This is a genomic window from Paenibacillus gyeongsangnamensis (genome assembly GCF_027533625.1).
GTDB lineage: Bacteria > Bacillota > Bacilli > Paenibacillales > NBRC-103111 > Paenibacillus_G > Paenibacillus_G gyeongsangnamensis.
In genome coordinates this window covers 57,672-115,342 of the sequence record NZ_JAQAGZ010000007.1, presented here as the reverse complement: position 1 = coordinate 115,342, position 57,671 = coordinate 57,672, and the positions used below count along the sequence as shown (strand labels likewise).

Annotated in this window: 52 protein-coding genes and 3 pseudogenes (2 of these 55 cut by a window edge); 29 read left to right on the top strand and 26 right to left on the bottom strand. The window is 47.6% G+C overall.

Annotated elements, in window-relative coordinates; genetic code table 11:
- A protein-coding gene (locus tag O9H85_RS12525; protein ID WP_269881720.1) for a sugar phosphate isomerase/epimerase family protein crosses the window boundary here: on the top strand, positions 1 to 127 show its end. Its footprint begins 731 nt before the window's first position; 127 of the gene's 858 nt are visible here — the last part of the coding sequence; its start codon lies beyond the left edge, outside the window; the stop codon is at positions 125 to 127.
- Between the two features lie 65 nt (positions 128 to 192).
- Here O9H85_RS12525 and O9H85_RS37480 read toward each other — a convergent pair whose 3' ends face one another.
- The 7 genes and pseudogenes from O9H85_RS37480 to O9H85_RS12485 all read right to left on the bottom strand — a co-directional run.
- On the bottom strand, positions 193 to 1,461 hold the full coding sequence (locus tag O9H85_RS37480) for an NUDIX hydrolase N-terminal domain-containing protein (RefSeq protein WP_333474198.1): 1,269 nt from the start codon (positions 1,459 to 1,461) through the stop codon (positions 193 to 195).
- Positions 1,462 to 1,699: 238 nt separating this feature from the next.
- Positions 1,700 to 3,919, bottom strand: coding sequence for a rhamnogalacturonan lyase (locus tag O9H85_RS12510; protein ID WP_409348136.1), 2,220 nt, complete (start codon positions 3,917 to 3,919; stop codon positions 1,700 to 1,702).
- Between the two features lie 417 nt (positions 3,920 to 4,336).
- Positions 4,337 to 5,056, bottom strand: coding sequence for a glycosyltransferase family 2 protein (locus O9H85_RS12505; protein ID WP_269881719.1), 720 nt, complete (start codon positions 5,054 to 5,056; stop codon positions 4,337 to 4,339).
- A 219-nt stretch (positions 5,057 to 5,275) separates the two neighbouring features.
- On the bottom strand, positions 5,276 to 5,731 hold the full coding sequence (locus O9H85_RS12500) for an SRPBCC family protein (protein ID WP_269881718.1): 456 nt from the start codon (positions 5,729 to 5,731) through the stop codon (positions 5,276 to 5,278).
- Between the two features lie 161 nt (positions 5,732 to 5,892).
- A complete protein-coding gene (locus O9H85_RS12495; RefSeq protein WP_269881716.1) occupies positions 5,893 to 6,294 on the bottom strand; it encodes a DUF1761 domain-containing protein in 402 nt (133 codons plus the stop codon).
- A 29-nt stretch (positions 6,295 to 6,323) separates the two neighbouring features.
- Entirely contained in the window at positions 6,324 to 6,761 is a 438-nt protein-coding gene (locus O9H85_RS12490; protein WP_269881886.1) for an AraC family transcriptional regulator, read from the bottom strand.
- A 227-nt stretch (positions 6,762 to 6,988) separates the two neighbouring features.
- Positions 6,989 to 7,138: pseudogene (locus O9H85_RS12485) on the bottom strand (helix-turn-helix domain-containing protein); the annotation flags it as partial.
- A gap of 373 nt (positions 7,139 to 7,511) precedes the next feature.
- Between O9H85_RS12485 and O9H85_RS12480 the strand changes: the two are divergent.
- The 5 genes and pseudogenes from O9H85_RS12480 (at position 7,512) to O9H85_RS12460 (ending at position 11,624) form a co-directional block, all read left to right on the top strand.
- Entirely contained in the window at positions 7,512 to 7,994 is a 483-nt protein-coding gene (locus tag O9H85_RS12480) for an SRPBCC family protein (RefSeq protein ID WP_269881715.1), read from the top strand.
- A 46-nt stretch (positions 7,995 to 8,040) separates the two neighbouring features.
- Positions 8,041 to 8,451 carry a DoxX family protein gene (locus O9H85_RS12475; protein ID WP_269881714.1) on the top strand — a complete coding sequence of 137 codons (411 nt, stop codon included), beginning with the start codon at positions 8,041 to 8,043 and terminating at the stop codon, positions 8,449 to 8,451.
- Positions 8,452 to 8,493: 42 nt separating this feature from the next.
- Positions 8,494 to 8,838, top strand: coding sequence for an ArsR/SmtB family transcription factor (locus O9H85_RS12470; protein WP_269881712.1), 345 nt, complete (start codon positions 8,494 to 8,496; stop codon positions 8,836 to 8,838).
- Positions 8,839 to 8,886: 48 nt separating this feature from the next.
- Positions 8,887 to 9,384: pseudogene (locus O9H85_RS12465) on the top strand (SRPBCC domain-containing protein).
- An 884-nt stretch (positions 9,385 to 10,268) separates the two neighbouring features.
- A complete protein-coding gene (locus O9H85_RS12460) occupies positions 10,269 to 11,624 on the top strand; it encodes an arsenic transporter (protein ID WP_269881884.1) in 1,356 nt (451 codons plus the stop codon).
- A gap of 218 nt (positions 11,625 to 11,842) precedes the next feature.
- Here the strand turns inward: O9H85_RS12460 and O9H85_RS12455 are convergent, their stop codons facing one another.
- The 3 genes from O9H85_RS12455 to O9H85_RS12445 form a co-directional block, all read right to left on the bottom strand.
- On the bottom strand, positions 11,843 to 11,971 hold the full coding sequence (locus O9H85_RS12455; RefSeq protein ID WP_269881711.1) for a sporulation protein YjcZ: 129 nt from the start codon (positions 11,969 to 11,971) through the stop codon (positions 11,843 to 11,845).
- A gap of 185 nt (positions 11,972 to 12,156) precedes the next feature.
- Positions 12,157 to 12,831 (bottom strand): hypothetical protein, encoded by a 675-nt coding sequence (locus tag O9H85_RS12450; RefSeq protein WP_269881710.1) that lies wholly within the window; start codon positions 12,829 to 12,831, stop codon positions 12,157 to 12,159.
- Between the two features lie 39 nt (positions 12,832 to 12,870).
- Complete coding sequence (locus O9H85_RS12445; protein ID WP_269881709.1) at positions 12,871 to 14,229, bottom strand: hypothetical protein; 1,359 nt, start codon at positions 14,227 to 14,229, stop codon at positions 12,871 to 12,873.
- 236 nt (positions 14,230 to 14,465) lie between these two features.
- On the opposite strand from O9H85_RS12445, the gene O9H85_RS12440 reads away from it, so the two are divergent.
- From O9H85_RS12440 to O9H85_RS12425, 4 genes are all read left to right on the top strand, one after another.
- Positions 14,466 to 14,870: an RrF2 family transcriptional regulator gene (locus O9H85_RS12440; protein ID WP_269881708.1), complete on the top strand. Its 405-nt coding sequence runs from the start codon at positions 14,466 to 14,468 to the stop codon at positions 14,868 to 14,870.
- 94 nt (positions 14,871 to 14,964) lie between these two features.
- Positions 14,965 to 16,074, top strand: coding sequence for an AbrB family transcriptional regulator (locus O9H85_RS12435; RefSeq protein WP_269881707.1), 1,110 nt, complete (start codon positions 14,965 to 14,967; stop codon positions 16,072 to 16,074).
- A gap of 22 nt (positions 16,075 to 16,096) precedes the next feature.
- A complete protein-coding gene (locus O9H85_RS12430) occupies positions 16,097 to 16,666 on the top strand; it encodes an isochorismatase family protein (RefSeq protein ID WP_269881706.1) in 570 nt (189 codons plus the stop codon).
- Between the two features lie 132 nt (positions 16,667 to 16,798).
- Positions 16,799 to 18,352: a multicopper oxidase family protein gene (locus tag O9H85_RS12425; RefSeq protein ID WP_269881883.1), complete on the top strand. Its 1,554-nt coding sequence runs from the start codon at positions 16,799 to 16,801 to the stop codon at positions 18,350 to 18,352.
- Positions 18,353 to 18,594: 242 nt separating this feature from the next.
- Here O9H85_RS12425 and O9H85_RS12420 read toward each other — a convergent pair whose 3' ends face one another.
- Positions 18,595 to 18,894 carry a hypothetical protein gene (locus O9H85_RS12420; RefSeq protein WP_269881705.1) on the bottom strand — a complete coding sequence of 100 codons (300 nt, stop codon included), beginning with the start codon at positions 18,892 to 18,894 and terminating at the stop codon, positions 18,595 to 18,597.
- 264 nt (positions 18,895 to 19,158) lie between these two features.
- Here O9H85_RS12420 and O9H85_RS12415 point away from each other — a divergent pair, with 264 nt between their 5' ends.
- The gene (locus tag O9H85_RS12415; protein ID WP_269881704.1) at positions 19,159 to 20,139 is read left to right on the top strand and encodes an aldo/keto reductase; all 981 of its coding nucleotides are present in this window, start codon (positions 19,159 to 19,161) and stop codon (positions 20,137 to 20,139) included.
- A gap of 74 nt (positions 20,140 to 20,213) precedes the next feature.
- Here O9H85_RS12415 and O9H85_RS12410 read toward each other — a convergent pair whose 3' ends face one another.
- From O9H85_RS12410 to O9H85_RS12385, 6 genes are all read right to left on the bottom strand, one after another.
- Positions 20,214 to 21,041, bottom strand: a complete 828-nt coding sequence (locus tag O9H85_RS12410; RefSeq protein WP_269881702.1) for a sugar phosphate isomerase/epimerase family protein — start codon at positions 21,039 to 21,041, stop codon at positions 20,214 to 20,216.
- A gap of 34 nt (positions 21,042 to 21,075) precedes the next feature.
- Positions 21,076 to 21,861: a sugar phosphate isomerase/epimerase family protein gene (locus tag O9H85_RS12405; protein ID WP_269881701.1), complete on the bottom strand. Its 786-nt coding sequence runs from the start codon at positions 21,859 to 21,861 to the stop codon at positions 21,076 to 21,078.
- A 24-nt stretch (positions 21,862 to 21,885) separates the two neighbouring features.
- The gene (locus O9H85_RS12400) at positions 21,886 to 23,496 is read right to left on the bottom strand and encodes an extracellular solute-binding protein (protein WP_269881700.1); all 1,611 of its coding nucleotides are present in this window, start codon (positions 23,494 to 23,496) and stop codon (positions 21,886 to 21,888) included.
- A 33-nt stretch (positions 23,497 to 23,529) separates the two neighbouring features.
- Positions 23,530 to 24,405 carry a carbohydrate ABC transporter permease gene (locus tag O9H85_RS12395; RefSeq protein ID WP_269881699.1) on the bottom strand — a complete coding sequence of 292 codons (876 nt, stop codon included), beginning with the start codon at positions 24,403 to 24,405 and terminating at the stop codon, positions 23,530 to 23,532.
- A 53-nt stretch (positions 24,406 to 24,458) separates the two neighbouring features.
- Positions 24,459 to 25,400 (bottom strand): ABC transporter permease, encoded by a 942-nt coding sequence (locus O9H85_RS12390; protein ID WP_269881882.1) that lies wholly within the window; start codon positions 25,398 to 25,400, stop codon positions 24,459 to 24,461.
- 312 nt (positions 25,401 to 25,712) lie between these two features.
- Positions 25,713 to 27,962, bottom strand: a complete 2,250-nt coding sequence (locus O9H85_RS12385; RefSeq protein WP_269881698.1) for a helix-turn-helix domain-containing protein — start codon at positions 27,960 to 27,962, stop codon at positions 25,713 to 25,715.
- Positions 27,963 to 28,745: 783 nt separating this feature from the next.
- On the opposite strand from O9H85_RS12385, the gene O9H85_RS12380 reads away from it, so the two are divergent.
- Complete coding sequence (locus tag O9H85_RS12380; RefSeq protein ID WP_269881697.1) at positions 28,746 to 29,837, top strand: polysaccharide deacetylase family protein; 1,092 nt, start codon at positions 28,746 to 28,748, stop codon at positions 29,835 to 29,837.
- 68 nt (positions 29,838 to 29,905) lie between these two features.
- Here O9H85_RS12380 and O9H85_RS12375 read toward each other — a convergent pair whose 3' ends face one another.
- The 3 genes from O9H85_RS12375 to O9H85_RS12365 all read right to left on the bottom strand — a co-directional run bounded on the left by O9H85_RS12375 (position 29,906) and on the right by O9H85_RS12365 (position 32,119).
- Positions 29,906 to 30,517, bottom strand: a complete 612-nt coding sequence (locus O9H85_RS12375) for an FMN-binding negative transcriptional regulator (protein WP_269881696.1) — start codon at positions 30,515 to 30,517, stop codon at positions 29,906 to 29,908.
- A gap of 60 nt (positions 30,518 to 30,577) precedes the next feature.
- Complete coding sequence (locus tag O9H85_RS12370; protein ID WP_269881695.1) at positions 30,578 to 30,967, bottom strand: tautomerase family protein; 390 nt, start codon at positions 30,965 to 30,967, stop codon at positions 30,578 to 30,580.
- Between the two features lie 63 nt (positions 30,968 to 31,030).
- Positions 31,031 to 32,119 (bottom strand): NAD(P)H-dependent flavin oxidoreductase, encoded by a 1,089-nt coding sequence (locus O9H85_RS12365; protein ID WP_269881694.1) that lies wholly within the window; start codon positions 32,117 to 32,119, stop codon positions 31,031 to 31,033.
- A gap of 131 nt (positions 32,120 to 32,250) precedes the next feature.
- On the opposite strand from O9H85_RS12365, the gene O9H85_RS12360 reads away from it, so the two are divergent.
- Complete coding sequence (locus O9H85_RS12360) at positions 32,251 to 33,150, top strand: LysR family transcriptional regulator (protein ID WP_269881693.1); 900 nt, start codon at positions 32,251 to 32,253, stop codon at positions 33,148 to 33,150.
- Positions 33,151 to 33,291: 141 nt separating this feature from the next.
- Here O9H85_RS12360 and wrbA read toward each other — a convergent pair whose 3' ends face one another.
- Entirely contained in the window at positions 33,292 to 33,906 is a 615-nt protein-coding gene (gene wrbA / locus O9H85_RS12355; RefSeq protein WP_269881692.1) for an NAD(P)H:quinone oxidoreductase, read from the bottom strand.
- A 335-nt stretch (positions 33,907 to 34,241) separates the two neighbouring features.
- Positions 34,242 to 35,381 carry an IS4 family transposase gene (locus O9H85_RS12350; protein WP_269881691.1) on the bottom strand — a complete coding sequence of 380 codons (1,140 nt, stop codon included), beginning with the start codon at positions 35,379 to 35,381 and terminating at the stop codon, positions 34,242 to 34,244.
- A 71-nt stretch (positions 35,382 to 35,452) separates the two neighbouring features.
- On the opposite strand from O9H85_RS12350, the gene O9H85_RS12345 reads away from it, so the two are divergent.
- On the top strand, positions 35,453 to 36,088 hold the full coding sequence (locus O9H85_RS12345) for a DsbA family protein (protein WP_269881690.1): 636 nt from the start codon (positions 35,453 to 35,455) through the stop codon (positions 36,086 to 36,088).
- Positions 36,089 to 36,091: 3 nt separating this feature from the next.
- Positions 36,092 to 36,538: a disulfide oxidoreductase gene (locus O9H85_RS12340; protein ID WP_269881688.1), complete on the top strand. Its 447-nt coding sequence runs from the start codon at positions 36,092 to 36,094 to the stop codon at positions 36,536 to 36,538.
- 96 nt (positions 36,539 to 36,634) lie between these two features.
- Here the strand turns inward: O9H85_RS12340 and O9H85_RS12335 are convergent, their stop codons facing one another.
- Positions 36,635 to 37,621 (bottom strand): LacI family DNA-binding transcriptional regulator, encoded by a 987-nt coding sequence (locus tag O9H85_RS12335; protein ID WP_269881687.1) that lies wholly within the window; start codon positions 37,619 to 37,621, stop codon positions 36,635 to 36,637.
- 325 nt (positions 37,622 to 37,946) lie between these two features.
- On the opposite strand from O9H85_RS12335, the gene O9H85_RS12330 reads away from it, so the two are divergent.
- The 11 genes from O9H85_RS12330 to O9H85_RS12280 all read left to right on the top strand — a co-directional run bounded on the left by O9H85_RS12330 (position 37,947) and on the right by O9H85_RS12280 (position 51,634).
- A complete protein-coding gene (locus O9H85_RS12330; protein ID WP_269881686.1) occupies positions 37,947 to 39,275 on the top strand; it encodes an ABC transporter substrate-binding protein in 1,329 nt (442 codons plus the stop codon).
- Between the two features lie 109 nt (positions 39,276 to 39,384).
- Positions 39,385 to 40,323: a carbohydrate ABC transporter permease gene (locus tag O9H85_RS12325; RefSeq protein WP_409348135.1), complete on the top strand. Its 939-nt coding sequence runs from the start codon at positions 39,385 to 39,387 to the stop codon at positions 40,321 to 40,323.
- A 40-nt stretch (positions 40,324 to 40,363) separates the two neighbouring features.
- The gene (locus tag O9H85_RS12320) at positions 40,364 to 41,176 is read left to right on the top strand and encodes a carbohydrate ABC transporter permease (protein WP_409348139.1); all 813 of its coding nucleotides are present in this window, start codon (positions 40,364 to 40,366) and stop codon (positions 41,174 to 41,176) included.
- 60 nt (positions 41,177 to 41,236) lie between these two features.
- Positions 41,237 to 42,742, top strand: coding sequence for an arabinosylfuranosidase ArfA (arfA, locus tag O9H85_RS12315; RefSeq protein WP_269881684.1), 1,506 nt, complete (start codon positions 41,237 to 41,239; stop codon positions 42,740 to 42,742).
- A 318-nt stretch (positions 42,743 to 43,060) separates the two neighbouring features.
- On the top strand, positions 43,061 to 44,842 hold the full coding sequence (locus tag O9H85_RS12310; protein ID WP_269881683.1) for a sensor histidine kinase: 1,782 nt from the start codon (positions 43,061 to 43,063) through the stop codon (positions 44,840 to 44,842).
- On the top strand, positions 44,820 to 46,445 hold the full coding sequence (locus O9H85_RS12305) for a response regulator (RefSeq protein ID WP_269881682.1): 1,626 nt from the start codon (positions 44,820 to 44,822) through the stop codon (positions 46,443 to 46,445). Before O9H85_RS12310 ends, O9H85_RS12305 begins: the two co-directional genes overlap by 23 nt.
- Before the next feature lie 118 nt (positions 46,446 to 46,563).
- Positions 46,564 to 47,922: an ABC transporter substrate-binding protein gene (locus O9H85_RS12300; protein WP_269881681.1), complete on the top strand. Its 1,359-nt coding sequence runs from the start codon at positions 46,564 to 46,566 to the stop codon at positions 47,920 to 47,922.
- A gap of 101 nt (positions 47,923 to 48,023) precedes the next feature.
- Positions 48,024 to 48,893 (top strand): carbohydrate ABC transporter permease, encoded by an 870-nt coding sequence (locus tag O9H85_RS12295; RefSeq protein WP_269881880.1) that lies wholly within the window; start codon positions 48,024 to 48,026, stop codon positions 48,891 to 48,893.
- Position 48,894: 1 nt separating this feature from the next.
- A complete protein-coding gene (locus O9H85_RS12290) occupies positions 48,895 to 49,734 on the top strand; it encodes a carbohydrate ABC transporter permease (RefSeq protein ID WP_269881680.1) in 840 nt (279 codons plus the stop codon).
- Positions 49,735 to 49,783: 49 nt separating this feature from the next.
- Positions 49,784 to 50,773, top strand: a complete 990-nt coding sequence (locus O9H85_RS12285; protein ID WP_269881679.1) for a zinc-dependent alcohol dehydrogenase — start codon at positions 49,784 to 49,786, stop codon at positions 50,771 to 50,773.
- Between the two features lie 18 nt (positions 50,774 to 50,791).
- Complete coding sequence (locus O9H85_RS12280) at positions 50,792 to 51,634, top strand: sugar phosphate isomerase/epimerase family protein (RefSeq protein WP_269881678.1); 843 nt, start codon at positions 50,792 to 50,794, stop codon at positions 51,632 to 51,634.
- A gap of 113 nt (positions 51,635 to 51,747) precedes the next feature.
- Here the strand turns inward: O9H85_RS12280 and O9H85_RS12275 are convergent, their stop codons facing one another.
- From O9H85_RS12275 to O9H85_RS12265, 3 genes and pseudogenes are all read right to left on the bottom strand, one after another.
- Positions 51,748 to 52,716, bottom strand: coding sequence for an aldo/keto reductase (locus O9H85_RS12275; protein ID WP_269881677.1), 969 nt, complete (start codon positions 52,714 to 52,716; stop codon positions 51,748 to 51,750).
- A gap of 50 nt (positions 52,717 to 52,766) precedes the next feature.
- Positions 52,767 to 53,714 (bottom strand): aldo/keto reductase, encoded by a 948-nt coding sequence (locus O9H85_RS12270; RefSeq protein WP_269881676.1) that lies wholly within the window; start codon positions 53,712 to 53,714, stop codon positions 52,767 to 52,769.
- 665 nt (positions 53,715 to 54,379) lie between these two features.
- Positions 54,380 to 54,646, bottom strand: a pseudogene (locus tag O9H85_RS12265) (DDE-type integrase/transposase/recombinase); the annotation flags it as partial.
- 319 nt (positions 54,647 to 54,965) lie between these two features.
- On the opposite strand from O9H85_RS12265, the gene O9H85_RS12260 reads away from it, so the two are divergent.
- From O9H85_RS12260 to O9H85_RS12250, 3 genes are all read left to right on the top strand, one after another.
- The gene (locus tag O9H85_RS12260; protein WP_269881675.1) at positions 54,966 to 55,604 is read left to right on the top strand and encodes a TetR/AcrR family transcriptional regulator; all 639 of its coding nucleotides are present in this window, start codon (positions 54,966 to 54,968) and stop codon (positions 55,602 to 55,604) included.
- A gap of 312 nt (positions 55,605 to 55,916) precedes the next feature.
- Positions 55,917 to 56,849, top strand: a complete 933-nt coding sequence (locus O9H85_RS12255) for an ABC transporter permease (RefSeq protein ID WP_269881673.1) — start codon at positions 55,917 to 55,919, stop codon at positions 56,847 to 56,849.
- Between the two features lie 18 nt (positions 56,850 to 56,867).
- Positions 56,868 to 57,671, top strand: partial view of a carbohydrate ABC transporter permease gene (locus tag O9H85_RS12250; protein WP_269881672.1) — the 5' portion only. The gene runs 84 nt beyond the window's last position; the window shows 804 of its 888 coding nt (coding positions 1-804); the start codon lies at positions 56,868 to 56,870; its stop codon lies beyond the right edge, outside the window.

The following is a 57,671-nucleotide window of genomic DNA, read 5'->3' as shown; positions in this document are numbered from 1 at the left end:
ACTGCGCATCGTGAAGCAGTCCGGCTACGACGGGTACGTCTCGCTTGAGTTCGAGGGACTCGAGGATTGCCGGACCGGCTCCAAGCTCGGCCTGGAAAATGTCCGCAGGCTGTGGGACGAAGTGTAAGGGGCACAGCAATAAACCGACCTTCCTGATTTGCGAAGCGAATCCGGGAGGTCTTTTTATTGTTCTTAATCCAAAATCACCGGTTTGTCCGGGTTTCTTAAATACTCGAACATCGTACGAATCTGCCGTTCCGTATTCCGTTCGGCGGACAATGGCGGAAGCTCGTCCTCCCCGAAAAACCGCACCTCGCTCGTCTCCACGCCGCTCAGAGCCTGCCCGCCCACGATAGTGCAAAGAATAAATAATTTATAAATATGATAAGGCTCCGGCGGGTGGCCATGAAACTTTTTGTCCAAGACGGCCAATAATTTCAACGCTTTGGCGTCAAAGCCGGATTCTTCCTTGATTTCCTTCACCACGACTTCGGACGGCGAGAGACCGATATCGGCCCAGCCGCCTGGAAGCGACCAGGCGCCGTCAATCTTTTCCTTGACCAGCAGAATCTTGCCCTCCCGGAAAACGACGCCCCGAATGTCCACCTTCGGCGTGGCATAGCCTTCCTCGCTTCCGAAGCTTAAGCGGATCTTCTCCTTCCCGACTGATGTATACCGGTTCAGCATATCGATGCTGATGTCTCTGAGCGCTTCGTAGCGTTCCGTATCGTACACATCTCTGGAATACGTCAGACCGATCTGAGCGATGGATTGAATTTGCTTGGCCCAGATCAGCCATTGCAGCTGCAGGTCGCGTTCGCTTTCAATAAGCTGCAGGAAGGGAGCGATTTCCGTAAAAATCAAATCCGGCTCCGTTTCAAAATGAGCGCTTTGAAAAGTAGACAGCCACTGCACGCCGTACGTCCGCACCCCCGCCGCCTTCCCCGCCCGGATATCGGCATGACTGTCCCCGAGGAATACGGCCTCCTCTTTGGAGACCCCAAGAAACTCCAGCGCCGCAAGAATGCCCTCGGGATCGGGCTTCGCCTTCGGTGCGTCATCTCCCGTCACGACCACGTCAAAGAATCGGGACAAGCCGAGAGTCTCGGAAGAGATCCGCAGCGTTTCTCTGCTTTTTCCCGTGATCACGCCGATTTTCATTTGGTTCGCCCGGATGCGGGTTAAGAGCTCATGGATCTCATCCGCCCCATGCAGCTGACCGGCGTGGCCTTGCCTGTAGATAGCGTAATAATCGCGGATCGCTTCCGTAACGGAGGCTTGATTGGCGAGATGGGATGCGATGATCTCATCCTCCGTCGGCCCGAACATGGCGATCAATTCCTCGGCGGATACCTCCCGCCCGTCGTACTTTTGAAACACATATTGAAAGGCATGAATGGAAATCGGCAGCGTATCCGCCAGTGTCCCGTCAAAGTCGAACAGAACGGCCTTAATCGTCATCCCCATCTCTCCTTAACCGGGAAGTCCCGGAGGTTATTTATCCCATATTTTACCTTTAGATAGAGCTTGTGTATATAGAGGAAAAGGGAATCGGCCCCATTCCCCAATCCATAGAACGACCATCAACCGTACGTCTTTTTTTTCTATAAAGCAACTATTGAATAATGGGGACGGAAGTCAATTTCCGAGCACAAAAAAACAGGAAACCGCCCCTGCCTGAAACGGCTTCCTGCTTAGGTTACTTCATCACTTGAATGGAGACGGACCCGCTGAAGAAGCTGCCGTCCTTCAGCTTCCCCGTCACCTGAAGAGCGGTGTCGCCCTGCAGGCCGGCGAGCAGCTTCGACAGCTTGCGCCGGTCGAAAGTTACCGTCATCTCCGGAATGCGGTCCTTGTCCGTGTCTTTACCGGCCTTTCGCTCCTTCCCGAGGCTATCGCTTACATCATCCTTGTGTTGTTCCGAGGCCGACGCCACCCGGTCGGTCTCCTGCCTCTCAAGGTCATCGGACTTCTTCACGTCCGCCGGGACACTCCCGCCGCCGTAAACGTTCAATTGCACGGTCGATACGTCGATTTGCGAAGCGTCGAACTCCGCCGGCAGCCGGATCGCTGCCTTCAGCTTGCCTTCCTCATCCTGGCTTCGCAGGTTCAGCTTCTCCGGCTTCAGCGTAATCTTGGCCGGGACGACGGCCGCGTACAGGTTCGGTGCCGGCGGCGGGGCCATGCCCTCGCCCAGATAGAAGCTGGTGTGCGGAGGTTGGTTGTAGGCGACATTCTGCCATGCGACCCCTAAACGGTATACCGGATCGTGCATCAGCGTGTAAAAGCGGTAATCGGTCGGAGCCGTCGTCGTATAAATGCGCAGCGCGCTGCTGTCGGCGGTCCGCCATATCGCCTCTTCCCGCCAATCGCCCAGGATGTCGGCCTGCAGACTCGGATTGCCCTTGGTCGAATTGTTCGAGAGCGTGCCGTCGGCGGTCAACAAATTGACGGTTTTACCGTTCAAGTAATCCCACTTATCAATCTTGCCCGGGCCTGCCCCAATCTTGGAATCATAGTTATGGTCCAGCAGCTCCCGGAGCAGGTCGCCGTCCCACCAGATGCCGAAATTGATGGAGGAAGGCGTCGTGCTGCTGATCTTCTCTCCCTTCACGGAATATAAGCCTATTCCGGTGGAAGCCCACACCTCTTCGCCTTTGTACCGGGGATCGATATCGGCCGACATGCCTCTGCCCGTATCCTGCCCCGTGTATACGCCCCAGAGCACCTCGCCGGTCTTGGCGTCCCAGACGGCGGCGCCGTAAGGCGCATTCTTATGCTCATTGACCTTGAACACTTCATATCCCGGCCTGTCCGGGTCAAGGTCTCCGACGTGCAGGGCGTCGCCGTGTCCCAGCCCCGTGCTGTAAAGAATTTGACCGTTATCGTCAATGGTCATCGCGCCGTATATGATCTCATCCTTGCCGTCGCCGTCCACATCCGCCACGCTTAAATTGTGGTTACCTTGGGCTTCATACGCCGGATTGCCGGCGCTGTCGAACTTCCACAGCTTCGTCAGCTTGCCGTCCCGCCAGTTATACGCGACCAGTACCGTATGCGTATAATAGCCGCGAGCCATGATCAGGCTTGGGGTTTTCCCGTCCAGATAAGCGATGGCCGCTAGGAACCGGTCGACCCGGTTGCCGTAATTGTCTCCCCAGTCGGTCACTTTCCCCCGCGGCGGATCGTAGTCCGTCGTCACCAGCTCTTTTCCCGTCAATCCGTCAAATACGGTCAGATACTCCGGACCGTCCAGCACTCTTCCTTTGGCATTGCGGTAATCCGCGTTCGGATCGCCGATGATCTTGCCCGTGCCGTCCTTCGTGCCGTCCGCGGTCTTGAAGGCGACCTCCGCCCTGCCGTCACCGTCCAGGTCGTACACCATAAACTGGGTGTAATGGGCCCCGGCCCGGATGTTCTTGCCGTGGCTGATCCGCCACAGGAAGGTACCGTCCAGCTTATAGGCGTCAATAAACACTTCCCCGGTGTAGCCGTCCTGGGAATTGTCCTTGGAATTGGACGGATCCCACTTGACGATGAGCTCGTACTGACCGTCCCCGTCCAAATCCCCGACGCTGGCGTCATTCGCTCTGTACGTATACTTAACGCCGTCCGGGGTCACCCCGTCCGCCGGCTTGCGCAGCGGAACGTCCAGATAGTTCGTGCCCCACACCTTCGCCGCGGAGGATGCCGGCTTCTCCTCTCCGTTCACGACGGCTCTTACCGTATAGCTGGAAGAAGCCGTTCCCTCCGGATCCTGATAATTGGTTCCGGAGGCAATGGGCTGCGGGTTCACTCGGATGCCGTCGCGGTATAAGTTGAAGGCGGTGGATGCCGGTTCGGTACCGAGCAGCCTCCAGCTGACGAAGACCCCGTTGTCCGTCAGGACCGCGACCAGCCCCCGGTCCAAATATTCCATCTGCCTCTGGAAAAGCGAAGTCTTGCCGCCCCCGCTTGAAGTTTCCTACGCCGCGAGCGCCGCGGCCGGCGGAATACACAGAAAGGCGCTCAGCAGCAGAGCTCCGGCTTGGTGGAAACGCTTCTTGTTCATCATCATAGCCTCCTCTTCCATTTAGAAAAATAAAAACCCTTTTCAAGCTCTCTTGGAGAGGTAAACGTAAGGGTTTTCATATATTATAGGATGCCGCTTCCGCGTGATGGAATGACGGATCGTGCTGAACATCTATACATATCTGCTATCTAAAAGGAACAATAAAAAAACGACCCGATATCGCATTTCTGCAATAGAGTCGCTTGGCTTTCATGGTGCGGCGGCATGCCGTTTGCCAACACAGATCTGCGAGACATCAGAACGCCGTCGGATAGACCATCCTTATTATAACGGCTTGGTGGTCAGCTTACGATATTGAACGGTACGGGCCACAATGCGGCTGCCCTTTAACACATAGGCGTCGGTTCCTTTCCAGGTATGACTCTTTTTATTTTTTCTTCTGATTTGCACATAATTGTGAGGCGCCGGGGCAAATATTTTATACCCTTTAGACCGGCAGCGGCTTAAAAAGGTCACGTCTTCCCCCAAGGAGACGTTCGGAAAACGAACTGGGCCGAAGACTCGTTTTTTAAATAATATCGTCCCGCCGGCAACCAATCCGACGAATTTGCTCTGCTGCTTGGGGAAGCGGAGGACCAGAAGCTTCTTGGCCTCAAGATAGGCGAAATATGCCCGTTTTCCCACCACGTCCGCTCCGGTGCGTTGCATCGCCCGGATTTGCCCCGTCAAATAGTACGGCGAATAGAAATCATCGTCATCGAATTTCGATATGAACGAATGCTTCGTCTTGCTTACCGCATAATTCAGGCACTTGCCGAGGGTCGTTTTTTCCGGCAGCTTGTAGACCGAGACGTGAGGATAAGCACGCGCGAGGCGGCGGTAGCGAGACAGCTCCATGCTGTCTTTATTCAAAATGATGACCAGCTCTTTGATCCGGTATCGCTGCCTGGTGTAATTCGCGAGGATATTATCGAAAAATTGCGGCCGATTCGTGCTGGTAATGACGGATACGCCCTGCTCGCCAAGCACTCGTGCGGTTTTCACCCGAAACCCCTCACTTTATCGTAAATTGATTTTATTTAATATATGGCGTGCCCGGCCATTGTGAGGCGGCAGATGGAGAACTTCGCAAAAAATATAGTGGAATCGTGCGAAGGGACATCGGTATACCGGTTAAAACGCTGCTGCATACGTGCAAAAAAAGGATGCAGCCATATTCGGGCAGCATCCTGTACAGGTTCGATCCTCATCAAACAACATCCATTAGGTGGCGGATGAGTCGTTGTTTTTTTCAAGTAGAAACTTGATTTTTTTCAAGTCTTTATTGTTTGCCTTTTTCATGAAGAAGGACATAAACGGAGAAAACAGCATGGAAAAACCATTAGGCTCACCTTGATTACGTAAGGTCATTCGGGTTGAATTTCCGTCAACCGTTTCCCATGTATACGTGGTTTCCATAGGAAACGGACCGTCGGCAGTTCGCATGACAAGCATTTTCCCGGGGACATATTCCGCTATTTCATACACATAGGCAAGCTGTCGTCCAAGGAATTGAGCTTTAAAAGCTATTTTAGAACCGACTTTCATCGGCTTCGGCGTTTGCCATTGTACCGATTGAATATTGACGTACCATTCGGGCGCCTTGTCCGGGTTTGCCGCATATTCCGAAACTTGATCTCGGGTACGATGGATGATGATTTCCGTTAAAACGTCGACCATACCGTTCCCTCCAGGAAAAGACAAATCATTGGGTTTGATAGAAATATACTATACCACAAAATGGATGGCATATTTACTTCTATCCTTCCCGCCGGGCAAGTTATTAATCAATCGGTACGGCTTCTATCGTAATCCTTGGACGGCGGCCTGTTTCTTGCTTCCTACTTCCATACGGCATGCAGCATGCCTAAGACGGCGAACGAGATCAAATGGTCGCCAATGGCGATAGCATACACTTTGCGGCTCATCAAGCCGAATAAAGCATTTTTCAAATAGACCAGCGCCACCACGAAAGCGATCAGCAGCCCCAATGCCAATCCCTCTCCAAGGCTGCCTGTCCCCGCGGCGTGTGCCAGGATGGACATGAGAAGCGAGCTGAGGAACGCGACAAGGACAGAGCCTGCGTAGTTGACAGGCCTCTTCAGCTGACTTTCCTTTACTTGATTGAGCTTAAGCCATGCCGGGCCGAACAAGATCGGGGAATAATACAGCGCCCCGAACGCCATGTAGAACAGTCCTCCAACCAACACGGCCCAATAATTGAGATTCGAAAAAACGATCATCTTCTGCAATTCTCCCCTTCAGTATCATCTTAGGATTTCGGCTCAATGGGCAAGGAAATCGCCGTAATCCGGCATTCCATATCCATGCTCCCCTTCGCTCGCCTCATCTGTACGAACTCTACAGGATTGCCGGTGTACCGGTACCCGCTCCGCGGCAGCCAGAAGCTGTACAGCTCCGAGTAACAATCGATGAGCAGCTGCCGATGGCCGAATTCGACGGGCTCTTCAAATTCGTAAACAGCAAATTTCCCGCCCGGTATGACAGCGGCCTCCAAGCTCCCTTTCGCCACGGTCCCTCCGGGGACAGGGATGCAGCAGTCGTAACGGCATTTGTCCGTGTGTGTGAGGTATGGGTTATTGTGCGGAATCCCCAGCATCCTCGTATCTTCGGTGAGAAGATCCCGTGCTTCCGCCCAGCGGTAGACCTGCTCACACACCGCCTCCAGTCCCTGCGAATAATCCCCCATCCGGTGGGCGAATACGACAGCGGTCTCCGGAAGCTCGACGGTTCGTACTTTCGACAGGTCGACCCACTGGAATCGAGTATACTGTCGGTTACCCGTTCGGATTCTTGCTTATTCTTGCTTTGTTGTTTAGATTTCTTGCTGTGCAGGTAAGGTCTTGGGAACTTCTCCCTGTAAGCTCCTTCCCGCCAAGCCTTCGGACTATGCTGATACTGCTCGGTGAAAGAGGCGGTGAAATAGGATAAAGAAGAGAAGCCGCACTGCAGGCTAACCTCCGTCACCGATAGCTGGGGCTCATAGATCAAATCATGGGCAGCCTTCTCCAGGCGGAGCCGTTTCACATAATCCGCAGGCGTCTCTCCTATCAGCTCGGCAAACATGCGGTGAAAATGAGACGGCGAATACGTCGACATCTTCGCCAGATTGGAGAGAGACAGCGTTTGGTCGAGGTTCGTCTCTATGTACTTTAATACCTTATTGATCCGACCGCGCTGCTCCTGTTCTAATTCGGCCATCATACCACCCTGTCTTTTCGTTTTATTCATGAAGCGCCTTCGCTGCCGTGAAACCTTCTTACCGATACTTATGCTACAGTTCTCTCCGGCGTTGATCAAGTCATTTTCCCGCATGTCCTGATCACGCCCCTACAACTATTCCGAGTTTTTCCACGTATAATCAAAATATTCCTTGACAAGAATATTCCTTTAAAGGTATATTATGATTACCAAAACAATGATGTGGAGGATTAAAATCATGTCGGAATGTAAAGCAGCGAACAGAACGCTAACGTCGATAGTAGATCGTGAGCTTATTATCACCCGTATCTTTCATGCGCCGCGTGAATTCGTGTTTAAAGCATGGACGGATCCCGAGCATTTGCCGCAATGGTGGGGACCAAGAGGCTTTACGATTACGGTTCGGGAAATGGACGTCAGGCCGGGCGGTGTATGGCGTTACGTCATGCATGGTCCTGACGGAGTCGATTATGATAACAAAATCGCCTACCTTGAGGTGGTACGACCCGAACGGCTCGTATACTCCCATGGCGGGGGCGAAGAGGACGAACAATTCCAAGTGACGGTGACGTTTGCAGAGCAAGGCAATCAGACCGAGCTCAGCATGCGGATGCTCTTCAAGACGGCCGCGGAACTGGAAAAGGTAGTCAAGGAGTACGGAGCCATCGAGGGAGCCGCATCGACGCTGGATCGCCTTGAGGAACAATTGGCAAAGATTTAGATCCAACCATCCAGGATATTCCAAACCGTAGGAGGGAAATATGAAAATGAGAAAGATGAACGTCATCTACTGGCTGTTTACCGGTATTTTTGCAGCCTTAATGATTTTTGGTTCAATTCCTGATATCATGTCTGTACCTGATGCCGTTGCCTTATTCCAGCATCTCGGCTATCCCGCCTATCTCCTTCCCTTTCTAGGGACGGCCAAATTATTAGGTGTCGCAGCGATACTCATTCCCGGTTTCCCACGAATCAAGGAATGGGCCTATGCCGGCTTTGTATTCGATTTAACGGGGGCGATGTACTCCAGCATAGCTGTAGGCGACCCTGCGAGCGGATGGATGCTATTCTTTATCGGATACATCTTAATAGCCGGCTCTTATATTTCGTATCACAGAAAACGGAAAGCTGCATTATCAGGGATAGAGAAATCAAGCGCAACGAGAGTGATGAGCTGAAATTTCCAAAACCGTTTGTTGTAGAAGGAAGGAGCACGGTAAATGGGCGTGAATATGACAACTTTGAGCGCGCTTGCCGAGCCCAACCGTTTACGCATTGTCGAGCTCTTGCGGGACGGTCCCCTCACCGTGGGAGAAATTGCCGAACGACTTGAACTTCACCAGCCGCAAGCTTCCAAGCATCTCCGTGTACTAAGCGATTCGGGGCTCGTTGAGGTGTATCCCAGCGCCAATCGGCGTATCTACAAATTGCGGCCCCAGCCGTTCATGGAGATGGACACCTGGCTGGAGACTTACCGCCGGCTATGGGAGGAGAGATTCGACCGATTGGACGATTACCTCAGCGAGCTGCAAGGAAGAGGAAAGAAGCACGAGGATAAGGAATAGGATCGCAAGTTAGCCGCTTCGGCACTTCGCACCGCATCATAAGGAGGAATGGACATGTCCAAATTCGAGTTGGTTATTACGCGCACGTTCGATGCGCCGCGCGAGCTTGTATTCAAGGCTTTTACCGAGCCGGAGCGCTTGCGGCAATGGTGAGGGCCGAAGGGCTGGACGATGACGGTATCCAAGCAAGAGCTCCGTCCGGATGGCATTCTTCTTTACAACCAGAGGTCCGCTGACGGCCATGACATGTGGGTCAAATTTGTTTACCGCGAAATCTCAGAGCCGGAGAAGCTGGTCTTTACTAGTTCCTTTTCCGATGAGGAGGGCAATACGGCTCGCGCCCCATTCAACGAGACCTGGCCGCTGGAAATTTTGATTGCCATGACGTTCACCGAGCAGGATGGCAAGACGACGCTTACCCTTCGGGGATTTCCCCTGTCGGCGACGGAGGAGGAGCTTCAAACGTTCGAGGCCTCCCAGGAGATGGTTCAACAAGGGTATGGCGGTACCCTCGACCAGCTTGCCGATTATTTGGCGAAGGCGTGAGCAGACGGAAGAGCCTCTCCGCTCGCCGACGCTTCACGGAGGAAATTACCCTATAGGATGTCCATGATGATCAATATAGAGCATTTTGAGCGACCGCTCCGGTCTTCAAAATGCTCTTTTTCTTTGGCCTTCCAAACCCGATTCCCCCAGTAATCGCCTAATTTGAGCCCAATTCTATAGGGGCAAGCATCCCGTGTTCTTCCAAGAGCATACATTGTTATCGTTTATTAAGTAAAAACTTGGGAGGTATCCGAATGGCGTATAATCCTTATAGTCAATACCCATACTCACCGCAGTCCTATCCTCAATATCCAATGCAGTATTATCCGACCTATCCTTATCACATGCATTTGCATCACCATCACGTGTACCCTCATTTCCATCACCACCATATGCCTTATGGTATGCACGTCCACGGTGGCTACATGGTGGAGGAATACCGGTCTAAGACAAAATAAGTCGAACTCCTCGCCAGCGCAGCAAGGCTGCCGGTCGAAACCGGCAGCCTGGGCCCCTCAAAATTTGATATCCCCATACATAGATCAATGCACTGACGCAGGAGTTGTCGGATTGTTGCCGGCAGCTCCTTTTTTTGACTAGGTATCGTTGTTTTTCCGGTACGGATGACCTTGATAGACAGGAATCCCAGATCAAACCGTCATTGGGAGCAAGACATCAACCGTATCTATTAGTTGAAAATACTAGAATTGGGGAGGCGTTTAGTACGAGCGTTGCCTCCGCTACGTATCATATTATGTACCATCTAAATAACCGGTTAGACCAATTCAAAGGAGGGACAAACCCCATGGATTTCAAGAGAATATATAGGTTTCCCAGACAAAGATAAGCTTCTATATTGAATAGAAGAGAGGCTGGATCATATGATGCATGAATTAACGGTACCGGTTACCATTTTAACCTTCTTATGCACCATTTCCTTTATATTCTGGCGTCCTCATGTGAATGAGGCCATACCTGCAACGATCGGCGCGATGGTCGTTCTCCTAAGCGGCAGCGTCTCGCTAACCGATTTGGGCGTTATAGCCGAGACGATCGGAGGAGCCGCCGTGACGATCATAGCGACAATCGTCATGGCGATCGTACTGGAAAGCTTCGGGTTTTTCAAATGGGCTGCCGAAGGGCTGCTGATTAGAGCCAAAGGCTCGGGCATCCGCTTATTCTGGTTCACGAACCTGTTTTGTTTTCTCATGACGCTTTTCGTTAACAACGACGGCAGCATCTTGATTACGACGCCGATCCTGTTAATGCTGCTCCATAGCTTGGGACTCAAAAACCATCAAAAAATCCCCTATTTGTTATCCGGCGCCTTAATCGCAACCGCCTCCAGCGCACCGATCGGAGTAAGCAACATCGTCAATTTGATAGCCTTAAAAATTGTCCATATGGACCTATACATGCACACGGCGATGATGTTCATCCCTGCCTCGTTGGGGCTTGCTTTCCTATCGGTCCTGCTGTTCGCCACTTTTTATAAAACCTTGCCCCGTAAACTGCCCCCCATCAAAAAAGGAGCTTGGAATTATACTTCCGCACCGGGCCATCACCCTTTAAAAGATAATGAAGCACCGCTCATCCCTAGAGAGAAGCAGACAAAATTCATGCGCAACGTAGTGATCTTTGTCTTCTGCGTGCGAATCAGTCTCTTTGTCGCTTCCTATATCCACTTCCCGGTTCCCTTGATGGCTGTGCTCGGTTCCATCTTCCTGCTTACATGGCGCTGGTTTTATTTGAAGATATCTCCTGCCGATATGATAAAAAAAACGCCATGGTACATCCTCGTGTTCGCCTTCAGCATGTATGTGATCATTTACGGATTGCATAATATCGGATTAACGGAGTGGCTTATCCATTTCATGCAGCCGATTGTTTCCGGAAGCTTGCTTCATGCGAGTATCATGATGGGAATTCTTTTGTCCATCCTATCGAATCTCTTCAACAACCACCCGGCTTTGATGGTCGGAACCTTGACCTTAACGAACATGGGCCTGGATCCCCTTACATTGAAAATTTCTTATCTGGCCAGCGTCATCGGCAGCGATGTCGGTTCCCTGCTCTTACCGATCGGAACATTGGCAACTTTAATGTGGATGCATATTCTTAAGAAAGGCAAAGTCAAGATCAGCTGGGGCCAATACTTGAAGGTAACTTCCACCGTCATTCCGCTTACCGTAATCTTCACGCTAATCCTTCTGGCTTATTGGGTTCAATGGATCTTTTAATTTTCCTGCAGCAGCGATGGGAGGTTGACCATGATAAGTAAAAAAACGACATTTCATATCAAGGAGACTTAAGCATAAGCCTAAGCCTCCTTTTTAGCGTCGGATGGCAAGAAACTAAGGTTCGCCGACCGGACCATTCGATCTCACGAATGTGTTTAAAGTGACGTTCATATAAAAACACCCGAGCTGCATTAGCAGTCGGGCGTCGGTGAAGGAAATTAAATACCGATTGTACGAGAAACAATAACCAACAGAATGAAAAGTACGAGAATTACAGCTGTCGTCGTAAACAAACCGGCACAGCTAAAACCGCCTCCTACGCCTCCTACGCCTCCTACAAATCCCATAGTGACATCCTCCTCCCCATGTTCTTCTGCATTGTATGAGTTATTGCTGCACATGGTTTGGACGCATATATGAATTTGTGCGAATTTACCCGAGTGTCATTCAGCAGCTTCCATACGCCCGCTAGAGGCTAGTATATAAAATGACCTGCAACCGCATCAGCCTTCCCGTGTCTTCCATACGGTCCTTACTTTTCGGATTTTCGTTGCAGCGACAATGTTTCTTCCATAAAGCGGATTAAAGAATCCAGTGGATTTCCTATCCATCGTTCCATGATTTTCCCGGCCTGCCGTGCCGCCGGTACCATCGATAATTGGGCGGCAGCTACCAGCTTATCCGGATTCTCGGCAGCGATTTGCAATAATCCCTCAGTGACTAAAGCGATATATTGTTCCTTCTTCCCTTGCATGATCAGCTCAAACGTATGATCCAGCAGTCTGGTTTCCACTGGAATGTCCGTCCCCGCCCTTTTGGAAAATGCATTGAATTGTTCCAACGTGCCTTTAACGGTGTTCGGATTCGTAAAGACGAGCAGACTCGGTTCATTCCTCAAGACAATGTCTTGGAACAAAGGAACATCGATTTTGATGACGGGAACCGGACATGGATGCAGTTCTTCCCGATAAACTGCGGTAAAGAAGGTGCAGGTTATCATAATTGCGTCAACGCGGCATCCGGCAATCCAATCGAGCGTTTCTTTCACTTTCTTTTCCGCCATTTCGTCGTTGAAATCAGCGTCCAGCTTCCTCCGATCAAGGCCGGGGTCTACAAAATGCACCAATTCCACATCATAGGGACGCAGAGCCTCTTCAATATGTTCGATATTTGAATGATGCGCATGAAGACAACCGATTTTTTTCAAATGGACGAACCTCCAGATAGGATTTTTGTGAAGCAGGATCTATAGAAGCCATAAGCCGACGGCAATCCCGATACCTCCAAAAATAAAGGCAAACCCCAGATTCCATCGCGTGATCCGGTAAGGATTCATATGAAGCAGCCCGCTTAAGATGGTGACGGTTGAGTTGAAGGTACCCATAAAGCTCGAATTGAGCGCGCATGTGATCAGGACGATAGCCAGGCTGACCGGATTCAGCGTACCCAGAACAGGCTGTAGGAGGATCCCGAATAAGCTCATCACGACTAACGGATGAATGCCAAGGACAGGCAGTATTAAAAATACGGCGAAAATAAAACAAAACAAGAGCAGCGGCGTATGCGCAATCCAAAGAACCGGCCCTTCCAGCATTTGAAATAACGAGGTTTTGGCGACTGCGCTGTTGAAGAAGCCGAAGGACAGAAACAGCACAAGCAGGTGGCGGAGTCCATCGGTGCTTACCCTCCACTGCTTGCGGCTCACGAGTACAAATCGGTTAAACTGCCCCAGCAGCAGAGCCCAAACCGCCGAGAAGGGGAGCAGTACAAACATCATAGCAGTGAAGAAAGAACAGGACAACACCCGCTGAAGACCGTAGGCTGAAAGGATGAGCAGCATTAAAGCCAGCAAAAAGACGCCTGTTTTAGACCAGGAGGGCGGCCCCGCATGGTTCTCCCCCGCAGGCTCCATCGCTATGCTGCGAAACCCCCACCCCCAGGCCGAGCCGACGGCAAGCAGCAGCAGCGACAGTCCAAACAGCCAGGGAAACAAAGAGGTATAAGAGATTCCGGTGATGACTACCGCGGTTGCTACCAGCGGCTCCACCGGGCTCCACACCGCAACCGTTCCGAACCCCCGGAGGATCGACATGCTTTTGAACCGGTTCGCCAGCATGGGATCCTTTCCTTGGAAATGCTTGCCCAGCACCCGGTGAAGCAAAGGCAAGGCGGCAAAGAACAGAAACAGGCTTAATAAATAGCTTACTATAAGCGATCGCACATAAAGCTGCCCCATGTGGCCCGATTCTACATTCAGCCAGCGGCTCAGGTTCCGGTCATATCCCCCGATCCGGATAATATGGTTCACAAACGGAAGCATATATAACAGGGAAATCAGCATGACATTCGATGTAAATAGATACGGAAGATCGAGCAAGGGGACGTCCCCCCAGATCACGCAAGCGATTCCCGCCGCAATAAACAAAATACCGGCAATCTGAAACATTCTTCTGGCAGAGGACAGCGAGACCATGAGACATAAGATGGCGATCGTCCCTTCAGAGGCAAGCAGGACCCTCCAGCCTGTCAAGGTATATAACACAAATGCCGCAACCAGCAGCGTATAAAGATACGGTCTTGATGTACTTATCAGTTTGTGAGTCACTTTGTCAAACGTCCTTTCCTGCTTTCTCTTCATGCGATGGCGGGGACCTTCCATTTATATTACAGGATTGATCGACAATTTCGCTGCTTTTCTTGTCCAATTTGAAGATTATGCGCATTTCTTGTTAAAGGTCATTAGACTGGCAGCTGCCTATTTGGCTGCATGGGTTGTGTATAGGGATAATATGTGCTAAAATCAGCACAGTAAGCGATGCAGAAAGGCGTTTGTGATAACCAATGGCTCAATTGAAACGGTTTGGATTGGGGCTTCAAGCGCTGATCGTGCTTGCGACGAATGACGATCTGTGCACCAGCGCGGAAATTTCGGAGCAAATTCAATGCGAGCCTACGTCGCTTCGTAAAATATTGGCGCAGCTCGGCGATGCCGGTATTATCGAGGTGAGGCAGGGCCGCTCGGGCGGGTATGAGCTGACCCGTTCGCCCGAAGAAATTACATTATTCGAAGTTTATACGTCCCTGCACGAGGAGCAGCCGCAATGGGATCGGATGCTGGATACGACCGGCAATCATGGCTTTGGGCTCAAGGTGAACGAGTCGTTTCAGAAGATCATGACCGAAATCAATATGCAGGTTACGAAGGTTCTCGGGAATTACACCGTGGCTGACTTTATAGAACGATAAATTTTTTTCAGCTAAAATGTGCACATTATTGCTCATTTTATTCGTTGGAATCGGCTCAATACGGGCAAACTTTAGGGAAAGCGAGGGGAACAAAGTGAGTAACCACAAGCCAATAAGAATCGGTGCCGTAGCGCTGACGCTTGTCATAGCGATCGTCGGCGGGCTTCTGTTCAAGCTGATTCATATACCGGTACCATGGCTGCTTGGCCCTATGATCGCAACGCTGATCGGCAACAACCTGGTCGAAGACCGCTTCGTATGGCCGTCCCAGTTTCGCAATACGGCCTTGATCATCGTCGGTTATACGATAGGGCTTTCGCTGTCCGCGGCGGCGCTGAAGGAAATGACGCATCAGCTGCCTTACATGCTGCTAATGGCGGTGCTGCTGCTGGCGTATTGCGCCGGCATTGCCTATGTCGTTTCGAAGTTTTCAGGGATGGGGTACAAAACGGCGCTGATGGGCAGTATACCGGGCGGGTTGACGCAGGTGATCATTCTTGCGGAGGAGACGGAAGGCATTAACATCACGGCGGTCACGTTCACGCAGGTCACGCGCCTGATGATGATCATTATCTGCGTGCCGCTGATCGTATTCAGTCCCATTCTGGGACAGCTGAAGGATCCGGCGGCAGCCGGAGCCGCCGGGGCAGCCGTAGATACAGCGGGCTGGAGCGGGTTGTTCCCTAACCTGCCGATCTTCGCCATCGCGAGTATCGCATGCGCTGTCGTCGGCAACCGGATTAAGCTGCCGACCGCCTATATGCTGGGGCCGGCCATAGGGACGGCGCTGCTGCAGCTGACGGGACTTCACGGACCGGCGCTGCCTGGCGTCATTACCGACATCGCTCAGCTGATGATCGGCACTTATGTCGGTTTGATGCTGCGGCCGGGGCAACTGCCTAACAAGGTCCGTACCCTGTCTCTTGCGATTGGAAGCAGCCTGCTGCTTATCGCGGGCGCACTTGGCATGGCCCTGCTGCTGTCCGTCCTGCAGCCGGTTTCCGAGGCGACGGGACTGCTCAGCCTCGCGCCGGGCGGCATGGATCAAATGGGCATTATCGCCCATGAGATTCATGCGGACCTGTCGATCGTGGCCGGGTACCAATTGTTCCGCATGTTCTTTATTTTGTTTGTCGTGCCGCCGCTGCTGCGGACGGTCCTTCGCATCCGGCCGGGCAACAAGAAGCGGCACGGTGTCGCCTAATCCACTATACTTGGAGGTTATCATGGAAGCATTGAATTTGGATTTCAGCAAAGCCGCTCTTGTCATTATCGATTTGCAAAAAGGTATCGTCGGCATGTCGCCGAAAGGGCCAGAGATCGTTGGGCAGACGGTGAAGCTGGTCGAGCAATTCCGCAAGCGGAACGGGTTTATTTCGTTCGTGAAGGTCGACTTCCTGGACGGTAAGGATGCGCTCAAGCCGGCTACGGATCAAGAACCGCGGTCAGGCGGTTACGCCGAAGACTGGTCGGAGTTTGCGCCGGAGCTTGGTGTCGGCGCACGCGATCATATCGTAACCAAACGGCAGTGGGGTGCCTTTTTCGGAACCGATCTCGATCTGCAGCTCCGCCGCAGGGGGATCGATACGATTGTTCTGTGCGGCATTTCGACGAACATCGGGGTGGAGACGACGGCAAGGGAAGCATTCCAGCTCGGTTATAATCAAATCTTCATTACGGACGCCATGACGGCGATGAGTCAGGAAGAACATGACGCGACGTGCAAGTATATTTTCCCGCGCATCGGGAAACTGAGAACGACGGAGTCGTTTTTGAACGGCACCGCGGGCAACTAAGCTTGGTACGAAGAGGGCAGCTTATCGGAGCAGATGAGCTGCTCTTTTTCGCCGATTCAATTAACATATAAACAAGGTTACGATCATAAACTTACTCGTCTGAAGCTAATAACAGGGAGGATTTCCATCCTTATGCCTGAAAAGATAAAGCTGCGAAAATTCGTAGATGAACTGCCTATTCCATACACGTTATCTCCCAAGAAGCGGAGTTATAATAGCTCATATTACGAAGTAACCATGAAGGAATTTTCCCAGAAGCTGCACAGGGACCTCGGACCAACCCGTTTATGGGGTTATGAAGGAACCTTTCCGGGTCCTACGTTCGATGTGATGAAGCATGAAACCGTGTTTGTTAAATGGATGAATAATCTTCCCAATAAACACTTTCTGCCGGTTGATACAACGATTCACGGATCCGAAATAACGCTTCCGGAGGGTAGAACCGTTGTACATTTACACGGCGGGAGAACGCCCGCCCATAGTGACGGTTACCCCGAAGCATGGTTTACGAGAAATTTTGAACAAACCGGACCTTTGTTTGAACGGGAGATTTATGCGTATCCAAATATGGAACGGGCCACCATGTTATGGTACCACGACCATACGGTAGGTATTACAAGATTAAACGTCTACGCGGGTCTTGCGGGATGTTATTTTATCCGTGACAACCATGAACAATCCCTTAATCTTCCGAATGGAACATATGAAATCCCTCTTGTCATTGTAGACCGCTCATTCAATCCGGACGGGTCGCTTTATTACCCCAGCAAGCCGGATCAGAACGTTGCCGGCCTTCCTCATCCTTCCCTTGTCTCCCCTTTTGATGCGGATACGATTCTGGTAAACGGTAAAGTTTTTCCATATCTGGACGTTGAACCAAGAAAGTACCGATTTCGAATGTTAAACGCATCCAATAGTCGAATCCTTACATTAAAAATGGATTCCAATCAGCCTTTTTATCAAATCGGCACGGATGGCGGCTTTCTTGAAACAACGGTAAAACTAAATGAATTTATACTGATGAGTGCCGAGCGCGTAGATTTGATCATTGACTTTTCCCAATATTATGGTCAAACCATGATTCTCAAAAATATCACCAAGAGCGCATCCCCCGAAACAACGGACGTCATGCAATTCAGAGTAACCGTTCCGTTAAAAGGAACGGATACCAGCTCCCTGCCTTATTATTTGGGACCCATCGTACGACTTCAAAGTAGTATGGCAAAGAGAACAAGATATTTAACCCTTGTCAGAATCAAGGATCAATATGGCCGGTCCTTGAATTTATTGGACGGAAAAATGTGGATGGACCGAATATCCGAAAGAATGGAAGTCGATACGGTTGAAATTTGGCGAATCATCAATATCATCGACGATGATCCGCACCCCATCCATCTTCATTTGGTTGATTTTCAAATTCTTGACCGCCAGCCTTTCGATGTTTCCCATTTTCAAAAAACCGGAAAACTTATATTCACGGGACCTCCCGTTCCTCCCCATCCCTATGAGAGGGGATTTAAAGATACGGTTGGAACCCCCTTCGGTTACGTTACATCCATTATAGCCCGATTCGGACCTTTCACCGGGCGTTATGTGTGGCATTGTCACATGTTGGAGCATGAAGATTACGAAATGATGCGTCCAATGGAGGTTTTTAAAGCGCCTGGCGAGATGTATAGTGGATAATAAAAAATCCCCGCCAGCTGTTGGAGAAACGGGTTGCTGGTTATAACAAATGGGATCTTCATCGTGTTTAAACAATCCACAATCCTCTTTTTTTTGATGCTTTTCGCATTCATCGAGACGCGCACGGAACCCGACCGGATGGATCGGTGTTCGTGCACGTCTTTTTTCATAAGGCTTTTACTTGAAAGGGTCCCAGCCTCCGAGCACGTTCTTGATGGTATACTCCTGCGCTTCCGTCTCAGTCAGCGCCTTGCGGTTCCCTTGACATAAATGATTTTCGGCGCGTCATTATCGCTCGAATTGGCTCCGTTCCTAGCCCCGAGCGCTTCCAGCAGCTCTTGACGGTTCGTCACGGTGAACATATGCTTCGCATCCGCGAAAGCGCCGCCCGCCGTCGAGGCCCATCCTCCGTCCGCAGCCGGGACCGCTTGCCCGCTTGCCGAATCCGAGGCCGCTTGAGCCGACGCCGGATAGAACGGGATACAGGTCGCCAGGACGAAAGAGCATAACAGCAGGTTAAACCGGCATTTCTTTGACTTCATAAGAATGTCTGCCTCCTCAAGCCTTATGTAAGATGAACTGACATACTATACGATACTCCCAAAGCCAGGAACAAGCTATCGACTGAATTTAACTTACCGGTGTGCAAGTGCCGTGAAGGACTATTTGAATGAAGTAACCTTCAGGTAAGTAAATTTCTCGACGCTAACTATCTAAACAAAAACTGCGTACTTTTATATTGGACAAACCAGCGATATGATGTAGAAGTAAAAGGATTGCCATTCGTTAGAAGGAGGTATTTTTTCATGAAGTATACTTATCTGGGTAAATCGGGATTGAAGGTCAGCAGGCTGTGCCTGGGCACGATGAATTTCGGTGTGGATACGGATGAAAAAGAAGCCTATCGGATCATGGATGCGGCACTGGATGCCGGAGTCAACTTTTTTGATACGGCGAATGTGTACGGGGGCGTAGGCTCTCGCGGCAAGACGGAGGAAATTATCGGACGATGGTTCGCTCAAGGCGGAGGACGACGGGAGAAGGTCATACTCGCGACCAAGGTTTATGGAGATATGGAAAATCCGCATGACGGGCCCAACGCCGAGCGAGGTTTGTCCGCTTATAAGATTCGCCGCCATTTGGAAGCATCGCTGGAGCGGCTGCAAACGGATCATATCGAATTGTATCAAATGCATCACGTCGACCGCAATGTATCGTGGGATGAATTGTGGGAGGCGTTTCAAACGTACGTGTACCAAGGTAAAATCGGCTACGTCGGAGCCAGCAATTTCGCCGGACGCGATTTGGTGAAAGCGCAATACGAAGCGAAGGCCCGCCATTTCCTTGGATTGGTATCGGAGCAGCACAAATACAGCTTATTATGCAGATTGCCGGAGCTGGAAGTGCTGCCTGCAGCTGAGGAGCACGGCATCGGCGTGATTGCTTGGAGTCCGCTAGACGGAGGCCTTCTCGGCGGCAATGCGCTAAATCCGGCCCAAGGCTCCAGAAGCTCGCGCAGCCAAGCGCGGGTGGAGCAACACCAAGGCCAGCTGGAAGCCTTCGGCAAGCTGTGCAAGGAGCTCGGTGAGCAGGAAGCGAATGTCGCATTGGCCTGGACACTGGTTCATCCGGCCATGACCGCCCCGATTATCGGTCCCCGTACCCTGGAACAGTTTCAGAATACGCTGCGCGTAGTGGACATTCAGCTAGACGACCAAGTGTTAGCCCGGTTGGACGAGATTTTCCCGGGACCGGGAGGAGCCGCTCCGAAGGCTTATGCGTGGTAATTGGGAGAAAAAAAAGAACCGTCAGTGCGGCAAATCGCACTGACGGTTTTTACATCTCTTGAACGCCCAGCCCTTTACTTCCATTCGATGTCAGCTTCCGTCAATAGCTTTTTTAAGGCTTGCGCGGCTGCTTTGAATAAGTCCGGTCCGCTGAAGCCTTGAATAGCTCCGACTGCGGACAAGTGCGGCTCCAGCGACAGGAAGCCTTCATACTTCGGCTCCTTCCACATCCCCGTCAGCTCGCGCAATTGCCCGTCTCCCTCTTCGGCCGGTACAACCTTCCTCGTTTCGGACAATGCATCCTTAATATGATAGTAAGCAATGTAAGGTTCGACGAGAGGAAAAGCCTCCTCCATAGGACGTACGCCGCATTGGACAAAGTTGGCCGGATCGAATGCAGCGCGTAAATGCGGAGAATCACACGCTTGCAGGATATCGAGACAGCGCTCGCCGGTATCCCCGTAGATATCCTTCTCGTTTTCATGCAGCAGCACGACACCCTCTTGTTCCGCCAGGCTTACCAGCTGCTTCATCCGGCTTAAAACTTCTTCACGGTAAACGGCAGGATTTTCTCCTTCAGGCATGAAGAAAGAGAAGATCCGTATGAACGGCGCATCAAAATAATGAGCCAAAGCGATCGCTCTTTTGAAATCTTCCAGATGAGGCTCAAATGCATCCGTAATTTTAATTTTCCCTATCGGGGAACCGATCGATGAAATATTAAAGCCCCGGGAGTCTAAACGTTCTTTCACTTGCGCTATTTCCTCATCCGTCAATTTTAAAACATTTTTCCCCCATACCCCGCGGAACTCGATATGAGAAATGCCTTCGGAAGCCAGCACATCCATTTGAACTTCCAAATCAGGTGAAATTTCGTCAGCGAAAGCCGTTAAAGTAATCATTCGCTTCACTCCTATTCATATTGTTATTCAGAAATTACCGGAACAAAAATCGCATCATCATCCGGACCGTATAGTCGATTCCTTGATTGCCCAGCTCTCCGACCCAAGTCTTGGAATGAGGCTCGATGCTGAGTCCTCCCTTGTATTGAACCGAATACAATACGGCCATGAACGAGCCCCAATCCGTTTGGTCCAGACCCGCCGGAGGATCGTCCAAACGCGTGCCGTCCACAATCAGCGAGCCTTTAATATGTACATGCTCAAATCGTTTTCCCCAATCTCTCATTTCTTTTAAGTAATCCCTTCCCGCATAGCGCGAATGCGAGGGATCATATTTGATGCCCAATTCCTTCAAATAACCATGGATAACCGTCCAAGCCATGGCGTTATCGACAAAATTATTCCATGAACAGTTGTATACGGCTATTTTGACACCTCTGGACTGTCCGGCTTCCATCAGCTTGGAGAAATAAGCAATGGCAAGCTGGCAATTCTCGTGATAAGACAGTTCCTCAACTTTATTACAGCCGCATACATACACCTTGCACCCCAGCTCGCTTGCAGCCTGAATCAACCGGATCTCCCTGTCCAATTCCTCTTCGATAATCCCGTCTTTCCCGATCCGGTCGGAGCCCCATCTTCCGACAGAGCCCACCCCGACGTTATAACGGGTTATCCAATTTCTGATCTCGCCGGTACGGTTTAAAAACTCATCCGCATTTTTGTTCACATTGACGCAGAACTCTACAAAATCCAATTGATGGTCGGCCGCCTGCTTGAAGCTTTCTTCCGTCCACTCCCCGATGATCCCCAGATTCATACAATGCACCTCTTTACGATTAAATTATGGAGTAACAATGGAGTCGTACCACTCCTTGGTATGAACAATATTCTGCTTGTTGCTTGCGTAATACTTTTGCATCCATTCGTCCACTTTATCCCCGCCGGATTTCTTCCACAAATCTTGCGCGTCCTTGAGCGCTTGTTCCGTAGTATACGCGCTTCCGCTTACGATGGACTTGTTCCAAATATCCTGAACGGCCTTCGTGGCATTGGTCTGGATGGTCAGCAAATCCGGTGGCAGAGCAGGCAGGCTGCTGTTGTCGATGGCATAGGGCATCGGACGCTCCGGCGTTACGTACTCCTTCTTGGCGGTTTTGTAGAGCTCAAGAAAATCTTTTTGTACCGGGTCGCTCGTATCCAAAGATCCTTCTACGGTCCCGCACTTTCCTTCCGCGAACTTGGAATGAAGAACCAAATAGCCTTGAGTATAGGCGACTTCCTTGGTATATTTGGCCTTATCTATAGGCTGAGGACAGCCGTTAGTCCCTTTTTTCCAATGAACGCCTTCCAAACCGTACTTCAACGTCGTGGAGTTCGCCGGATTCAAAATCCAATCCAAATATTTCATGACCGCATCCGGATTTTTCGCGTTTCGGTTGATCACGGCATTCACGGCAAACGGGGAGTTGATCTCCGGGCTGAAATGACCGTATTGCGTGGCCGGCATCGGCAGGATAGCCACTTCGCCGTCCGGGTTGTTTTTCTTGAAATCTTGATAGGAGGATAGCTGGAAGGTAAAATTCCAAATGCCCAGTTTTCCTCTCATCCAATCCTGCTCCGCTTTCTTCCCGTTTTTGTCGGTCAAATAATCTTTATCGGTTACGCCAGCGTCGAATAGCTTCTTCTTGAAATCCGCCGCCGCCTTCGCCCGCTGCCAATCATGCGTCAGTTGGCCGTTGTCCATGATCCAATTCACATTCTGGAACATGTAATTGATAATGCCGTCAAACGTGCTGAGCGCGAGCCCGTAGGTATCCTTCTTGCCGTTTCCGTCCGGATCCTGCTCGGCGAACGCTTTTGCGACATTCAGCAATTCGTCGGGTGTTGTCGGCATGTTGAGATGAAGCTTCTTCAACCAATCCGCTCGGATATAGATGCCCGTATTCACATCGGCCCCATTCACCTTGCCGATTTTATAAATTTTTCCGTCATCCTGCTTTCCCATTTTTGCGAGCGTCGGATACTTTTGCAGTATACCTGCGTAATAAGGGCTGTCCTTTTGAATGAGATCGTCGAGCGGCAGTATTTGCTTTTGAACGTACAGGCTGTTCAGAAAGGCTTTGTCGTATTCCATGATCAAATCGGGCGCATCTCCGGAAGCAAACAAGGCGTTCAGCTTCGGTACGGATTCCCATCTGGGAATCGAAATAAATTTGACGCGCACGGGAGCGTTCTGATTAATCCAATCGACCCACCGGTTTTTCTCCATCGTTCCTTCTTCCTTCGGCACATTGCCGAAATCGAAGGCCATGACCGTAATCTCAGGCTTGCTGGCTTCGCCGTTTTTGCCGCCGGCCGCTTTCGGATCGGTTTTCGAGCAGGCGCTCAAAACCAAAGCACCCGCCATCCCTATAGTCGCTGCCTTAAATAAAGGATTTCTCCATCGTTTCATCTTCTTCCGCCTCCACCAGGATCTAATTCGCGACTAACCTTTTATCGAGCCGATCATGCTGCCTTTCACAAAATATTTTTGCAAAAACGGATATACGCACAGCATCGGTACGATCATAACGACAATCGCGGCCGACTTGATCGATTCCGGCGTAATTCGCTGCACTTGGTCCGCATCAAGCTCTCCGACTTCCTGCAGGATCGTTTGGCTTTTGATCATATTTTGCACGAGAACGGATAAATTGAACTTGCTGCTGTCATTAATATAAATCAACACGCTGGAGAACATATTCCAAAATCCGACGGCGTAAAAAAGCGTCAGCGTCGCCAGCACCGGAAAAGAAAGCGGCAGCAAAATTTGCAGTAAAATTCTTGTCTCCGAGCATCCGTCGATCCGGGAAGCCTCGATCAGCTCCTCGGGGATGTTTTCAAAGAAGGTCCGGAGCAGCAGCATATTGTAAGCGCTGACCAAACCTGGAAGCCACAAGGCTCCATACGTATTGACAAGCCCCAGTGACTTGACCAAGAGATAAGTGGGAATCAATCCGCCTCCGAACAGCATCGTAAAAACGATGGCGAGCGTAAAAAAACGGCGGCCGTAAAAATAGCTGCGAGATAGCGGATAGGCGGCCAGAATCGTAAAGGTCATGCACAGCAAGACACCGACGACCGTAATTACGACATTGTTCCGGAATGCCTCCACGATATTCGTGCCGCCAAGCAATTTTTGATAGGAGTCCCATTCCCAACCGATCGGATAAAAGGAAACCAATCCGGCCGATATCGAACCCGAATCGCTAAGAGACAAGGCGACAATATGAAGCAGCGGGAGCAGGCAGCTCAAGCCGGCCAGCGTCATCAAGATGTAGTTCACAAAATAAAATACTTTCTCCCCAATGGTGGCCTTCATTTCGCATCCCTTCCTTGCAGCCTATTTTGCATTATTCCGAAACGGTACAGGCATTACCACAAACCCTGCTTAAACTTGCGTGCGATTTGGTTCGAGGCGATAACAAGGATTAGCCCTACCAGCGATTCAAACAGTCCCATGGCGGACGTTATGCTGAACTGGCCCCCCTGTAGTCCAGCCTGATAAATAAACGTACTGATGACTTCAGATACATTGGAAACGACACTGTTCTGAAGCAGATAAATTTGATCGAAGCTCACTTCCATGACGCTGCCCATCGAAAGAATAAGCAGGAGCACGATCGTCGGCCGAATACTCGGAAGCGTGATATGCCAGATCTGTCTCCATTTGTTTGCTCCGTCCATACCTGCCGATTCGTACAAGCTCGGATCGATGGAGGTAATGGCCGCGAGATACACAATCGTGGAGAAACCGACTTCCTTCCATATGCCTGACCCAAGGAATATCACAATCCATGATAACTCCTTATACAAGAACGGGTATGCCGTTCCTCCCCATTTAACGATCAAATGATTGATGACGCCGTTCTCCTGGGAAAAAATCGTAATCACGATGCCCGATACGATGATCCAGTTAAAGAAATGAGGCAGGTAAACCAAGGTCTGAACGGTTTTCTTAAACCAGGCTTTGCGCACCTCATTGAGCAAAATAGCAAGCAGGATCGGAAATGGAAAACCGGCTGCTATTTTTAATGCGCTTAACAGAAGCGTATTCCGAATCGTATTGACCATCTGGGGGTTGCTGAACAGCAGCCGGAAATTGTCCAATCCTACCCATGGACTGCCCAGAATGCCGTCGGAAAAATTGTATTGCTTAAAGGCGATCACCGAACCCAGCATCGGAACATATTTAAAGACAATAAAATAAACGGCCACAGGAAAGAACATCAGCATCAGGGGAATATTTTTGCGAAAGCGGATTCTTCGTTTGAAATTCCGCTCCTGCTCCGCGCCCAAGGCTTTCACGGGTATCATTGTACTCATCGTTCACTTCAACCTCCTTTCTCAATTTGCATCTGTTTTTGTTATCTGGACGCCCCTTACTTTAGTCCATCACCGGCACGAAGGTCAATAAACACGATTCCGCCAATACTCATGAGCGTTTGAAGCCAGGATAAACGGCTACGCCGTCCTTGCCTTACAAGGACCAGCGCGTTTACCAAGGTTGATGCGAAGCTTACGAAAACTTATAAATTTTTATCAACCAAAAAATAACCGACGAAACCAGCCGTTTTATCGCCGGTCTCATCGGTTTATCGTCATGCACTATTTTCCGGTCATGCACAATTAGGATTGCTGGGAGCGAAATTCCTTGCGATAATCGCCCGGTGTCATCCCCACCAGCTTTTTAAACACCCGGATAAATGAAAACGAATGCGTATACCCGGCTTTCGCCGCAATCTCTTGTACGGGCAGCTCGGTCTCCGCCAGCCAGATCTTTGCATGATCCACGCGAACTTTGACCAAATAATCGACGAATTTCTCGCCGAACGCCTCTTTAAACAGCTGACTCACATATTTGGAGCTGATTTGGAAAGCGTCTCCAAGCTGCGTAAGGGACAATTCCGGATCGGAGAAATGCTGCTCCACGTAAGCTTTCACATGCAGAATCAGTTCTTTGTTGCTTCGCAGGTTCCTCTGTCCCTCAATCTTGTCCAACGCTTCGGAGAAGATCCGGCGGCAGCCCGACTTCAAATCTTCAAGCGTATCGAACTTGTTCAGAAGCTCGCCCATCTGAGGTAAAGCGTCTTTCGTCCAAACATCCTGGATCTCGCTCGAGAATCCCGATATTTCCCGGAAAATATGGTACATCATATAATTGATTAAGCTGACGATATCGTCTCTTGATAAAAATTCCGAGCTTAGATCATCGAAAAGCTTGTTCATATTCATGACCCATTTGTCTTCGCCCATGCGGAACGATTGGGCCAAGGATCGAATGATCTGCACATGCTTTGTAGTCACGCTGTTCGGGGACTTCTCCCAAACCTGTTGGAATTCAATCACCCTGTTGCCTCCGAGCGATGATTTATACTTTAGCGCTTCCAAGGCTTCGTCGAAGGATGCTTTGATTTCGGCGATTTCGGGCGCGCTATTGCCGATACCGACCGACACCGTGAAATCCAGATTTAGCTCCACCCATTTCCGTATGCTTTCGCACAATTCGGCAGCCTTCGTATCATTCCTTGACGGCCATTGGTATAACGCGGCAAGCTGATGGCCGGATATCCACTCCGTCCACACGACCGAGTGATGCTGATCTGCGATTTCTTTAATGACACTGCTAAGCACGAACTTGAGCAGATGCTGGTCCCTTCGCGGATAACGCTCGAGAAACACCGCGTATTTATCCATCTCGATAACGGCCATGCTCCACCCTTCCGCATATTCCGGCAAACCGAAGGCCTTCATTTCGGTTTCCCATACCTCCCTGCTGATGGTACCGGCATCGAGCAGCAGCTCATGGAAAAAATATTGTCTGCGATACTGCAGATTCTCCTCCGATTGCTTCTGAACCTCATTCGACTGCTCGATCAGCTTGTCCAAGGCCGAATCGATAAAATGAAATTCATCGCTCCCTTTCTCTCCCGACAACTCAAAGCTTTTGTTCTTGGAATAATGATGAATGCGGCCCAATATCCGCTCCAAAGGTTTATAATTTCGCCTTGTCACGAAGACGATCCAAGCGGCTCCGGAGCAAACGGCTACAAGGATGAGGGTAATCCAAATATAGGAAAAGATCGAAAAGACGCTGTAGACGAAATTGCTTCCGATACCGCTGCGATACTCCCATCCCGTGTAATCCGATTGAATGCCTGGCAATCTCCGGTCTTGTGAGGAAGAAGTTTTGTTCACCGCAGCCCGTGGATCCGTGCCGAAAAGTAAATTGCCATCTTTGTCTACAACACTCATCTGATCGATATTCGATTTATAAATGTCATCAAACGATTTGACGATCAGGTCGGTCCCTACGTTCACCACAAGAAAGCCGTCGCTGCCGGACAGTAAAGGAACCTTCCGGACAAGCGTGACGACGGAGCTTGGTTTCTGGTCGAAAAATTCATGGTAGTCCCGCAGGGTCCAGTTCTGAGGAAGGCCGGGATTCGAAATCAGCCTCTTAATGAACTCACGATCGCCGAATTCCTCCAGCGGCATCAAAGCATTCCTGCTGAGGACCGTATGGTCGGACAGTCGAACCATATAAATCGAGTTGATCATCGGATTCGTATCGATCAGGCTTTGAATTTTCTCGGAAGCTTGGTTATTCACGACATAGCGATTCAGATCGGGAGTCGGGTAAAAAAACAGCTTGATGCTTTTATCGGTCAAAATCCCTTTGATGATCGTGGAATCAATATCTTTCAATGACTGCTCGATGGTTTGCTGCACATAGGATAAAAATAAGCGATTCGCTGATTTGGCTTCCTTTTGCGAAAAATCCTTAACAGCAAAAAACGAGATCAAGATAATGGCGGATACGATGGCGAGAAAGATGGGCAAATAAGATAATAGCAGCCTGTAGAACCAATTTTTCAATTGAAGTCGCCTCAATCTGTTAGGGTTGTTCGGAATATTACACAGTATAGCATAAGGATCGCAAGGCGGTCGTTCCATTTTTAAAAATCCGCAGCACAAAAAAAAGAAAGCATGTAAGAATCCTAGATTCCCACGCTTTCACCCATTCTAATATTGTGATCCTATTTATCCCATTCAAATGAAAAACGGAAAAAAGAAGAATGGCGTCAACGATATCGCGAGCAAATCAAATAGAACAAGTGTTGTTATAAACGGGGTTGTAAAAGCGCTTGTTCCTACGGGCTTTGCATTTGAACGTAGATATAATTTATTATTACTGAACTTAAACAGAGTACCTTCAACAACTTTTCCCTCGCGAGTCATAATGAATACATGCTTGCCAACGAGCGACTGTACCTGTTTTGAAGTAACGGACATTCATCTCACCCCCTTTAATTTTAGAGAAATATAGTGTGCAGCTAGTAGTCTGCATAATATATTATGCTCGTTTTAATAGATTCGATTGGACAAATAGTTACTAGACTGCTCCATATTTTTCTGACAATTATTGCAGGATTAACGACACTTTAACAAATCAGCCCTCTAAAAGCAGGTCTTCCTATCGAACCCCTGTATACGGAAGAAGCCATGACTAATATTCGCTGAATGGCTTATCATTCGTAATTTTTAGAAGGAAGGTGGAGCCTAACGGGAATCAAAATGGTCCGATGAATCTGTGACGTCCCAACATTGATACGTTCATTTTAGATGGTTCGCACTAAACTAAACAGGAGTGATGTTGGCATGAAAAAGTGGATCCCCTTATCCGCGATTACGGTATGCTTCTTTTGGCTTACAGGAATAAATTCTGTCCCGGCAAATGCTTCGCCCCAATGTGCAGCGATGGCTGATATGTCCGCAAAATATCCTGACTATGCCAAACAGGGCGGCAAGCCTGATCAACGTCAGGTAGCCTTGACGTTCGACGACGGACCTGATACGGTGTATACTCCCAAAATTTTGGACGAGCTTAAGGAAAATCATGCTAAAGCCACCTTTTTTCTTATAGGCAGCCGTGCCGAAGCTCATCCGGATATTGTGAAACGTATCGTAAATGAAGGAAGCGATGTAGCCAATCACACTTACGATCACCGCAGACTGACGGATATCCCTTTTGACCAGTTCCAAAAGGAAGTGCTGGATACGGGAAAAATACTAAAACAAATTACAGGACATAAGCCCCAATTTTTTCGTCCTCCTTACACATGCATTGCAGAAGAGCAAGTGAAATGGTTAGTGGATCAAAAAATATATACGATCTTCTGGAATGTCGATACGCAGGACTGGATGGAGCAGCCTGCAGATCAAGTAGAGGCTCATGTATTTAATCAAATCAGACCGGGTGCAATTATTGTCATGCACTCTACCGTAGGGAATACCGCCGAGGCGCTCCCTCGCATTATAAAAAGATTGCGGGATCAAGGGTTTGAGCCGGTATCCGTTTCTCAATTATTGGGCGTTTCCGCTTATGCCGATGAAAATCAAAGCGGTCCTAATTCAAATGAAAGCGCAAACGCAAACACCTCGTCCAAGGTCATAAGCGAGCGGGTAGCGGACAATGTCTACGGCAAGCCGCAGCCTCCCAAATCCGCTATAGAGCTGGATTCGACCGATTATAGTCTCGTTGTCAAAGAAAACATGGATACTTCCGTGTTTAACTCCGTGTATGGCAGTAAAAGGAACGACGTTACAAAATACAGTACATTTTCAACGGCAGACCCGACTATCGTTACGGTAGACCCAACGGGGACAATGACTGGATTGAAGCGCGGAGAAACGGTGCTGACAGCTACATACAAAGACATGAAGACAACAGCTAAAATAACCGTTTATTAAAGGCAAAAAAATCATCCCCAGCCGGAAAGCTGGGGATTTCATACTTTGTACTCGATAGCATAAACGCGTTATTTTTTTAGGTTTGATTTCATAAGCGCGGAAATCTTTTTTTCGTCTGCATTCGAAATTTGTTCCAGCTGAGCAATGATAAGTTCTTGTCGGTGTTCTGAGTGGTTTTGACTTAACTTTGCTTTGCCCTCTATTTTGTTGATTTTAATTTTGAATCCTTGAATACCTTTGTTCATCCCGGCAAGAAAGTCAGCGTCTACATCTTGCAATCTATATGAACTATTAGGAGCTTCATACTTTAGTACCATTTCATGCAATGAATCCATTAATTCTTGTTCATCCTTTATTAGTTCGACTTCGCCGTATACATGAACAGTCACATAATTCCATGTTGGAACTGCAGTATTCGTCTCATACCATGAGGGTGAAATATAGCAATGAGGACCATGAAAAACAGCTAATACGATTTGATTATTAATATCCTTCCACTGAGGATTCGGGCGAGCAAAATGCCCATATAAGTATTTGTTCTCCTTATCCAAAATTAATGGCAGATGAGTGGCAAAGGGGATGCCATTGTGTTGAGAAAACAAAGTCGCAAAACTATATTCTTTTATAATGTTGTAAGCAATTTCAACATCTTCAATTTGAAAGTGCGGAGGAATATACATGGGTATCACCTCTTGATGTTAAACTGTCGTCTTCGTTTACTTAAGAAAATCACTCCAAACTTACAACTTACCGGTTAAAAATTGTGCCTCACCCTGTCCAAAGCTCCAGTCAGCATCATTATTTTCAACAATAGATACCATTAAATCAGTCGGTGCGATACCACATTCAGCTTCTAGTCTTTCGGCCAATAAGGCGTAGAGTTTTTGTTTCTTCTCTTTTGGCCGGGCTTTACTTACAATGGAAAGAACAACAAGATTATTGGTACGGTTAAATCCTAAACCGGTATCCTCTATAATCATTTCATCCGCTGGATGCACGTGAACAATTTGGTAACGATCGCGTTGAGGAACGTCGAAAGCCTCTACTACAGTTTCATGTACGACATCTAAAAGTTTTTTCAGACTTGCCTTATCTCGTCCTTCTATGAGGTCTAAACGGAGTAACGGCATAAATTTTTCTCCTTCTTTTAGCTTCTCTATAACATATTAGATCCGTTACGTAATTTCCCCTAATTAGTTGTCGATCATTCCAAGATTAGCAATCCTTTTGACAAGAATATTTGCTTGATTCATGGTCTGTTTGACAATTGCAGCGGCAGAGTGATCGTTGGCTAACCTAAGACCTTGGCCCGCCCAGAGTGACATGTACTCGGGGTTATTCACTTTTGCAGCTGCCTGGCGAATGTCTCGCGTCATTGCGTTTTGAATGGGGTAGGGAGGAATTGTTCCGGGATACCGATGCATGTCATTCATAAATTTTGTTCGAATGCCTCGTGCGGCTTTGCCCGAGTATGCGCGTGTAATTTCAGTGTCATCCTCATTTGCTGAAAGGATCTTCTGTTTGTACGTTGCATGGGCGCCGCTTTCGGGGCAAGCCAGAAACGCAGTGCCCATCTGTACGGCGGCGGCTCCTAATGTGAGACTTGCTACAAGCCCCCGTCCATCCATGATGCCCCCCGAGGCGATGACCGGAATCGACACATGATCCGCAATCTGCGGAACAAGGGCCATGGTGCCTATCAGACTGTCAGAACCGTTCTTCAAGAATGTGCCGCGGTGTCCTCCCGCCTCGCTTCCCTGAGCCACAATAGCGTCTACGCCAGCCGCTTCCAATTGTTTGGCTTCTTCAACTGTTGTTGCAGTGCCTATCACGAATGTTCCACACTGCTTCATAGCTTGGAGCACATCTTGTGGCGGTATGCCAAAGGTGAAACTAAATACTGGGATTTTCTCTTCCAATAATACTTGCACCTGCTCCTCAAATGACTCCGAAACCTTCAGGATCGATGGATTTTGTGCAATGCCAAGTTCGACGCGGTATTTATTAAGGTAATCTGTCATTTGGCCGATCGTTTTTTCCGATTCTATTGTTTGCTCAGGTACAAACAAGTTGACCCCAAACGGCCGATCCGTTAATTGTCTGACCTTTTGGATCGCGCTACGGAGTTGTTCCGGCGCTAAGTATCCGGTACCCAGGCTGCCCAGGCCCCCGGCGTTTGAAACTGCCGCTACTAAGTCGGGAGTCGTAGGGCCGCCTGCCATCGGCGCTTGGAAGATCGGGTATCGAATTTTGAGAGTACGTGTTAATTCTGTCTCAAACATTTTTGAAAACCTCCTGTTATCTAACAACCTTAGTTTTCTAAATCCATTGTAACTCCACTAAGATATTGTGTAAAATGAATCTATATGATGTTTTACATTAAAAAAATCAATATATAAATGGAGGAATGGCGATGGACATCCGAGATATGCAGATTTTTTTGGCAGTCGCAAACGAAGGCAGCATTACCAGGGCAGCCGAAAAACTGGAATACGTTCAATCGAGTATAAGCATCCGTATCCAGCAACTTGAAAGTGATCTGAACACGGTGCTGTTTCATCGTGCGCGGCAAGGGGTTCGACTCACAGCATCCGGAGAGGTGCTTAAGTCCTATGCGGAGAAAATTCTCTTTCTTACACAAGAAGCAGAACGAGCCGTTGCAGATAACTCGATTCCACGCGGGCCGCTTCGGATCGGATCTCTTGAAACCACGGCAGCGATTCGGCTGCCATTTATTCTCTCCGATTACCATAACTCCTATCCAGAGGTCGATTTGTCATTGAAAACAGGATCGACGGATGAACTCATCAATTTAGTGTTGAAGTACGAATTGGACGGAGCTTTCGTAGCCGCACCGGTTGAGCATGCAGACCTAGATGTTACAGAAGTTGGGGTTGAGGAACTTGTGCTCGTATCTGGAGGACAATTCCCCTCAATTGAGCGATTTGAGGAATTCCGGAATCTGACTTTGCTGGTGTTTCGTGTTGGCTGCTCTTACCGTCGAAAACTTGAGGATTGGTTAAGCTTGAAAGGAATCATTCCTGCCAAGATCATGGAATTCGGAACATTGGAGGGAATCCTTGGATGTATTCACGCCGGCTTTGGGGTCTCTCTTTTGCCTCGTTCGGTGGTTGAGAGAGCTAATGTTCAATATAACTTGCGGTTCCAGAAAATCTCGGATAAGTTCTACAAAACACCGACTCTATTCATTCGTCGCAAAGATGCCTATACAACTGTTGCTATGTCCGAGTTCATCCGGATTGCAAAACATAGGTTCAACCTTATGGAACCCGCTTTTATTCAAACAGAATAAACCTTCGCTACATCATTATGCCTATCCATTATGATTTTGTGGAGTGAGTCTATAATGACGAGCCTGCCTTTTATCGTTCTTCATGAAAGATTGTAAGAAAAAGGAGCAGCTGTCAGCCGCTCCTTTGATCGTACCGTTATTTTAATGTTGTTGCCCGTTTTTTACCCATTTCGCTACCGTCACTGTACGTTTAGCTTGATGGATTACAGCCTCGCGAACATCTTCAATCATCTTTCCATTTTGATCGACAGAGACACTTGTCCCATAGGGGTTGCCGCCGGCTTTAAAAAGGACCGGGTCTGTGTAACCAGGTGCAGCTATTATAGCCCCCCAATGGTACATAGTTGTATAAAGCGCTAGAATTGTTTGTTCTTGACCCCCATGCGGATTTTGCGCAGAGGTCATGGCGCTTACAACCTTATTTACAAGCTTACCTTGGAACCAAAGTCCGCCGGTTCGATCTAAAAACTGCTTCATCTGCGCGGCAACGTTACCAAAACGGGTAGGCGTGCTGAAAATAATTGCATCCGCCCACTCCAAATCACCTTCGGACACTTCAGAAACAGTCTTTGCCTCATCATAATGAGATTTCCATGCAGGATTTGCGTGAATTGCAGCTTCAGGGGCGTGCTCGGGTACCTTCAGAATTCTTACCTCCGCGCCTGCTTGTCTCCCGCCGTCAGCTGCCCATTGAGCAAGTTGATAATTTGCTCCTGTTGAGCTGTAATAAATTACAGAGAGGTTTACATTAGACATTTTATTCCTCCAGTTACTTTGGTTGAAGTGACTGAATTATTATTTCCATTAACGTATGTTCATTATTCCATTTCAATAATATTGAACAAGCATGTTTTCAATTACACAAAGTTGGGTTTCTTCAAAGAAATGAAAATATGTATCCCTCAACAATGAATTTTCATATTTTTTCATAACAATCCACTAGTGTTGCATAAAAGTTGATCAGTCAAATTGTCAAAAAATTCTGAAAGAGTTTATTTACTCGGATGTCCAAAAGGTCGAGCGGCCATTAAAGGTAGCTCTGTCCATTTGGTAAAAATATACATTAGCGGTTTTTGCGATACAATAGAATGCTATCTCTTTCTTCGCCCGGCAGAGGTTCGACTTGGTCTTTGCTTCATTCGATTCAGCCACATCTCAAACGGCTTCCATAGCAATACTTTTAACCAACGATATAACTGTAATAAGGGATGTGATGTTTCTGCTTCCTGTTTGAGCAGAACCAGTAAGCAGAAGGCGATCAGTGCGATCCATATCTGGTTCATCACTGCGCGTTCGCTTGTGCCGTAGAACGATTTAATACGGATATGCTGTTTCATCCATTTGAAAAACGTCTCGATCGCCCAGCGTTTGCGGTACATCTCGCCGATTTCATCGGCATCCAGATCAAAGCGGTTGGTTACAATGGCCAGTAAATTCCCTTCCGAATCGACCGTATGAATCAACCTCAAGACATTCTCCATCCGCTTTTGTGGAGTGCCGATGTACACCATTTCATCGGATAAAACCTTACTGTTCGAAGGAAGCTTAAACGAATGGATCGGGCGGATGATCGCATTTTTCTTCAGCCGAGTGACGAAGAAAATACCCTGATCACAATAACGGTCGAACGTGGAATAATCAACGTAACCACGGTCAAACACATAAGTGACTCCTGTCTCATCGATGAGTGAATCCATCTGTGTGCGGTCGTTTTTCCGGGCTGGCGTCATGACTGCTTTCTCTGGAATCACGTCATCTTGATCCACATACACCAGGCGTAGGTGAACCTTAATGCCGGCTTTTGTTTTACGAAAGACAGCCCACTTATACTTTTGCAAGCAAAGTCCAATGGTTGTCGAATCAATGATCTTGAAATCGCTGCGGATTCTAGAGGGGTTCACCTGTTTTTGAATTCGGACGACCAGTTCAGTAAAGACCTGCTCAAGGAGGGCAGAATCGACTTGATTATGCTTGCGGCTTAACTGAGCCGCGGAGATCGTGTTCAGATCCAGTTCCTGCTGAAACTCTTCGCATAGAACATCGTCTGCAATTTCCCGCAGCCCGTCACGTTGTTGAAGCTGAGCATGTAGGAATAATTTGAGATAAGCCAGCGTAGTAAGCTTTTTAACGTATTTATCCTGCCCGGTCGCTGCGATGCGATCTTTGAACGTTTTCGAACAAATCGGTGCTAACCATTTACCAAATGAAGAAAATAGGGTATCCTTGTCCATGTGCTTAATCCTTTTCAGTGAATTATGGACAGGAACTACCTGCCATTTCATTGTAAAGGATTTTTTTATGCTTGGACTCAGAAAAGACAGAAGATTATGAAGATTCAGAGAAGATTAATGCAACGATAGTGATAGTAAATATAAAATCAAATCCTGTCCAGTTTGCTTACGACAAATTACCGGTCCTTGGAGACCCTAAGGCTCCTGTTAAAATCGTTGAATTTGGTGATTACAAATGTCCTTCCTGTCAATATTTCAGCCAGCAAATTGAACCGCAACTAAAGAAAGAGTATATAGATACAGGCATAGCCTCTCTATATTTTATGGATTTTACCATTATTGGTCCCGATTCTTATACGGCAGCGCTAGCGGCGCATTCCATTTATCATCAGAGTAATGAATCCTATTGGAAATATTATGATGCTATTTATAAAAATCAAGGTGATGAAAAGGTGCAGTGGGCTACTCCGGAATTCTTGACCGACCTGGCCCGAAAGCAAAATATAGCGGTGGATTATGATAAGATGCTAAAAGAAATCCAATCGAGGGCGTATGCTTCGGAAGTGGACGAAAATAACAATATGGCTAAAAAAGCAGGCGTATCAGGAACACCGACACTTTTTATAAACGGCAAAAAATTCGAGAACGCGTTTGATTATAATGCATTAAAGACAGCTATTGAAAATGCCCGGAAAGGTGATAAGTAAATCATGCTCGGCGGGAAAATAAAAACCGTTTGCAAAGAATATGGCCTTTATTTAGCTTGGATTGTATCACTGCTTGCTGTTGGAGGAAGCTTGTTTTTTAGTGAGGTCATGGGCTATATTCCATGTAAGCTATGCTGGTTTCAGAGAATTTTTATGTATCCTTTAGTCATTTTACTCGGCATGGCATGTTACAAAAATGATCGGAGTTTAATATCCTATATACTGCCTTTAAGTATCTTAGGCGGTATGATATCTCTTTATCATTATTCAGAACAAAAAATCCCCGGTTTAGCCAAAATATTGCCGTGTACAGCAGGGGTACCCTGTAATACGGACTACATCAATTGGCTGGGTTTCATTACAATCCCTTTGTTGGCACTCATTGCATTTACTTTGATCTCCTTGATATTATGGGTCGGACGACTTCAGAAAGATAATATAGATTCCTAAAAGCCAACGGAAGCACCGTCTATTAGAGTCAGCAACTCTTTAATAGGCAGTGCTTTTTTTGTCGGGCTGGAGGAAATGACCATCCGCAGAATTGATTTATAACGACTCCCCTTGAATGATTTTGTATTCAACCAAAGGCGTAGAAGAAGGAGTTTGCGTTTCCAACTGACGTACAAGGGCATCCACGGCCCGAAAGCCCATTTCTTCGACATTGTAATGCACTGTCGTTAGCTTGGGAGAGATATACTTTAATACGTCGATATTATCAAATCCCATGAGTCCGACATCTTCAGGTATGCGATAGTTTCTATCCTTCAAGAAATTCATCGTTTCCAAGGCGTATAAGTCGCATGAACATAAAATAGCCGTTTTGGATGCTTTTAAATCGATGCGGCTCAATGCCCTCAAATAATCTTTTTCGGTAATCACAACGGGCTCTTCGGTATATCCGCACTGCTGCATACCGGCCAGTAAGCCTTCAAACCGTTCAAGCTGTGTGTAGATATTCGATTGATGGCGGTAAGCGAGAGGAGGGCAAATATAAACCACTCGCTCGTAACCTTTCCCGGCTACATAGGTTACGGCGTCTTTCATCGCACTTCGGTCGTCGATTCCGACAAAACTCCACTTATCTGAGAGCTTATTGCAGATTGTGACGATCGGAATGTTGAGATTTGTCAAATAACTCTCGAATGCTTCGCCTTGATTAATCGGAAACAGGATTATGCCGTCTACTTTTCGGCTGATCAGATTTTCAATAGCTTCCTTTTCGGAATGTATGCATTTATCTGTCAAGAGCAAATTGACCAAGTAATCCTTGCTTCGTGATTCCGTTTCTACTGCGTTGGTTAATTGTGAAAATGAACGATTATATAAATCAAACAAGACCAAGCCAATCGTCTTTGTCGTGCCTTTGGCAAGACTTCTTGCGCGAAAATCCGGGTAATAGTTAAGCTCCGCGGCAATTTTTAAAATTTTTTCTTTCGTCTTATCGCTGATTCCAGGCCGGTTGTTCAAGGCTCTGTCCACTGTACCGTGAGATACACCGCAAATATCGGCTATTTCCTTTATAGTCACACTCATGCTGATTCCCCCTGCCTTTATCGTGTGGGCACACGGTAGTCCTATTTTTTAGTATATGGATCAACGCTACATTTGTCAAATTATGGTGAAGGTGATTATCGGAAAAGATGGAATTGACAACCAATAACTATAGTGCTATATTCTTCGTGTACGTACACGTTACTAACGTTAACGGACACGAAATGAACGTTTGCGCACACGATTATGACTTTTCAATTTCTCGGAAAAGCAATCCATATTCTCGTCACCCATTTGAAAGCGCTTAATATTTTACGGCTTTGATCCCAAGGGATAAGCATAATAATTTAATCGTGGGGGAATGGACATGCGCAAAATGGTTTCAATGACGTTGTCGTCGGCAATGCTTTTCACTCTGCTTCTAGCCGGATGCTCCAACAGCTCGCCGTCGGACCCTGGTGCCGATACGGCAAAGCCGGGAGACAGCGGCACCAAAACCGGTGACGGCACGAAGCTCACGTTGTGGACCTTTAACGCTTTGCATCAGAAGTTCTACGAAAGCATGGCACAGACATGGAATGAAGGGCATCCGAATGAAAAAATTCAGTTGGAAGCAGCGAATTTCCCTTACGATGATATGCATAATAAATTGCTGGTAGCGCTTCAATCGGGAACGGGGGCACCGGATCTTACGGACATCGAAATAAGCAAATTTGCAAACTACTTAAAAGGAACCCCGGGATTAGTTCCGTTAAACCCGATTGTGGAGCCGGAACTGAACAACATTGTGAAAGCGCGTGTGGACATCTACTCGAAAGCGGGCAAATACTATGGCATTGATTTCCATGTCGGTGCCCAGGTGATTTACTATAACAAAGAGCTTCTCGATAAAGCCGGAGTCAACGCGGATGCCATCAAAACCTGGGACGATTATTACCAAGCGGGCAAAAAAGTGGTAGCCGCTACAGGTAAGCCGATGGGGACGGTGGAAACGACGGATCAATGGAGCTTCTGGCCGTTGATTTCTCAACAAGGCTCCGATTACTTGGATAAAGACGGGAAAGTGGTCCTCGATAATGATACAAATATCAAAACACTAACGTTCCTGCAGAAAATGGTGAAGGATAAAGTCGTTGCTCTCGCACCGGGCGGCGGGCATCATAAAGAAGAATATTACGGATTCATGAATAATGGCGGTGCTGCTTCCGTATTTATGCCGATGTGGTACATGGGACGCTTTACGGATTACATGCCTGACTTGAAAGGGAAAATTATCATTAGACCGATGCCGGCCTGGAAGGACGGCGGCTTCCGGTCCGCAGGTATGGGGGGTACCGGCACCGCGGTTACCGTACAATCCAAGCATCAAGACCTGGCTATGAAATTCCTGGCATACTGCAAGCTTTCCAAAGAAGGAAACATCCAAATATGGAAACAGCTTGGCTTCGATCCGATCCGCAAAGAGGTTTGGAACGATCCTGCAGTAAATGAAGACAACAAGTTTACCCAATATTTCGGAAAAGACATTTTTAAGACATTAATCACGGTAAAAGACGAAATCAATCCGGTCAATATCGGCGATTTGACTCCGGCAGCCGCTGATGCCGTTAAAACAACCGTTATGTTCAAAGTCTTGAATGATGGCGAGGATCCTGCGAAGGTGCTCAAGTCAGCGGCAGATCAAATACGGAAGTAATCTTCTTATAAAGATCAGGGCGTAGGATTCGGATCCGATGACAATCACTAGCCTTAAGAAACATGGCTTAGTGATTGTCGTCATTCAGGACGAAGAAAGGAGAATAATTTTGGAAATCCAAACGACTGCACTGAAACAATCGGCGAGGCAGCGCAGCGGCCTATGGAACCGTTTTGTATATTCCCAAAAGATCGCTCCTTACGCATTTGTTCTCCCTTTTGTTATTTCGTTTTTATTATTCTTTGCATATCCGGTATTTAACACCATCATGATGAGCTTTCAAGATGTAGTTCCTGGAGAAACGAAGTTCATCGGATTGGATAATTACCGGAAATTGTTTAACCCTACTTTTTTCAAAGCAATCCAAAACAGCGCCGTATATACTTTCTGGACCTTGCTCGTGCTGATTCCGTTACCTCTCGTCTTGGCGGTATGGTTGAACTCGAAAATAATGAGATGGAAGAACTTTTTCCGATCGACCCTGTTTATTCCCGCATTGACGTCAGTAGTGGTGGCTGGCACCATATTCCGGCTCATCTTCGGAGAGCTTCCCGGCTCCTTGTTGAATCAAATTGTTGGTTTGGTGGGATTTTCACCCCATCGCTGGTTATTTGAAGCTTCTACCGGCATGTTAGCCTTAGTTATGCTCGCTGTATGGAGATGGACCGGCATTAATATTTTATATTTTTTGTCGGGCTTGCAGAACATTCCTAATGAGTTGTATGAATCCGCAGAAATCGATGGCGCCAGCACATTCCAAAGGTTTTGGAATATTACACTCCCGTTGCTAAAGCCGGTAACGATCTATGTTTTGACGATCAGTATATACGGAGGCTTCGCCATGTTTACGGAAAGCTACATGTTATGGAGCGGAAACAAATCCCCGAATAATATCGGTTTAACAATGGTGGGATATATTTACCAGCAAGGCTTGGAACAAAACAAATTGGGTATGGGCTCCGCAATTGGCATTACCCTGCTTGGATTGACCATGATTTTGAACTTGATTCAGTTGAAATTTTTCGGTTTGTTCAGGAAGGAGGACTAAGCCCGTGAAAGAAGAACGCTCAACATGGAGAGTCTCTACAATCCTGCTCATCCTTCTATTTATCGCGCTTGCGGTGCTTGCCATTTTTCCGCTGTTTGCTTTAACCTTAGCTTCTTTAAAACCATCGAAAGAACTGCTTCGCTTTGGATTGAATTTGAAAATTCAACCGGACGTCATGAGCTTGAAAAACTACTTATTCCTGTTTTCCGCATCTGCCAAAAAGTATTTTATATGGTATAAAAACAGTTTACTTATCACGGGTTTATATACGGTCCTGTGTTTACTTTTCTCCTCAATGGTCGGTTTTGGCCTCGGGATGTACAATTTCAAAGGGAAAAATATCGTTTTCACCATGGTACTGGTTGTGATGATGGTTCCCGTCGAAATCATTATTCTGCCACTGTACAAATTAACCATTGCCATGAAAACGATCAATACGATCGCGGGCGTTATTCTTCCGTTTGTTGTGGCACCGCTGCCCGTGTTTTTCTTCAGGCAGTATGTAACGGGTTTGCCGAAAGATTTCATGGATGCGGCTCGAATTGACGGGTGTTCGGAATATGGAGCTTATTTTCGAATCATGCTGCCCTTAATGAAACCGGCTTTCGGCGCAATGGCGATTCTGCAAGCCATGGCGAGCTGGAACAATTTCCTGTGGCCATTAATCGTATTAAGGACAGACGACAAATTGACGCTGCCCATTGGGTTAGCCTCTCTATTGACGCCCTATGGAAACAATTATGATATTTTGATCGCCGGATCGGTATTGGCGATTTTGCCCATCTTTGTATTGTTTATCTTTTTCCAACGATACTTTATTTCCGGCCTTACAGTTGGGGGAGTCAAGGGGTAAACCCGCAGATTTTTCAGATGATTTGAATAGCCATTACAATATCTCAGGAGGCATGCTGCAATGACATTGAAAGCCAAAATGATTCTCGATAAAGATTTTACGATCTCCGCCATCGATCCGCGTATTTACGGCTCGTTCATCGAACATTTAGGACGGGCGGTTTACGGTGGGATTTACGAGCCGGGCCATCCGCTAGCAGATGAGAAAGGTTATCGAAAAGACGTTGCTGATCTGATTCGTCAATTGAATGTGCCTATTATTCGCTATCCGGGGGGGAACTTTGTTTCCGGTTATAATTGGGAGGATGGCGTGGGTCCGATAGCGGAGCGCCCTCGTAGGCTGGAGCTGGCATGGAAAACGGTCGAGCCGAATCATGTAGGTACGAACGAATTTGCCGAGTGGGCGAAATCGGTCAATACCGAGGTGATGATGGCCGTTAACCTCGGTACTCGCGGGATGGATGATGCGAGGAACTTAGTGGAATATTGCAATCATCCGGGTGGTACTTACTGGAGCGATCTTCGGGTCAGCCACGGCTATAAAGAGCCTCACAAGATCAAGACGTGGTGCTTGGGGAATGAAATGGACGGCCCTTGGCAAATTGGCCACAAAACAGCGGAAGAATACGGACGGATCGCTGAAGAAACCGCAAAAGTGATGAAATGGGTTGATCCTTCCATCGAGCTCGTTTCCTGCGGCAGCTCCAATACTTCTATGCCTACGTTTCCGCAATGGGAAGCGACGACACTGGAGTATACTTACGATCACGTCGATTTCGTTTCGCTTCATAGATATTATGGCAACTATAATAACGATACACAGAGTTATTTGGCTTATTCTTTGGATATGGATCATTTTATACGTACTGTAATTTCGGTATGTGATTATATAAAAGCAAAAAAACGCAGCAAGAAAACGATCAATCTAAGCTTTGACGAATGGAACGTCTGGTTTCATTCCAAAGAAGCGGACAAAAAGATTGATCCATGGACTATCGCGCCTCCCCAATTAGAAGATATTTACAACTTTGAGGATGCTCTGCTGGTCGGCTGTATGCTGATCACCTTACTGAAGCACGCCGATCGCGTGCGAATGGCGTGCCTCGCGCAATTGGTCAATGTGATAGCGCCAATCATGACGGAGAATGGGGGACGGTCTTGGAAACAAACGATTTTCTATCCGTATCTTCACGCTTCCGTTTATGGCCGTGGGATTGCGCTTCATCCGGTTGTTCATTCTCCGAAATACGATAGTAAGGAATTCACCGATGTGCCTTATCTGGAGACAACGGCGGTGTACCGTCCGGAGGATGAAGAAGTGACGATTTTTGCGGTAAACCGCAGCCTGGATTCTTCACTTCAGTTGGAAACCGACATCCGGAGCTTTGCAGGATACCGTGTCATTGAGCACCTGGTCCTGGAAAATGACAATTTGAAAGCAGTCAATACCATTGAGCACGAGGCGGTGAAGCCGCACAGTAACGGCAATGCCCATGCAGAGGACGGGACCTTGCTCGCGAACCTTTCCAAGGCATCGTGGAATGTGATCCGGTTGAAAAAGCATTAATCGAAAAACGAAGTACTGTGATAGGCGCATGCGTTCGCATGCGCCTATCCTATTTATTTGGCTGGAAGAAATTTTTAGCATAAAAAGACAATTTTAAAGAGTCAAGATCCAGAAAACCACAACGAGAATGATTTTGGCTCATGCACTTGGTCATGCTTCCGAAATGAAGCTTTTGATTTAGCAATAGTTTATAACTCAACTCACATTATCAATAAAAGTATTTTGTCTTTCTTCGGAATACAAGATATTTTATAATGGACCCATAAGCTTGACACACAAATGAAACAAATAAGCTGCAACAAGGAGGGGTTTAATTTTGTGAATACTTTAAGCCGACTGATTCAACATTCTCATCTTGGCTTTAGATGGTTTCAACTAAAAAATTACAAAATCGAAAATAAGCTTCTCCTTACGTATCCGCTGCTGATCATTGTCTCTATTACCGTAGTCAGCACTTTCGCCATTTATTTCAGCATGTACCTATTCCAGGGAAAGTCCAAGGATAATTTCCAAAATGTGTTGAAGCAAATCAGCTACAATATGGATATGCAGCTCAAGCAGCAGGATTTGGACACCTATTTATTTATTCAGGATCTTGAGGTAAAGCGTTTTTTCAATTCCAACGGAATAGCGGATTCGCCGGAATCGGTTCAGCTCAAAATCGATTTGCGAAATTTGCTGACGAATTATTTGCTTTCCCACTCCAATATCGAAAGAATCGTTCTTATTAACAATCACGATGAAATTGTAAGCAATACCGACGAACCGTTTCCTCTTTCTTTGGCTGAGTACCGTCAGACGGCAGCGCGCGGAGACGGTAAAATGGTATGGATGAAAACCCAGATTTGGCCGGATGACAAAGTGGTCATTCCCGTTTTGAGGCAGATTAATGACTTGTCCACTCTGAAAAGCAACGGAGTGCTGCTTTTGTTCGTCAAGGAAAAAATATTTAGAAACAGCGATTTCAAAGGGGATTTGCGCGTTCTGGAGCAGGACAACTATATAATATCCAGCAATCACGCCGATCAAATCGGCAGTTCATATACACTGCCAAATGTAAGTGCTTTCTTAAGCGATACCGGATCGTTCATAGATAAAGCGGACGGGATGTTTTTTAGTTATTATAAATCGGAATATACGCATTGGACGTATTTATTCAGCATACCGACTAAGGAGCTGTATTCGGGAATCGAGGTTGTACGCAATTGGGTAATCGTCGTAGCCATATTGTTTACGGTAGTCGGGATTTTGCTGGCTAAAGTGATTGCCAGTAACATTTCCAAGCCGTTAATACAAATCATCCGTGAAATGAGGAATATAGAAGCTAACGATTTGTCCGTCAATCTGAATTATAACGGCAACGACGAATTAACGTCGCTTGCTACAACGTTTAACAACATGATGAACCGGATCAGACAATTAATCGAAAGAGATTCTCAATTGCAGAGGTTAAAGTATGAATTGGAAATGCGTGCGCTGCAGGCGGAGATCAATCCGCATTTTTTATATAATACGCTGGAAGCCATTAACTGGATTGGCCGAATCCATAAAGTGAACGAAATTTGCGACATTACGACTATGCTTGCCGATATTATGAGATACAGCATCAACCGGAGCAAGGACATTGTAACCATTCAGGAAGAATACGAGCACACCAAAAAGTACGTGGGCATTCAGCAAATCCGCTATACCGACAATCTTCGAGTTTTTATGGATATTCCGAAAGAATTATTACATGCGCGAATTCCTAAATTAACTTTACAGCCTTTAGTTGAAAACGCTATCTTGCATGGGTTCGAAAACAAGTTGGAAGCAGGAAGAATAAGAATTTTAGGCTTTGCGAATCAGGAATTCATTAAGATCACGATTGAAGATAACGGATGCGGTATGACACCAGAGAAGGTGCATACGTTGTTGTCCCCTCAGGAGCTGAGAATGCATACGGGAATCGGGTTCTTCAACGTCCATCAGCGAATCCGGTTATTATTCGGGGAGCCGTACGGCTTGGACATCCGTAGCGAGCTTGGCAGAGGCACGATGATCATCATTACTCTTCCATACCATGAGGTGAACGACCATGTACAAAGCATTAATTATTGATGACGAAGCGATGATCCGGAAAGGTCTGAGCGAATCCGTTCCCTGGTCGGACATCGGATGCACCTTGGTTGGGGTTGCGGGCAACGGACATGAGGCGCTGCAGGCTATTGATCAATGGAAGCCGGATATTGTTGTGACGGACATTAAAATGCCCGGATACGACGGCATGCAGGTTGCCGAACATGCGATTAGGGCGAACCCTTTGGCCAAAGTCATTTTGCTGAGCGGGTACAGCGAGTTTGAATATGCCCGGAAAGGAATTGAGCTTGGCGTGTTCCATTTTATGCTGAAGCCGACTGTATATGAGGACATGAAAAAAGTGATAGAAGATGCCGTCCTGCACATCCAGTCGGAGGAGCGCCAGAGCCGCGAGCTGGCAAAGTTTAAAACCGAATTTCAACAGCAGCTGCATATTTACCGCAGTATTTTTTTAAGAAAATTACTATTGAACGGACAGATGGAATCCGGTGCTCCGGTTTCTGACGAACTGCTCCGCTTGTATGAAATCCCTTTGGATGGGCCGCTATATGTCATTTTATTCAAGCCGGATGAATTGGATGTTTTTTTCGACAAGGAAGAGGAAAAGCAGTATTGGATGACGGTCATTGGGGCTAACGTGGAGCAGTATGTCGGGGATAGGGAGTCCTGTTATTTCGTTCCATTAAAGGACGAATGGTTCAGTATCGTGTATATGACGAAGGAAGAGGAGCGCCGTGAAACGATAACGCAGCTTTGTGAAGAAATACAGAGCCTGCTTGCCGCCAAGGATTTGCCGTTAATGCTGTCTTTCAGCATCAGCCGCAAGAAACCGTGGTTAAGTCATGCAAATCAGGCTTATTTGGAGGCGGTGGACGCCATCCAGCATGTATTTTACATGGGCGCAGGGTCCATTATTTTTCATGCCGATGTCTCGCACGCTATGGACAAAACGGAAGACAACGTTCCGTATTCGTACTACACCGAATGCAGCAAGCAGATGATTAAGGCGCTTCAGGTCGGAAATGAGGCGGAATGCCGTCAAAAACTCGCCGAGCTGTACCGATCCTTCTCCAAAAACCAGGAGCGTCCCGGCGTTGTCCGCGCGGTGAGCGTGGAAATTGCAGCGCAGGTGCTCAGCCTTGTCGTGCGCAGCAATATAGAGCTGGATTTCAATATAAGGGAGAAGCTGTTTAACGATATTCTGGTATGCGAAACCTCGGACGGTTGCTTTAACATGATTGAAAAAGCAGTGATTTCGATGTCTCGCGAGATTTACCGGCAAATAAAGACGCAGAATAAAAAAGTGATTGAGCAGATAATCGGATTGCTGCAGGAGTACTATGCCCAGAACGTCAGCTTGGAATGGCTCTCCGGCCAAATTCATTTAAACAGCAATTATATCAGCAGGCTGATTAAAAAGGAAACGGGGGAAACCTTTACGGATCTTTTGACTAACATCAGAATCGAACAGGCCAAAAAGCTGCTGCAAAATCCGCTTTTCAAAATTTACGAAATATCCAGCAGGACGGGCTTTGAGGATCCCCATTATTTTTCCGTAAAATTCAAAAAAATAACTGGCGTCAGTCCGAGCGAATACCGGGATTATTATAAAGAATTGTTTTGATTTCATGTCATGATTTTAAACCAAATGTACATTTTGTGATCTACTGATTGCTTCCGTAATAGCTTACACTTACTTATGTAACCGGTTGCGACAACGAATAGAGGAGGGGGAACTTGGAGTGAAAAGGTTTGGAAATGCTTTCAAAACGGGCGTTGCAGGATTGGTTCTGACATTGATTGCCGCCGCATGCTCTTCAGGAGGAGGGAGTGCGCCTGCTGCGGGCACAAACGGAACAAATAGTGCGGCGCAATCCGGTAAAAAAGTAACGCTGCAGCTGATGTATCCCAAAAACAGCGGTTCTGCGGACCCGCGGGCGCAATGGATGCAGGAGAATGTCGAACTGTTCAAAAAGGAAAATCCGAATATCGATTTTGAAGTAATCGATAATACGAGCGGCGACAACTATTTAACGACCGTAACAACCAGAATGGCTGCCAACGATGTGCCGGATATTTTTCAAACATGGACGCTGGAAAGATTACGTCCCTTCGCGGAATCGTCCAGAGTATACGATTTGACGGAATTCCTGAATTCAACGCCGGAGCTGAAAAGCAAATTTTCTCCATCCGCTTTGAGCGCCACTACATTCAACGGAAAAACGTATGCGATGCCGTTGACCCAGGATCTGGAGGTCGTTTATTACAATAAAGACGTTTTTCAAAAATTTAACCTCCAGCCTCCGCAAACATACGACGAACTGTTGAGCATTATCGATGTCCTCAAGAAAAATGACATTGTTCCGATTTCAATGCCGAATAAAGAGCCGTGGGTCGGCACCATTCTCTTTATGATGCTTGCCGAGCGGATCGGCGGTACGGACGTTTATCAAAAAACGGTCATTGAGAAAACGGGCTCATGGACGGATAAGCCTTTCGTAGAAGCGGCTACCATGATGCAGGATCTTGTCAAACGCGGCGCTTTTGAGAAAAATGTGAACAGCTTGACCCGGCCGGAATCGGAAATCAAATTGGCCCAGGGCAAGGCCGGTATGTACATCGGTCTGACATCCGCGAGCAATGTGAATTTGGTGCAGTCGATGGGGGATAAAGTAGGCTTTTTCAACTTCCCCGATGTCGCGGGCGGTAAAGGCAGCAAGGACGACTATCTGCAAACGCCGACCAATGCCTTTTCCGTAGGCGCGGCTACGAAGCATCCCGAGGAAGTCAAGAAGTTTATCAAATTCATGTACTCTCAGGATCGGCAGTTGGCATTGGCTAAGCTGGGGAGTATGCTCGCCTACCAATTTACGGCGAATCCGGGCGATCTGCCGCCACTTAGCGAGCAACTGGCTAAAACTGGAATAAACGCCAAAAATTCAATGTATTTCTGGGATATACCGTTAGGCGTTTACATGGGCAAAGAATTGAACAATACGACGCAAGGATTTTATATGGATGTCGAACCGCAGCAAGCGCTTTCCGCTTTGCAAAAAAAGGCAGAGGATCAGAAGAAACAAGCCCAAGCGGGAGCAAAATAAATCACAATCATTGGGGAGCCCTGTCTCATTGGATAGGGTTCCCTCCTCCCGGTGATTGATTCCAGACATTTGGAAGGGAGAACATACCGAAAGTGGAGAAAATGCTGAGCCATAAATGGACCATCGTCTTTTTCGTTTTTCCTGCGCTGCTGATTTATATGTATGTGCTGCCGGTCCCGATTCTTAAATCGATCTATTACAGCTTTTTCGAGTGGAATTTGGTAGGCTCCAAGCTATTTATCGGGTTTAAAAATTACTCCGATCTATTTGGACATGACGACGTCTTTTTGTTGTCCTTGAAAAATACGCTGATTTTTTCGCTGGGCTGTATTGTTTTACAGCTGCCGTTAGCCTTTTTGCTGGCTAATCTTTTGAATGGAAGGATCAGAGCGGCTCATTTTTTTCGGAACGTTTATTTTTTTCCCGTCATCATTTCCGGCACATCCGTCGGCCTGCTTTTTTTATTTATTTTCCATAGCGAAATGGGCCTGCTCAATATGATAATCCGGCTGTTGGGGAATGCCGTCTTTGACAAGGATTGGTTGTCCGATCCGGTTTTTGCCATATATGGTCCCATCATCGCCTTGTCTTGGCAATATTTCGGTTATCATATGGTAATTTACTTGACGGGCATGTCTACCATATCGAAGGATACGTACGAATCGGCAACCATAGACGGGGCCAACAGCATACAGACGCTATTTCATATCACCCTTCCTTTGGTTAAGCCGTTTATCGTCATCAGTCTGATTCTATGCTTGACCGGCTCGGTAAAAGCCTTCGATACCGTCATTTCATTAACCGGAGGAGGACCCGCGCATCATTCCGACGTGCTTGCTTTGCATATGTACAACACGGCGTTTGTTGAGATGAGATACGGTTACGGAAGCGCCGTGGCGGTAGTGCTGTTTATGTTGAATATCTTGTTTACGCTTGCACTCTCCGCATTCGCGCGGGAAAGGAGGGCATAGCATGAAATCTTCCATGCTCGGCTATATTGCAGGTTTTCTTAAGTACGGGATGCTGATTTTTTGGGCGGCGGCTGTCATTTATCCCGTTGTCTGGGTGTTTCTCGGCTCTCTGAAATCTACGGAATCGTTTTATTTGCATCCTTGGGGCTTGCCCGACCAATTTCACTGGGAAGTGTATAAAAAGATTTTTACCCAGTATCATTTACAAATCAACGTATGGAACAGCCTGTACATTTCCGCCGTTTCCACGCTGGTTGTGATCCTTCTTTCGGCTATGGCGGCGTACGGTCTGGTTCGCTTGAAATGGAAAGGCAGCAAAGCCGTTATGGGGATGATCCTGATCGGCATCATGATCCCGGTTCATTCCACGCTGATCCCCATTTATCTCGACCTGCAAAGCTATAGCGATAATATCGATACGAGAGTACTGTTGATGTTGCCCTATATCGCATTCGGCATTCCCACGTCCATCTTAATCTTGTCGGGATATTACGCCACGATTTCCAGAGATATGGAAGAGGCGGCAGTTATCGACGGAAGCAGCTTGATCGGATGCTTTTTCAAAATTATATTTCCCATTTCCATGCCTGCCGTGGCGACGGCGGGGATCCTGAGCTTCATTCATTCCTGGAACGAGCTTTTATACGCTTTGATCTTTTTACGGAAAACGGGGGCACAGACGCTTCCCGTTGCGCTGCTGCAATTTATGGGCTTTTATTCGACGGACTGGGCTCAGGTGCTTGCGGCCATTTCCGTTGCCATGGTGCCCGGCATTTTCATCTACATGGTTCTGCAAAATTACATCGTGCAGGGAATTACGGCGGGTGCGGTAAAAGGGTAAGAGTCAGGTTGCAAAATTATATTTCTATTATTATAGGAGGCCGTAAACAATGAAAAAAGCAGCGATAGTCGGGGAAAGAAAAGCGGTGCTGGTGGAAGCGCCCTTACCAAAGATTCAAAATGACGAAGTGCTTGTCAAGGTGCATGTCGCTCCGATGTGCTCAGAGTATAAAAAATTCATTGGCGGTAATGTCGGGGATTGTTTGGGGCATGAAGCCGTCGGCGAGGTTGTAGAGATTGCACAGCCCGGGCCTCACCAGGTGGGTGACCGTGTTGTCGCGATGCCCTTGAACGGCTGCGGTACATGCAGTCTTTGTTTAGCCGGCAATTACATCCATTGTTTGGAAAACAAAATGTTCGACTGTACGATGGCGCAGTATATCGTCAAGCCCGCATTTATTTTAAAGAAAATCCCCGATGATGTCAGCTATGAAAAGGCATCGTTGGCCTGCTGTGCCCTCGGGCCGACGTTTGGCGCGATGCAGACTATGGGTGTCAATGTGTTCGATACAGTACTGGTCACCGGACTCGGACCTGTCGGCATGGGGGCGATCGTGAATGCCCGTTACAGGGGAGCGAGAGTCATTGCGGTCGAGTCCAATGCATACAGAAGCCAATTGGCGAGGGAGCTTGGTGCCGTCGATGTGATTGATCCCCGCGACCCTGACGCGCTGGCGAAAATCCGTTCTTATTGTAAACAGGACGGACCCGACTATGCCATCGATTGTTCGGGGGCGGTTCCAGCCCACAGACTGTGTATCGATGCAGTCAGACGGAGAGGGAAAATCGCTTTTGTCGGCGAGAGTCATGTGGAGACTCCGGTTACGATCAGCAAAGACCTGATACGCAAAGGGCTTCATCTGTTCGGATCGTGGCATTATAATCTGAATGATTTCTCGAAAATTATGGAAGTCATCCAACACTCCCCCTTAGTGGAGAAGATGATTACCCACCAATTTCCGATGAGCCGCATTCAGGAAGCGTTTGAAACATCGGCGCAGCAAAACAGCGTCAAAATTTTATTAAAACCGTGGGAATAATCAAATGGAGGGAATTCAATGATACCAGCTTTAAACCCGGTGACAACCGGTAAACATGTGCCGTTTTTGGATTTTCTGGATGCAGCGTCAGCCGCCGGATTTCCCGCTATCGACTATCCGATATTGCCTTTCAGCCAAACGGCGGAAAGGCAATCCAAGGAAGCCGCGAGAGAACTGCTGCTGGCCAGAAATCTTGTCCTGGGCAGCTTCGGGCTTCCGGTTGAATTCAGGAGAGACGAGAATACCTTCTTATCGGAGCTCAAGGATTTACCCAAGCATGCAGCCTTGGCTAAGCATTTGGGTGTCACACGCTGCTGTACCTGGTTATTTCCGGCAACGGACGAGCCGGTAGCGGAATATACGTGCCGTTTTATAAGAAGGCTAAGAGAATGCGCAAAAATACTGGGAGAATACGGCATCCGTTTTGGCATTGAATGGGTCGGACCGAAAACGTCCAGAACGTTGAAATATGATTTCATTCATACGATGCCTGGCGCGTTAGAATTAATCGATGCAATCGGAGAGAAAAACGTGGGGCTGCTCTTTGACAGCTTCCACTGGTTTACGTCCTATGCGGCAAAGGAAGACATACTGGCACTGACGGCAGATCAAATCATACTGGTGCATATCAATGATGCGCCTAATAAGCCGGCTGACGAACAAATCGACAGCGAACGGCTACTGCCGGGAGAAGGCATCATTGATCTAAAGACGATGCTGACCTCGCTCAAGCAGATCGGTTATGACAGCTTCGTTTCCGTGGAAACGTTCAGCAAAGAATTGCCCCTGCTGCCGCCTGACGAAGTTGCTTTGAAAACGAAAGCGGCGGTTGATCGGGTCATTTTCGAGAGTCTCCCGTAAGCGCGCACTACCAAAGGAGAAAGTCAGGGTCGATCAGCCCAATGAAAAAATGATTTAAGGCGAGATCATCCGATCCCGCCTTATTTCTTTTCGTAATATTAAATTCGGCTTACTTATCGGTTGTATCCGAAACGTGTTCCTGCCAATGAACGCCATACATCATCGCACTTCAACAGAGTCTCGGCATCCAGGGGTTCCCCCTCAATCGACGCAATATTCTGCTCGATCTGAGCCAGCTTGCTTACTCCAGAAATGATACTCGTCACGGATTCTTGCGCGGCGCACCACTTCATCGCAAGCTGCAGGATACTCAGTCCACATTCCGCAGCAATTTGAGTAAGCTTGTCTACAGTGGCAAAGTTCTCATCTGACCAGTACCGGTTAAAGTATGTTTCATTGCTGGCAAACCGAGTATTTTCCGCAGGCTGGCCCGGCTTATGTTTACCGGCCAGCAACCCCCCGGCGATAGGATTATAGATGGCCATGCCCAAGTCATGCGCTTTTAAAAAAGGAACGAGTTCTGTTTCTATGCCGCGGGTAATAGGGTTATAGACATTCTGAGTGATTATGGGTGCAATATAATTACGTTTGTCGCAGATAGACAACATATCGGCGATCTGCCATGCGGCATAGTTGCTGACACCAATATATCGAATTTTCCCCGATTTTACCAAAGTAGACATGGTTTCAAGTGATTCTTCGATGGAGGTTTCGTAGTCAGGCGCATGCATGTAGTAGATGTCAATATAATCAGTATCCAGTCTCTTCAAGCTGGCATCAACAGCAGATAGAATATTTCGGCGGCTTAGTCCCGCGTTATTTGGGTTTTCACCCATAGGACTGCGTACCTTGGTCGCAAGAATAATTTCATCGCGCCTACCTTTGAGACCTTTGCCGACGATCTTTTCGCTTTCGCCCTGATTATACGAGTTTGCAGTATCAAAAAAATTGATGCCATGCTCAAAGGCGTAGTCCATGATTTTAAGACTGTCAGCTTCGCTTGTTTGCCCTCCGAACATCATAGTTCCAAGACTCAACATGGAAACTTTAAGACTTGTTTTTGACAAGTTATTATACTGCATATGATAGCCTCCAATTCAAGATACTTTGCCTATATGAAGCTATATTATTATCATTCGACGGCTATTTTGCGAATTTCCGCAAGTGTAGCTTCATCCAAAGTTACGTCGATTGCCGGCAGTACGCCTAAGATGTGGCTCGGCTTACGAACGCCTATAATGGCGCTTGTCAACGCCGGATGGGCGAGATCATACGCGACAGCAAGCTGCGGCATGGTAATGCCGTACCGGCTCGCGATCACTTTCAGCTTCTCGACGCGGTCCACGTTTTTCTTCAGATCTTCGGTATGGGCTTTGTTGCGGGAACGCCAATCGTCATCCGGGAATTTGGTATCGTAAGTGTAATTTCCCGACAGGAGTCCTGAGGTCAACGGGCTGTAAGCGACGACTCCAATCCCTTTCTCCATACAGAACGGCAGAATCTCCTTCTCAACGGCAGGCCTCAGAATGGAATACGGCGGCTGCAAAGAATCGACATGCCTAACGGAAAGCGACGCTTCCAATTGCGGGACATTGTAATTGCTTACGCCCACATAACGAACTTTGCCGTCTTGTACGAGCTTATCCATGGCGCGCATGGTCTCTTCCGCTGGAGCATTCGCATCCGTATCCGGCCAATGCATTTGATACAAATCGATATAGTCGGTTCCGAGACGACGCAGTGAAGCTTCCGCTTCGCGGAGGATGGAGTCATAGGTTCCGTTCTTGGAAATTTTATTGTTCTCATCCCAAACGAGACCGCATTTGGTCGCCAGCACGACTTTGTCGCGGTCGCCCTTCAACGCTTTCCCGATAACTTCCTCGGAATGGCCCAACCCGTAGACGGCCGCAGTGTCGAAAAAGTTGATTCCGTTATCTAACGCAATACGCACGCTTTCGACTGACAGTTCGTCGTCCTGGTTGCCCCATGCGCTGGCCCAGCCGCCTCCACCGATTGCCCATGAGCCAAAGCCGATAACAGATATTTCAGGACCGTTCTTGCCAAGTTTACGGTATTTCATGATGTTATTCCTCCCGCTGTCAACGAATTTTCAAAGATTGATCTGCTTGCTCATTCCTGCAGACCTGCATGCCAAGTTTGGCGAAAAATGATCGGAGAAGTGGTTTCGCATAGAATAAATTCTTCATTCGTTAATTTATCATCTTTCTTCTCCTAGCATTTAATATTATAGATAATTATTTCTGGCGTGAGAAGAAGTGAAAAAATCTATATATAGTTACTTGAAGTTAACTGCTCAAACATTCGCAGCCCATCTCCCGGCTCAGATACCGCGAAGTAACGGTCTTCCAGCGGACGATAATTCCGTCATCCGTAGTTTTAAAATCGTATTTCGGCATTCGCTCAAATCCGTCCTTACATACAATTTCACTGCATTTTTCATGAAATCGCCGGTATGCAATCCAGTAGCCCCGAAACCTATCACTTTGGTCCGCTGTAAGAATTCTGAGATTAAGGCGGAGGCCACGCCTTTTCCCTTCGGTGATCGTATGGGGGTTAGGTTCAGCCTTGTAAAAACGGATTCCGGCAGACGAGCAAAACTATTGTCGAAGTTCCATCCTGGTTTAATAAGGATAATCCCGAGAAACAAATTATGAAACTTCGCAAAGCCTTTATTCTGCGAAGTAAATAAATAGAACAAAAAAAGAAGAACCATTCGGTCTTTGGTCAAGACCCCAAATAACGGACATTGGAAAATATGTTGTGGTAGGCATGAGACGTGTACTGGCTTCCCTGATCGCTTTGAACGATCAATCCAGTCACGTCTTTATGTTTTTCAAATGCTTTTGTAAATGTTTCTAGCACAAGAGGGTTGTCATTACGTTTGCTGATGTGGTAAGCGATAATTTCGCCATTCCAGAGGTCCTTAATCGCGGATAAATAGATACGATCATCGAAGACCCGATATTGTGTCACATCCGTTACCCACTGTTGATTTGGGCCATTGGCTTTAAAATCTCTAAGGGGTGCACTTCAGTATGAAAGAAGCAGGGTGCGTTTATTTTGACGCTCCGATTAACTCACGCTCTCAGATGATGCTCCTCGGGAACAGTACGTAAGGTTGGGACTAGATTTATCTGTCGGATGACAACAATGTTATCCGGCCCAAACCAACGTAAATCGAGGTTTCTTCCTTCCAAAGGAACAGATTCTTGTCATCCGACACCAGGAATGGATTGCTTTGTCGGCCGATATCATGGTAAACTTGGTGGCAAAACCAATCGGAAACGATAGATGGATAAAGGTGAATTAGGTGAAAGTGACATGGAAGGAGCAACTGGAGCAGCATAGGAACAAGCGGCGAGAAGACATTATTCAGACTGCGAAGGAATTGTTTCTCGAACATGGCCTGTCCACGGTTACGCTCAAGGACATTGTGGGGGCCTGCGGGATAAGCAAAGTGACGTTATATAAATATTTCAATTCTCTGGATGAGATTATTTTTGAGGTGCAATTTGAGATCCTGAGCGCCTGGCTGGAGCGGTACAATCAAACCGCCCTCCAAGGCAACAGCGGGTATGAGAAGCTTCAGTTCCTGTTGGAGCAGATTCTGGTTTCGAAGGATAATACGGACACCATTAGATTTATCGCGATGTTCGATATGCGGTATCTGGAAGAATATCCGACTCCTGAACTGGAAAGCCGGTTCCGTTCGTTTTTGCGTAGAGGTCCGCACCCGTTTTTATCGCTCCTTCAAGAAGGCGTGGCCGATGGGTCGATTCGCCGGGATATTGATGTCAAAGCGATAGGCTACACCATAAGCAATGTCGTGAACGCGACCAAACAACGGATGCTGCTGCGCGGGAAGCTGCTGCACCTGGACCAGGATGTTGACCCGGCCATCGTGCTGGAGCATACGGTGAATATGATCCTGGCTTATGTGAAATCATAGTAGTACCCTCTCATAAAAAATCGTCGTAAGACGATATAGTCAAAGGTGCTTATCTCCAATGGAGAAAGCGCCTTTTTTTTGTTACAGATGACCTGACTCTTGCGTCTGAGATGACATCTTCTGCCAGTCCGAATCTTAATAATTTGTTTACTTAGCGTTGATGATACGATGACAATTCGATTTTATACTAAGATAGTTTACTGATAGTAAACACTATGTACTACAAGTTAATTGGAGAGTGAGCGATCGTCTTCGTTTTTCTGTTTCTCAACTAGAAATGACAACAATTTGAATTGGGAAAGGGTATGCGACATGACACAACCAGCTGCAGGCAAAAGGAAAAGCAGAGCCAAGAAATCCGGCATGCTGTTTCTTATGATGCTTCCAGGAATCATTTACCTCGTAATCAACAATTACTTGCCCATGTTTGGAGTCGTCATCGCGTTTAAGGACTTCAACTATACCAAAGGCATTTTCGGCAGTGATTGGATCGGGTTCAAAAACTTCGAATATCTCTTCAAGACATCGGATGCCTTCGTTATTACAAGAAATACGATCCTTTACAACGGCGTCTTTATTGTTCTCAATCTGTTCATCGCGGTAGGTCTAGCCATCCTGCTTAATGAGGTGAAGCAGCGCTTCTTATCGCGTTTTTACCAAAGTGTCATTCTGCTTCCGTATCTGATCTCCATGGTGATCGTCGGTTATCTGGTGTTTGCCGTCTTCAGTATGGATAATGGACTCCTGAACAAGACGATCCTGCCGATGCTCGGCATCTCCGGGATTTCCTGGTATAGTGAAGCGAAATATTGGCCCTACATCTTGACGATCGTACACATTTGGAAGAGTGCCGGTTATCTGTGCGTGATCTATCTGGCAGCCATTATCGGAATCGACCAGGAGTACTACGAGGCCGCAACCATTGATGGGGCGGGAAAATGGAAGCAGATCAAAAGCATTACCTTTCCGCTTCTGATGCCTGTGGTTACGGTGATGACGCTGCTGCAGATCGGGCGCATTTTCTATTCCGATTTCGGCCTGTTCTATCAAGTGCCGCTCAATACGGGGGCGCTGCAATCGACGACCAACGTCATCGACACTTATGTTTACCGTGCACTCATGACTCTTGGGGATATCGGAATGTCATCGGCAGCCGGGCTGTATCAGTCTTTCGTCGGTTTTCTGCTTGTCTTCATCTCCAACTATGTGGTTAAGAAAATAAACCGGGATAATGCCTTGTTTTAGTCTAAAGGAGCGAATAAGTTGAAAACGAAAACTTTGATGTGGCAATGGGGCGTCAACATCATTCTGGCCCTGATCGCGTGCTCTTGTATACTACCCTTTGTCCTGTTGATCACTTCTTCCATCACGGATGAGCAGGAAATTTATCGGCATGGGTATTCCTTGTTCCCGGAGAAGATCAGCTTTGCGGCCTATACATATTTACTGCAGGATGCCGGAAAAATCATGCAGGCTTTCGGCATCACCATTATTATCACGGTTGTCGGAACGGTTACCGGCCTGATTTTGATCGCTTTGCTGGCATATCCGTTATCGCGAAGCCATCTGCCGTGGCGTAATTTCTGGTCATTCTTTGTATTCTTCACGATGCTGTTCCACGGTGGGTTGGTGCCCACGTATCTGGTGTATACGCAAGTTTTTGATATGAAAAACACCATCTGGGCGCTTATTGTGCCGGGGCTGCTGATGAATGCCTTCTATGTCATGCTGATGCGTACTTTTTTTGCCACCTCCATTCCTGAGCCTGTGATCGAATCGGCCAAAATCGACGGAGCAGGTGAATTTGGAACCTTTATCAAGATCGTGCTGCCGCTGTCGCTCCCGATTCTGGCGACAGTCGGTTTATTTCAAATCATCAATTATTGGAATGATTGGTTTAACGGCATGATCTATATCACGGACAGCAAGCTGTTCAGTCTGCAGAACTTGTTAAACCGGATCCTACTTGATATTCAGTTTTTGGCGAGCGGTAATTTTGGCAATAGCCAGGCTGATCTTGCGGCAAGCGCACCGATGGAGACCGTACGCATGGCGATGGCGGTGATC

What these genes read in the sequence shown, in the direction of transcription:
- O9H85_RS37480 (WP_333474198.1), bottom strand. Translation starts at nt 1,461, where the DNA reads ATGACGATTAAGGCCGTTCTGTTCGACTTTGACGGGACACTGGCGGAT.
- O9H85_RS12510 (WP_409348136.1), bottom strand. Translation starts at nt 3,919, where the DNA reads ATGGAATATTTGGACCGGGGGCTGGTCGCGGTCCTGACGGACAACGGG.
- O9H85_RS12500 (WP_269881718.1), bottom strand. Translation starts at nt 5,731, where the DNA reads ATGGTCGACGTTTTAACGGAAATCATCATCCATCGTACCCGAGATCAA.
- O9H85_RS12495 (WP_269881716.1), bottom strand. Translation starts at nt 6,294, where the DNA reads ATGATCGTTTTTTCGAATCTCAATTATTGGGCCGTGTTGGTTGGAGGA.
- O9H85_RS12490 (WP_269881886.1), bottom strand. Translation starts at nt 6,761, where the DNA reads ATGGGGGATTATTCGCAGGGACTGGAGGCGGTGTGTGAGCAGGTCTAC.
- O9H85_RS12480 (WP_269881715.1), top strand. Translation starts at nt 7,512, where the DNA reads ATGTCGGAATGTAAAGCAGCGAACAGAACGCTAACGTCGATAGTAGAT.
- O9H85_RS12475 (WP_269881714.1), top strand. Translation starts at nt 8,041, where the DNA reads ATGAGAAAGATGAACGTCATCTACTGGCTGTTTACCGGTATTTTTGCA.
- O9H85_RS12470 (WP_269881712.1), top strand. Translation starts at nt 8,494, where the DNA reads ATGGGCGTGAATATGACAACTTTGAGCGCGCTTGCCGAGCCCAACCGT.
- O9H85_RS12460 (WP_269881884.1), top strand. Translation starts at nt 10,269, where the DNA reads ATGCATGAATTAACGGTACCGGTTACCATTTTAACCTTCTTATGCACC.
- O9H85_RS12455 (WP_269881711.1), bottom strand. Translation starts at nt 11,971, where the DNA reads ATGGGATTTGTAGGAGGCGTAGGAGGCGTAGGAGGCGGTTTTAGCTGT.
- O9H85_RS12440 (WP_269881708.1), top strand. Translation starts at nt 14,466, where the DNA reads ATGGCTCAATTGAAACGGTTTGGATTGGGGCTTCAAGCGCTGATCGTG.
- O9H85_RS12430 (WP_269881706.1), top strand. Translation starts at nt 16,097, where the DNA reads ATGGAAGCATTGAATTTGGATTTCAGCAAAGCCGCTCTTGTCATTATC.
- O9H85_RS12425 (WP_269881883.1), top strand. Translation starts at nt 16,799, where the DNA reads ATGCCTGAAAAGATAAAGCTGCGAAAATTCGTAGATGAACTGCCTATT.
- O9H85_RS12420 (WP_269881705.1), bottom strand. Translation starts at nt 18,894, where the DNA reads ATGAAGTCAAAGAAATGCCGGTTTAACCTGCTGTTATGCTCTTTCGTC.
- O9H85_RS12415 (WP_269881704.1), top strand. Translation starts at nt 19,159, where the DNA reads ATGAAGTATACTTATCTGGGTAAATCGGGATTGAAGGTCAGCAGGCTG.
- O9H85_RS12410 (WP_269881702.1), bottom strand. Translation starts at nt 21,041, where the DNA reads ATGATTACTTTAACGGCTTTCGCTGACGAAATTTCACCTGATTTGGAA.
- O9H85_RS12405 (WP_269881701.1), bottom strand. Translation starts at nt 21,861, where the DNA reads ATGAATCTGGGGATCATCGGGGAGTGGACGGAAGAAAGCTTCAAGCAG.
- O9H85_RS12400 (WP_269881700.1), bottom strand. Translation starts at nt 23,496, where the DNA reads ATGAAACGATGGAGAAATCCTTTATTTAAGGCAGCGACTATAGGGATG.
- O9H85_RS12395 (WP_269881699.1), bottom strand. Translation starts at nt 24,405, where the DNA reads ATGAAGGCCACCATTGGGGAGAAAGTATTTTATTTTGTGAACTACATC.
- O9H85_RS12390 (WP_269881882.1), bottom strand. Translation starts at nt 25,400, where the DNA reads ATGATACCCGTGAAAGCCTTGGGCGCGGAGCAGGAGCGGAATTTCAAA.
- O9H85_RS12380 (WP_269881697.1), top strand. Translation starts at nt 28,746, where the DNA reads ATGAAAAAGTGGATCCCCTTATCCGCGATTACGGTATGCTTCTTTTGG.
- O9H85_RS12375 (WP_269881696.1), bottom strand. Translation starts at nt 30,517, where the DNA reads ATGTATATTCCTCCGCACTTTCAAATTGAAGATGTTGAAATTGCTTAC.
- O9H85_RS12370 (WP_269881695.1), bottom strand. Translation starts at nt 30,967, where the DNA reads ATGCCGTTACTCCGTTTAGACCTCATAGAAGGACGAGATAAGGCAAGT.
- O9H85_RS12365 (WP_269881694.1), bottom strand. Translation starts at nt 32,119, where the DNA reads ATGTTTGAGACAGAATTAACACGTACTCTCAAAATTCGATACCCGATC.
- O9H85_RS12360 (WP_269881693.1), top strand. Translation starts at nt 32,251, where the DNA reads ATGGACATCCGAGATATGCAGATTTTTTTGGCAGTCGCAAACGAAGGC.
- wrbA (WP_269881692.1), bottom strand. Translation starts at nt 33,906, where the DNA reads ATGTCTAATGTAAACCTCTCTGTAATTTATTACAGCTCAACAGGAGCA.
- O9H85_RS12350 (WP_269881691.1), bottom strand. Translation starts at nt 35,381, where the DNA reads ATGGACAAGGATACCCTATTTTCTTCATTTGGTAAATGGTTAGCACCG.
- O9H85_RS12340 (WP_269881688.1), top strand. Translation starts at nt 36,092, where the DNA reads ATGCTCGGCGGGAAAATAAAAACCGTTTGCAAAGAATATGGCCTTTAT.
- O9H85_RS12335 (WP_269881687.1), bottom strand. Translation starts at nt 37,621, where the DNA reads ATGAGTGTGACTATAAAGGAAATAGCCGATATTTGCGGTGTATCTCAC.
- O9H85_RS12330 (WP_269881686.1), top strand. Translation starts at nt 37,947, where the DNA reads ATGCGCAAAATGGTTTCAATGACGTTGTCGTCGGCAATGCTTTTCACT.
- arfA (WP_269881684.1), top strand. Translation starts at nt 41,237, where the DNA reads ATGACATTGAAAGCCAAAATGATTCTCGATAAAGATTTTACGATCTCC.
- O9H85_RS12305 (WP_269881682.1), top strand. Translation starts at nt 44,820, where the DNA reads ATGTACAAAGCATTAATTATTGATGACGAAGCGATGATCCGGAAAGGT.
- O9H85_RS12295 (WP_269881880.1), top strand. Translation starts at nt 48,024, where the DNA reads ATGCTGAGCCATAAATGGACCATCGTCTTTTTCGTTTTTCCTGCGCTG.
- O9H85_RS12290 (WP_269881680.1), top strand. Translation starts at nt 48,895, where the DNA reads ATGAAATCTTCCATGCTCGGCTATATTGCAGGTTTTCTTAAGTACGGG.
- O9H85_RS12285 (WP_269881679.1), top strand. Translation starts at nt 49,784, where the DNA reads ATGAAAAAAGCAGCGATAGTCGGGGAAAGAAAAGCGGTGCTGGTGGAA.
- O9H85_RS12280 (WP_269881678.1), top strand. Translation starts at nt 50,792, where the DNA reads ATGATACCAGCTTTAAACCCGGTGACAACCGGTAAACATGTGCCGTTT.
- O9H85_RS12275 (WP_269881677.1), bottom strand. Translation starts at nt 52,716, where the DNA reads ATGCAGTATAATAACTTGTCAAAAACAAGTCTTAAAGTTTCCATGTTG.
- O9H85_RS12270 (WP_269881676.1), bottom strand. Translation starts at nt 53,714, where the DNA reads ATGAAATACCGTAAACTTGGCAAGAACGGTCCTGAAATATCTGTTATC.
- O9H85_RS12255 (WP_269881673.1), top strand. Translation starts at nt 55,917, where the DNA reads ATGACACAACCAGCTGCAGGCAAAAGGAAAAGCAGAGCCAAGAAATCC.